The 57671-nt window shown below is 38.2% G+C and carries 55 protein-coding genes, 1 tRNA gene and 5 pseudogenes (1 of these 61 running past the window's edge); 42 read left to right on the forward strand and 19 right to left on the reverse strand.

Translation table 11 applies throughout. The features are described from left to right. The 4 genes from PU02_RS06530 to PU02_RS02895 all read left to right on the forward strand — a co-directional run. Nucleotides 1-62, forward strand: partial view of a helix-turn-helix domain-containing protein gene (locus PU02_RS06530; protein ID WP_082311401.1) — the 3' end only. Its footprint begins 127 nt before the window's first position; the window shows 62 of its 189 coding nt (coding positions 128-189); the start codon falls outside the window, past its left edge; it ends in the stop codon at nt 60-62. Between the two features lie 168 nt (nt 63-230). Further along, nucleotides 231-1469: a DUF1376 domain-containing protein gene (locus PU02_RS06920; RefSeq protein WP_236824027.1), complete on the forward strand. Its 1239-nt coding sequence runs from the start codon at nt 231-233 to the stop codon at nt 1467-1469. Then, the gene (locus PU02_RS02890) at nt 1459-1794 is read left to right on the forward strand and encodes a hypothetical protein (RefSeq protein WP_236824028.1); all 336 of its coding nucleotides are present in this window, start codon (nt 1459-1461) and stop codon (nt 1792-1794) included. The genes PU02_RS06920 and PU02_RS02890 overlap by 11 nt, the downstream gene beginning before the upstream one ends. A 215-nt stretch (nt 1795-2009) precedes the next feature. Continuing rightward, nucleotides 2010-2327, forward strand: a complete 318-nt coding sequence (locus tag PU02_RS02895) for a hypothetical protein (protein WP_053944001.1) — start codon at nt 2010-2012, stop codon at nt 2325-2327. A 124-nt stretch (nt 2328-2451) separates the two neighbouring features. Here the strand turns inward: PU02_RS02895 and PU02_RS02900 are convergent, their stop codons facing one another. Together PU02_RS02900 and PU02_RS02905 are read right to left on the reverse strand one after the other, a co-directional pair. Beyond that, nucleotides 2452-3060, reverse strand: coding sequence for a LexA family transcriptional regulator (locus tag PU02_RS02900; RefSeq protein WP_053944002.1), 609 nt, complete (start codon nt 3058-3060; stop codon nt 2452-2454). A 389-nt stretch (nt 3061-3449) separates the two neighbouring features. Beyond that, a complete protein-coding gene (locus PU02_RS02905; RefSeq protein WP_053944003.1) occupies nt 3450-3803 on the reverse strand; it encodes a helix-turn-helix domain-containing protein in 354 nt (117 codons plus the stop codon). A 340-nt stretch (nt 3804-4143) separates the two neighbouring features. Here PU02_RS02905 and PU02_RS02910 point away from each other — a divergent pair, with 340 nt between their 5' ends. Then, a complete protein-coding gene (locus PU02_RS02910) occupies nt 4144-4437 on the forward strand; it encodes a hypothetical protein (RefSeq protein ID WP_053944644.1) in 294 nt (97 codons plus the stop codon). 66 nt (nt 4438-4503) lie between these two features. Here the strand turns inward: PU02_RS02910 and PU02_RS06980 are convergent. Continuing rightward, a pseudogene (locus PU02_RS06980) lies at nt 4504-4799 on the reverse strand (type II toxin-antitoxin system HicB family antitoxin); the annotation flags it as partial. 284 nt (nt 4800-5083) lie between these two features. On the opposite strand from PU02_RS06980, the gene ssb reads away from it, so the two are divergent. From ssb to PU02_RS02935, 4 genes are all read left to right on the forward strand, one after another. Then, nucleotides 5084-5530, forward strand: coding sequence for a single-stranded DNA-binding protein (gene ssb / locus PU02_RS02920; RefSeq protein ID WP_053944004.1), 447 nt, complete (start codon nt 5084-5086; stop codon nt 5528-5530). Nucleotides 5531-5544: 14 nt separating this feature from the next. Next, nucleotides 5545-5922: a hypothetical protein gene (locus tag PU02_RS02925; protein WP_053944005.1), complete on the forward strand. Its 378-nt coding sequence runs from the start codon at nt 5545-5547 to the stop codon at nt 5920-5922. A gap of 64 nt (nt 5923-5986) precedes the next feature. After that, on the forward strand, nt 5987-6238 hold the full coding sequence (locus PU02_RS02930) for a type II toxin-antitoxin system VapB family antitoxin (RefSeq protein WP_144417872.1): 252 nt from the start codon (nt 5987-5989) through the stop codon (nt 6236-6238). After that, nucleotides 6239-6661: a type II toxin-antitoxin system VapC family toxin gene (locus tag PU02_RS02935; protein WP_053944007.1), complete on the forward strand. Its 423-nt coding sequence runs from the start codon at nt 6239-6241 to the stop codon at nt 6659-6661. 421 nt (nt 6662-7082) lie between these two features. Here the strand turns inward: PU02_RS02935 and PU02_RS02940 are convergent, their stop codons facing one another. Continuing rightward, nucleotides 7083-7352 (reverse strand): type II toxin-antitoxin system RelE family toxin, encoded by a 270-nt coding sequence (locus tag PU02_RS02940; protein ID WP_053944008.1) that lies wholly within the window; start codon nt 7350-7352, stop codon nt 7083-7085. Further along, the gene (relB, locus tag PU02_RS02945) at nt 7336-7563 is read right to left on the reverse strand and encodes a type II toxin-antitoxin system RelB family antitoxin (protein ID WP_053944009.1); all 228 of its coding nucleotides are present in this window, start codon (nt 7561-7563) and stop codon (nt 7336-7338) included. Before relB ends, PU02_RS02940 begins: the two co-directional genes overlap by 17 nt. 391 nt (nt 7564-7954) lie before the next feature. On the opposite strand from relB, the gene PU02_RS02950 reads away from it, so the two are divergent. From PU02_RS02950 to PU02_RS02960, 3 genes are all read left to right on the forward strand, one after another. Further along, entirely contained in the window at nt 7955-8221 is a 267-nt protein-coding gene (locus PU02_RS02950; protein ID WP_053944010.1) for a hypothetical protein, read from the forward strand. Between the two features lie 735 nt (nt 8222-8956). After that, nucleotides 8957-9685 carry a phage antirepressor KilAC domain-containing protein gene (locus PU02_RS02955; RefSeq protein WP_053944011.1) on the forward strand — a complete coding sequence of 243 codons (729 nt, stop codon included), beginning with the start codon at nt 8957-8959 and terminating at the stop codon, nt 9683-9685. After that, nucleotides 9682-9936 (forward strand): hypothetical protein, encoded by a 255-nt coding sequence (locus tag PU02_RS02960; RefSeq protein WP_053944012.1) that lies wholly within the window; start codon nt 9682-9684, stop codon nt 9934-9936. The genes PU02_RS02955 and PU02_RS02960 overlap by 4 nt, the downstream gene beginning before the upstream one ends. A gap of 107 nt (nt 9937-10043) precedes the next feature. On the opposite strand, the pseudogene PU02_RS06550 reads toward PU02_RS02960, so the two are convergent. Continuing rightward, nucleotides 10044-10368, reverse strand: a pseudogene (locus tag PU02_RS06550) (HigA family addiction module antitoxin). 32 nt (nt 10369-10400) lie between these two features. Beyond that, nucleotides 10401-10607 carry a type II toxin-antitoxin system RelE/ParE family toxin gene (locus tag PU02_RS06555; RefSeq protein ID WP_071628361.1) on the reverse strand — a complete coding sequence of 69 codons (207 nt, stop codon included), beginning with the start codon at nt 10605-10607 and terminating at the stop codon, nt 10401-10403. Between the two features lie 137 nt (nt 10608-10744). Here PU02_RS06555 and PU02_RS02965 point away from each other — a divergent pair. From PU02_RS02965 to PU02_RS06925, 3 genes and pseudogenes are all read left to right on the forward strand, one after another. Next, a pseudogene (locus PU02_RS02965) lies at nt 10745-11407 on the forward strand (lysozyme). Then, a complete protein-coding gene (locus PU02_RS02970; protein WP_053944013.1) occupies nt 11404-11613 on the forward strand; it encodes a hypothetical protein in 210 nt (69 codons plus the stop codon). The pseudogene PU02_RS02965 and the gene PU02_RS02970 overlap by 4 nt, the downstream one beginning before the upstream one ends. A 131-nt stretch (nt 11614-11744) precedes the next feature. Then, nucleotides 11745-11981 (forward strand): annotated as a pseudogene (locus tag PU02_RS06925) (hypothetical protein). A gap of 132 nt (nt 11982-12113) precedes the next feature. Here PU02_RS06925 and PU02_RS02980 read toward each other — a convergent pair. Further along, nucleotides 12114-14036: a DUF1561 family protein gene (locus tag PU02_RS02980; protein WP_053944014.1), complete on the reverse strand. Its 1923-nt coding sequence runs from the start codon at nt 14034-14036 to the stop codon at nt 12114-12116. 658 nt (nt 14037-14694) lie between these two features. Here PU02_RS02980 and PU02_RS02985 point away from each other — a divergent pair. From PU02_RS02985 to ileS, 12 genes are all read left to right on the forward strand, one after another. Then, a complete protein-coding gene (locus PU02_RS02985) occupies nt 14695-15741 on the forward strand; it encodes a PstS family phosphate ABC transporter substrate-binding protein (protein WP_053944015.1) in 1047 nt (348 codons plus the stop codon). A gap of 39 nt (nt 15742-15780) precedes the next feature. Then, nucleotides 15781-17241 (forward strand): phosphate ABC transporter permease subunit PstC, encoded by a 1461-nt coding sequence (pstC, locus tag PU02_RS02990; protein ID WP_053944016.1) that lies wholly within the window; start codon nt 15781-15783, stop codon nt 17239-17241. After that, nucleotides 17238-18530, forward strand: a complete 1293-nt coding sequence (gene pstA, locus PU02_RS02995; protein WP_053944017.1) for a phosphate ABC transporter permease PstA — start codon at nt 17238-17240, stop codon at nt 18528-18530. Before pstC ends, pstA begins: the two co-directional genes overlap by 4 nt. Nucleotides 18531-18571: 41 nt before the next feature. Beyond that, on the forward strand, nt 18572-19330 hold the full coding sequence (gene pstB, locus PU02_RS03000) for a phosphate ABC transporter ATP-binding protein PstB (RefSeq protein ID WP_053944018.1): 759 nt from the start codon (nt 18572-18574) through the stop codon (nt 19328-19330). A 22-nt stretch (nt 19331-19352) separates the two neighbouring features. Continuing rightward, complete coding sequence (gene phoU / locus PU02_RS03005; RefSeq protein ID WP_053944019.1) at nt 19353-20075, forward strand: phosphate signaling complex protein PhoU; 723 nt, start codon at nt 19353-19355, stop codon at nt 20073-20075. Between the two features lie 360 nt (nt 20076-20435). Continuing rightward, complete coding sequence (locus tag PU02_RS03015) at nt 20436-21686, forward strand: aminopeptidase (protein WP_053944645.1); 1251 nt, start codon at nt 20436-20438, stop codon at nt 21684-21686. 91 nt (nt 21687-21777) lie between these two features. After that, nucleotides 21778-22653 carry a bifunctional DNA-formamidopyrimidine glycosylase/DNA-(apurinic or apyrimidinic site) lyase gene (gene mutM / locus PU02_RS03020; protein ID WP_053944021.1) on the forward strand — a complete coding sequence of 292 codons (876 nt, stop codon included), beginning with the start codon at nt 21778-21780 and terminating at the stop codon, nt 22651-22653. Nucleotides 22654-22726: 73 nt separating this feature from the next. Beyond that, nucleotides 22727-24142: a M20/M25/M40 family metallo-hydrolase gene (locus tag PU02_RS03025; RefSeq protein ID WP_053944022.1), complete on the forward strand. Its 1416-nt coding sequence runs from the start codon at nt 22727-22729 to the stop codon at nt 24140-24142. Beyond that, nucleotides 24114-24734 carry a ribonuclease D gene (locus PU02_RS03030; RefSeq protein WP_053944023.1) on the forward strand — a complete coding sequence of 207 codons (621 nt, stop codon included), beginning with the start codon at nt 24114-24116 and terminating at the stop codon, nt 24732-24734. The genes PU02_RS03025 and PU02_RS03030 overlap by 29 nt, the downstream gene beginning before the upstream one ends. Nucleotides 24735-25425: 691 nt before the next feature. Further along, complete coding sequence (locus PU02_RS06830; protein WP_053944024.1) at nt 25426-26460, forward strand: outer membrane protein; 1035 nt, start codon at nt 25426-25428, stop codon at nt 26458-26460. A 146-nt stretch (nt 26461-26606) separates the two neighbouring features. Then, entirely contained in the window at nt 26607-27446 is an 840-nt protein-coding gene (locus tag PU02_RS03040) for an outer membrane protein (protein ID WP_053944025.1), read from the forward strand. Between the two features lie 241 nt (nt 27447-27687). Next, nucleotides 27688-30603, forward strand: coding sequence for an isoleucine--tRNA ligase (gene ileS, locus PU02_RS03045; RefSeq protein ID WP_053944026.1), 2916 nt, complete (start codon nt 27688-27690; stop codon nt 30601-30603). Between the two features lie 440 nt (nt 30604-31043). Here ileS and PU02_RS03050 read toward each other — a convergent pair whose 3' ends face one another. Continuing rightward, entirely contained in the window at nt 31044-31502 is a 459-nt protein-coding gene (locus PU02_RS03050) for a nucleoside deaminase (protein WP_053944027.1), read from the reverse strand. A 272-nt stretch (nt 31503-31774) separates the two neighbouring features. On the opposite strand from PU02_RS03050, the gene PU02_RS03055 reads away from it, so the two are divergent. The 8 genes from PU02_RS03055 (at nt 31775) to lpxK (ending at nt 39796) form a co-directional block, all read left to right on the forward strand. Next, nucleotides 31775-33151 carry a pseudouridine synthase gene (locus PU02_RS03055; RefSeq protein WP_053944646.1) on the forward strand — a complete coding sequence of 459 codons (1377 nt, stop codon included), beginning with the start codon at nt 31775-31777 and terminating at the stop codon, nt 33149-33151. Beyond that, nucleotides 33132-33683 (forward strand): 16S rRNA (guanine(966)-N(2))-methyltransferase RsmD, encoded by a 552-nt coding sequence (gene rsmD / locus PU02_RS03060; RefSeq protein ID WP_053944028.1) that lies wholly within the window; start codon nt 33132-33134, stop codon nt 33681-33683. Before PU02_RS03055 ends, rsmD begins: the two co-directional genes overlap by 20 nt. A 539-nt stretch (nt 33684-34222) precedes the next feature. Continuing rightward, complete coding sequence (locus PU02_RS03065) at nt 34223-35554, forward strand: TldD/PmbA family protein (protein WP_053944029.1); 1332 nt, start codon at nt 34223-34225, stop codon at nt 35552-35554. Next, complete coding sequence (locus PU02_RS03070; protein WP_053944030.1) at nt 35541-36344, forward strand: 3'(2'),5'-bisphosphate nucleotidase CysQ; 804 nt, start codon at nt 35541-35543, stop codon at nt 36342-36344. Before PU02_RS03065 ends, PU02_RS03070 begins: the two co-directional genes overlap by 14 nt. A 45-nt stretch (nt 36345-36389) precedes the next feature. Further along, nucleotides 36390-36635 (forward strand): DUF4170 domain-containing protein, encoded by a 246-nt coding sequence (locus tag PU02_RS03075; RefSeq protein WP_053944031.1) that lies wholly within the window; start codon nt 36390-36392, stop codon nt 36633-36635. Between the two features lie 60 nt (nt 36636-36695). Continuing rightward, complete coding sequence (locus tag PU02_RS03080; protein ID WP_053944032.1) at nt 36696-37448, forward strand: lysophospholipid acyltransferase family protein; 753 nt, start codon at nt 36696-36698, stop codon at nt 37446-37448. Between the two features lie 10 nt (nt 37449-37458). Then, the gene (gene waaA / locus PU02_RS03085) at nt 37459-38763 is read left to right on the forward strand and encodes a lipid IV(A) 3-deoxy-D-manno-octulosonic acid transferase (RefSeq protein WP_053944033.1); all 1305 of its coding nucleotides are present in this window, start codon (nt 37459-37461) and stop codon (nt 38761-38763) included. Nucleotides 38764-38770: 7 nt separating this feature from the next. Further along, on the forward strand, nt 38771-39796 hold the full coding sequence (lpxK, locus tag PU02_RS03090; protein ID WP_053944034.1) for a tetraacyldisaccharide 4'-kinase: 1026 nt from the start codon (nt 38771-38773) through the stop codon (nt 39794-39796). 37 nt (nt 39797-39833) lie between these two features. Here the strand turns inward: lpxK and PU02_RS06560 are convergent, their stop codons facing one another. Beyond that, nucleotides 39834-40073: a DUF2093 domain-containing protein gene (locus PU02_RS06560; protein ID WP_071628362.1), complete on the reverse strand. Its 240-nt coding sequence runs from the start codon at nt 40071-40073 to the stop codon at nt 39834-39836. Nucleotides 40074-40191: 118 nt separating this feature from the next. Next, the gene (gene mutL / locus PU02_RS03095; protein ID WP_053944035.1) at nt 40192-42033 is read right to left on the reverse strand and encodes a DNA mismatch repair endonuclease MutL; all 1842 of its coding nucleotides are present in this window, start codon (nt 42031-42033) and stop codon (nt 40192-40194) included. 332 nt (nt 42034-42365) lie between these two features. Here mutL and PU02_RS03100 point away from each other — a divergent pair, with 332 nt between their 5' ends. From PU02_RS03100 to PU02_RS03130, 7 genes are all read left to right on the forward strand, one after another. Beyond that, nucleotides 42366-43454 carry a 2'-deoxycytidine 5'-triphosphate deaminase gene (locus PU02_RS03100; RefSeq protein ID WP_053944036.1) on the forward strand — a complete coding sequence of 363 codons (1089 nt, stop codon included), beginning with the start codon at nt 42366-42368 and terminating at the stop codon, nt 43452-43454. An 846-nt stretch (nt 43455-44300) separates the two neighbouring features. Then, nucleotides 44301-44373 (forward strand) — tRNA-Thr (locus PU02_RS03105). A 688-nt stretch (nt 44374-45061) separates the two neighbouring features. Next, nucleotides 45062-46489 (forward strand): amino acid permease, encoded by a 1428-nt coding sequence (locus PU02_RS03110; protein WP_053944037.1) that lies wholly within the window; start codon nt 45062-45064, stop codon nt 46487-46489. Between the two features lie 36 nt (nt 46490-46525). After that, nucleotides 46526-47203 carry an energy-coupling factor ABC transporter ATP-binding protein gene (locus tag PU02_RS03115; RefSeq protein ID WP_053944038.1) on the forward strand — a complete coding sequence of 226 codons (678 nt, stop codon included), beginning with the start codon at nt 46526-46528 and terminating at the stop codon, nt 47201-47203. 337 nt (nt 47204-47540) lie between these two features. Beyond that, nucleotides 47541-48989, forward strand: a complete 1449-nt coding sequence (locus PU02_RS03120) for an amino acid permease (protein WP_053944039.1) — start codon at nt 47541-47543, stop codon at nt 48987-48989. Between the two features lie 348 nt (nt 48990-49337). Beyond that, the gene (locus tag PU02_RS03125; RefSeq protein ID WP_053944040.1) at nt 49338-49940 is read left to right on the forward strand and encodes an energy-coupling factor transporter transmembrane component T family protein; all 603 of its coding nucleotides are present in this window, start codon (nt 49338-49340) and stop codon (nt 49938-49940) included. Nucleotides 49941-49967: 27 nt separating this feature from the next. Further along, nucleotides 49968-50522: a biotin transporter BioY gene (locus tag PU02_RS03130; RefSeq protein ID WP_053944041.1), complete on the forward strand. Its 555-nt coding sequence runs from the start codon at nt 49968-49970 to the stop codon at nt 50520-50522. Nucleotides 50523-51233: 711 nt separating this feature from the next. Here PU02_RS03130 and PU02_RS03140 read toward each other — a convergent pair. From PU02_RS03140 to PU02_RS03170, 8 genes and pseudogenes are all read right to left on the reverse strand, one after another. Next, nucleotides 51234-53147 carry a DUF1561 family protein gene (locus tag PU02_RS03140; RefSeq protein WP_053944647.1) on the reverse strand — a complete coding sequence of 638 codons (1914 nt, stop codon included), beginning with the start codon at nt 53145-53147 and terminating at the stop codon, nt 51234-51236. A gap of 590 nt (nt 53148-53737) precedes the next feature. After that, nucleotides 53738-54781, reverse strand: coding sequence for a tyrosine-type recombinase/integrase (locus tag PU02_RS03145; RefSeq protein ID WP_053944043.1), 1044 nt, complete (start codon nt 54779-54781; stop codon nt 53738-53740). Between the two features lie 12 nt (nt 54782-54793). Further along, on the reverse strand, nt 54794-55006 hold the full coding sequence (locus tag PU02_RS03150; RefSeq protein ID WP_053943996.1) for a hypothetical protein: 213 nt from the start codon (nt 55004-55006) through the stop codon (nt 54794-54796). Nucleotides 55007-55125: 119 nt separating this feature from the next. After that, the gene (locus tag PU02_RS07010; protein WP_417852019.1) at nt 55126-55257 is read right to left on the reverse strand and encodes a hypothetical protein; all 132 of its coding nucleotides are present in this window, start codon (nt 55255-55257) and stop codon (nt 55126-55128) included. Further along, nucleotides 55250-55459: pseudogene (locus tag PU02_RS07015) on the reverse strand (YqaJ viral recombinase family protein); the annotation flags it as partial. The pseudogene PU02_RS07015 and the gene PU02_RS07010, both read right to left, overlap by 8 nt. 1 nt (nt 55460) lies before the next feature. Continuing rightward, a complete protein-coding gene (locus PU02_RS03160) occupies nt 55461-56201 on the reverse strand; it encodes an ERF family protein (protein WP_053943998.1) in 741 nt (246 codons plus the stop codon). A 118-nt stretch (nt 56202-56319) separates the two neighbouring features. Further along, nucleotides 56320-57063, reverse strand: a complete 744-nt coding sequence (locus PU02_RS03165; protein WP_053943999.1) for an antA/AntB antirepressor family protein — start codon at nt 57061-57063, stop codon at nt 56320-56322. 66 nt (nt 57064-57129) lie between these two features. Then, on the reverse strand, nt 57130-57504 hold the full coding sequence (locus PU02_RS03170; RefSeq protein ID WP_053943608.1) for a hypothetical protein: 375 nt from the start codon (nt 57502-57504) through the stop codon (nt 57130-57132). Between the last annotated feature and the right edge of the window lie 167 nt (nt 57505-57671).

Consider the following 57671-nt stretch of genomic DNA (forward strand, 5'->3'; position numbering starts at 1 on the left):
TAGTAAAAAAGATAGCAAAGGTTACGGATAATCACATAAGTCCTAACGATTGGTATCAATAAAATCTCCTAACTATGATGTAATGTGCTCATAAGAGTTATACGAAATGTCTCTTAACGTAAATAATGTTTCAAAATACAGCAAATTAATTGAGTTGCTGAGAGCGCTGTAAAGCCTCGCTTTTCAGAGCGAGGAGGATATTAAATTTAATAAAGAAAGGGGGGGCAGTCATGTTAACTAAGTCGTTTTGGTATCGATTTTTCCCATCTGATTGGATTTCTGAGACTACCGGAATGAAATCGTATCAAATATCAACTTACATGATGTTGATGTTGCTCATGTATAAAAAGAGGCAGCCAATTTTTGATAATGCTTGTATATTAGCACGCATTTCTGGTTGTTCGGTAAAGACTTTTAATGAGGCATTAGATTTTTTACTAAGTGATGAGAAAATCATACGTTTAGAAGATGGTCGTTTATGGAGTCTAGAAGTTGAAGAAGAACTCAAAAACTCCGATGAGAACTTAAATAAGTTTTCGGAGAGAGCTTCCAAGGCAGCCAATGCAAGATGGCAAAATCATAAAAAAACAGAAAGTGATAATAAAAATAATGCACATGATGCGAAGCATAAAAATGCTAAGCATGCTAAAAATGCTAAGCATGTTATGCATACTAAAAACGCTCAAAGTGATGCTTGTGATGACAAGCAGAATGATGCTAAAAAACATTCGAATGATGATGCTAACAAGCATTCAGAGCGAGCATCTAGAGCAGCTAAGGAAAGATGGAAAAATCACGAAAAATCAGATAGTTGTATAAATTTATTAACAGGAAATGTTAGTAAAAATAATGCTAAAAATGCTAAACATGATGCTTGCGATGCTAATAACATAACAATACATAACATAACATATAATAAAAAAATAACTCTATCGAGTTATCAAAAAAAGATCAGGAAACGGATGCTAAATTGGACGTTTCTGAATTTTTTAGAAAATCAGATTCAGGAGCTAGAACCTTCATCAGCAAGTAATCAATCAAAACTAGCAAAAAGCAAACGAGGATGTCGCTTGCCAGAAGACTATGAGCCTGATCGAGAAGCTGCTGTTACGCTTGGCTTACCGCCAGAATGCGTTACGTTAGAAATCGCAAAATTCAAAGATTATTGGCTTTCGAAAGCCGGAGCAAATGCTACGAAAGTGGATTGGCATCGGACATGGTGCAATTGGGTGAGAACTGCAATAGAGCAATTGGAAAGGAAGAGAAGCTATGGAAACTCAAATAACTCTCAAAGCGGAGGACAGCGTGGCTGGGGTCATAGCGTTGCACGATACATGTCCACTATCAAGAATTCGTCAGATCTCTACAGCATTTTACGCGATGAGGATGATAAAACCGCCGTTTCTTTGGGCTCGAGGCAAGAAGCCCTCCCTTTCAGAAGCGAAGGCAATTATCTCTTTGGGACATAAGGTTTTGAAAATCCTTGATGAAAAGGCTACGAAAGAAGAATTGAGTACGATGTTTCAGCTGCTTTCTGGTGCTTTGAAACATCAATCTACTGCAGACGCGAAAGCAACAGCAGCGGCTTATCTTCTTTCCCTTGATGGTATAAGTCATTGGGCGCTCAAGACTGCAACTAGGGACATCATGAGAGGGAAGGCAGAGGGTTTATCAAGAACGTTCATGCCTTCTGCTCCAGAGCTTTACGCCTATTGTGACAAACTTGAGAGAGATATTCGAGGGTGTGTTGAATATGTTTTCAAAGCACTGGAAAAACCTGAAGCGGTTTCTTGAGATAATTTTGCAATTTAGCAAAATATTGGGAAATGCTAATAGGTTTTGGATTGGATGATGTTTTAAATCGATATAAAAGCTAACTGAAAGAGATTTGAAAGTTTTTTGATGTTGGGGAGAAGAAATTTTAAAACGCGCTGTGTGAGTCAATTTAAGCCAAATAAAGGTATATGCTAAAAATAGCCTAAAAGCTGCAAATTAGAGAGAAAAAGAGCATGGAAATTGTTAAACGTTTGTTCTCAAAAAACAATAAACCACAAAAGCGGTTTGTTGCAACTGCAATTGGCCATGTTCCTTGGGGTCTTGGCTCTGCTGAATATTTCTATAATCTCTACGAATGTGAAGATGGTACGCGAGAGTTTGAAGCATTTGAAGGCTATCAGTTCTACGACGTACCAAAAAAAGCAGACTTTAGCACTAAAGCACAGGTGAAGGCACGGATGTACGGTGGTAGTATTCCAAAGACCATTCTCAACATTGAGCCACTCATAGAGGAAATCAATAAAGACATTAAAAGGTATTCAGCTGGATGAGGATATCAAATCACTTAGAAAAATTTCTTATTCAGAAATATAAATAATTATAATTATAGTTTTTAATAAAAGATAAAAAGTCACATTTTGTTATAAAAACTACACACAGAAGGCGGGTAGGATGTTAACGTACCATTTTACCGTAAGAGCTTTGTGGCAAAATAGCAAATATTTCCCCAATCCACATAATTTTCACGTTTTTAATAGGTGAGCTATTCCATGAAAGTAGGTCTATTTCTCCACTCATTCTTCTACTAATTTTCTTTATATATCTTTTATTATCATGTGTTAAAACGACGGCTTCTCTTCCAAAAAAAGATTCTATTGTTTTAATTTGACGCCGTCTAACAATAACCATGTCTCCATCTTTGTAAACAGGGAGCATAGAATCTCCTTTAACTTCAAAAGCGATCATGTCATCAGGAAGAGTGAAGGGGATTTCCACTTGTGCAAGGCCTTCTTCGGGAATTTGTTCAAAGCTTGGATCTATCTGTGTTCCTGCTCCGATATAGCCCATAAGAGGCACAAAAGTTATTATATGATTTTCTCCTTTTAGTTCTCTGTATAATTTCAAAATAGCATCACGATTCGAACCTCGTGGGTCTGAAACTTTAAGCCACTTAGATACCGAAGCTTGTGTTACATTCAGTCGTTTGGCTACATCTTCTTGAGTTAGATTAAATTCAGTCAAAATCTTTTTTAAAGTATTTATGATATTCGACTTGTTGCTCATGATTTTGCTTACCTTATTTTTTATCTTTGATAAGAGTAAATCTTTCTTGATTTATTATAACTATAATTATAGTATTTAGTAAAGGAAAGGTTATCTTTGATTGAAATTTTGAATGAATCAATGAGAAAATTTTTAAAATTAGACGAATTGACATTTTATTTGTCTGAATAGCAAGATTTATTGTGAAACGGATAAGCTAAGCCGAATTTTGATCAGCTGTATTCAGATCACTGCAAAACCTTATCCTTCAGAGTGAAAGGAATATCAATTAGCTATTTTTAGCAGAGGGGAGAAAAAAATAGTTATGCATAAAAGTAAGGGCGATACAGAATTAGACAGCAGAATAATGCGGTTAATTTCTACATTTAGTGATGAGCAGAAGAAGGATTTTATTTTTTATTTTCAAGATGTAAGCGATTTAAAAGAAGAAGAGTTATTTCTTTATCTAACTGATTTGTTTTTTTTAAAGGATCAATAATTTTCTCATCAATAGTTTGTTCAACAGTAGAAATTGGGAAGGAGGGGCTATTTTCTTCTCCAGCTAATAACCATCCTTCACTAACCTTAAATGCTTTTGCATATTTCGCAAATGCGCGTGATATTCCTCTAACTCCTTGTTCATGCTGGATATAACTGGAGTAGTTCCATCCAAAATACTCTGCAGCTTCTTTAGCACTTCTAAAACCACGTGCTAAACGCTCTTGCGTTAACCTAGAGGATTTTTTTGTTATTTGATCGAGCATTTTTTCCTCTAGATACAATTATGTTGTGTTTTTTTGTTTTGAGCAGCTTTAAGGGAGAATTTTACAGTGCTCAAGATGAATGTTCTCAAATTTGAGGATATCTCTTCAATGTATAGCGTTTTTAACATTTTCTCAATGCTACTCTGTCTAAGCGTAGTTAGGAATCTTTGTCTTCCAGAGCGAGGAGGATATTAATTTTTCACTCTAATTTTTGAAACGGGAACTTCAAGATCGGTCAGCAGAAGATATTTTAGAGGATGAGAGATATAAAGACACAAAAGATACATTATTGTGTACCATTATAACACGAAATGTGTATTATTATAAAGGGATTGATCTCATGAAACGTATTGTTTTAGCCTTAGCTTTGAGTTCTGCTTTGTTTTCAGTTGTGTCTCCAGTTGCAGCTGCAGACCAAGAAGTATCAGACCAAGAAGTATATAGTGCAGAATATCAAGCATACATTGATAAAATAACTGCGTGTAATGCTGACAAAGCATGGCGGATTTACCTTGACAACGGGAATACAGACGGTTGTGAACAAGATCAGCTTGAAGATATTGATCTTATCAAAAAAGAATATAATAGTGGTGGTTATTGGTTATCTTATCGGGAATTTTTAATGCTTTGGTAATGTATAATCCTATGTAGAGCTTTTAATTTGCATCTTTCTTATTTTGCAAAGTGAGGAGGATGCAGGTTATGCTGCGTCCTTAATTGAAATAATCACTTGTTTGCCAAGAACAGCTAATGCTTGTTCTAGCATTTGAAGTTTAGTTGGATAGTTGGGATCGAGAATACGTCGCGCTTCTGTTTCTTTTTTCCAATACGGTTAGCCAATTCTGTCTTTGTGATATTAGCTTCATTAAAAGCTTCTATTACTGCCAATTTAAGGGCGTTCCGTGCATCTACCGTTACCGCTACGAGACCTTTATATTTTTGTGGTGTAGGCAAAGGTAAATTACGTATAAGATAGCTCCGCAGTGCTAAACCTAAGTCTTTAGATGGTTAGTATCGCACAAAAAAGTTCGATATCCAAAAACTCGATGAACAAAAAATTGAATAAAAGTTTACAACAGAAACAAGCAAAAATATTTTATAAATAATTATTATTTTCAGTAAGTTATACATGTTTTTGTTTTTATAGATGAGATAATTGTGTTATAATTAGCAGTATAAAAATAGTTATTGAGTTTCTGTATTAAGTTTCAATATTCAGCTTTAAAGATAACGCGTTTTTTCCTCTAAAAAAGAGTAACATAAAGGGTGGGGCTATCAGTATGTTTAATAAAGTCATTTTAATTGGTTACCTTGGTGCTGATCCAGAAAGTAGAAGAATGGCTTCTGGGGCCGAGGTGGTCAATTTTCGTATCGCTACCTCACAGAGTTATACCGATAAAACGACCAATCAGCGAGTAGATAAAACTGAATGGCATTCCGTTGTGATTTTCAATCCGCACCTTGCAAAAATTGCCCTTCAATATCTTATTAAAGGAAGTAAAGTTTACATCGAAGGACAACTCCAAACACGGAAATGGCAAGATAAAAATGGTGGGGAGCATTACACGACAGAGGTGATTTTGCCGCAGTTTAAGGGAGAGTTGTATCTCCTGGATTCAAAGAAGAATTTTGTCAGTGATGGTCCATCTTCACAGTCTAATACGCTGTCACAAAATTATGCCATAGCTTCAGGATCCGCTAATCTCGATGACAGTATTCCATTCTAATCAAAAATTGGGATATGGCGAAGTCAAAAAGAAAAAAGCGTACGAAACGTGCAAGATGCGGGCGTTCGCGGATTGAGGGATGTATGAGAGAACCCAATGGCCGTATTTCGCGAGCAAGGAAATCTCGTGAACCAATTGATCAGTTAGCTATTCAAATGCGTATGAAGCACCTGGAGCTCACATATGAAGAGGCAAAAAATCCACTGTCTGGTTCCTATATTGGACGGCTCTATTTGTTGGGAGGGAAAGACGGTCTCAGTCAAGAGCAATATGATGTTGCACAGCAGTATCTTGTTGTAGAAGATCAGAGCTTGCCACATCTCGTTGGTTCATTGCGTATTGTTCTTAATGCACTTCAAAAGCATTTTTATACAAAGCGGCAAAATATATAATATTAAAGATATTGAAATTAATATCGATTTAGAAAATTAATATTAATTGAAAGATCACAATGATGTGCTTTTTGTTCCAAACAAAAATGTTAAAAAATTAGCTGATGAGGTTAAAAATCTTTACGGCTATAATACCTATACTCAAACAGTTGAAGCAGCTCTGTTAATGTTAAAAGCAGCAAAAAAAGAAGTTTCTTATCATGAAAAGGCTTTAGAATTTCAGCAGCGGACACGAAAATTTTTAGGAAGGGGCTATAAACCTCGTACAGAAGAAGAACGTAAGGCGTTTTTTGATGATTTGAACGGAGGTTTTTAAATGTTTCTTGATGCCTCAGCTATCCTTTCTATTCTTTTAGGTGAGGAAGAAGCGCCTGTTTTTATTGAAAAATGGAAAAAAGCTAAAGAAAATTGCACGTCAGCAATTGCGGTTTGGGAGGCTGTAGCAGGCCTTTGTTTTGAAAGAACATCAGAAGGGAAACCGGCTGCGCGATCAACAGTTGTAGAAGCTAAGGCTTTAGTTGATGATTTTATAGACTTTTATAGTGTTAAATTTGTTTCCATTGATAGTTGTGAATATCAAACTGCTCTTCATGCCTATATGCATTTTGGTAAGGGTACAGGCAGTAAGGCACGGCTCAATATGGGAGATTGTTTTGCTTATGCTTGTAGCCAGAATTATAAATTGCCACTATTATTTAAAGGAAATGATTTTATTTACACAGATATTGAACAAGCTTGATATTCTTTCTCTGAAGGGAAGAGGCTTACGGTACTCAGGATAAAAGATCCCCTTATTAACGCTCGCCAATTTTGGCGAACGTTATAAGATTTGCGCTCTCCAAAATCGGGGAGCACAAAAGCTAGAAAAAGAAGTCAATTCAAATTTGAAGCCACCTATTTAAACAAACAGAAGAAGGGCCAGTCCAAATTTGGGGGCACCTATTTTCGTTTTATTTTAATGATTGAATTTTTTATTCATAATAAAATCAATTTTTACTAAAAATCTAGTAAAACCTAAAGGGGCAGTTTCTCAAATGTAAAATATCATTTCACTAAAAGCATCTAGAGAATATTTAACGACCTCAAATTTGAGCCGGTTAATTTTAGTGGTTACCTAGATTACCGTAAAGTTATCCTCTTCAAGGGAAGGAGGATGTAAACTAATTTTTATAGATATTTTTCCTATGTCCAATAGCTAAAACTAATATGAAGAGTTCTTTGTCATAAATATCACACAATATCCTGTAGTTGCCTATACGATATCTCCACAAACCTGACAATTGGCCTCTTAAAGGCTTGCCAACAGTACGCACATTCCCAAGAGGAGAAATTTGTTCATCTAAAAAATTAAGAATGCGCTGTGCTTCTTTTTTGTCGCATCTTTTTAAAAAACTGAGAGCTTTATTTTCATATTTAATCGTCCAAACCAAGCTCTTTCCTTATTTCCTCAGAGCTATAAAAAGTGGCGTCTCCCTTTTGTATACGTTCTCTTACTTGAGAAGCTAAATAATAATCTTCTGCTTCTTCGAGCCCACGTTCAATGATTTCACGCAGATAAAAAGATTTTGTCCGTCCTGTTTTGTCTGCTAGATTTTTTAAACGTGTCTCAAGATCGCTTGGCAACCGAATAGATGTCGTCATAGTAAGCCTCTTGTAATTCGTACTCACTGTAATACAAGTATAATGCATTGTATAGAAAAATGTTTCACTCGACATTTGCTTTGTTTTTCAAGGCAATAAGGATATTGAATAGTTTTCGCCTATTTGCGCGAAAATCTTTAAGGTAGTAACTATCTAAAATGATAAGGCCATACACACATTGCAGTTTTTTGTTTTTGAGGAATATATGGGAGAGAGAAGCTTAATCAGAAGATTTTTAGAGGATAAGAAATATAAAAAACACAAAACAGGTGTTACTTTGTTGACAATTATGACCATAATGTGTACATGGACCTTCATAAGGTCCTTTAAATAAGGTCCTGCGTAAATTTTGTTATTTTATAATTATTTTTTGCGTAAGGAGTTTATCTCAATGAAGCGTTTTATTTTAGCTTTAGCTTTGTGTTCGACTGCTTTTTGTTCAATAGCAGAGGCTAACAAGTACAAGGCTTATGCTGAAAGCATGAATCCTCGTTCTGATTTTATGATGAAATTGGAAATGTATAAGAGTTTGAGGGAATTCGATATCTTTAGAGAAAAAATGAAGGAGCATCAATGTCAACGCTTTAGCCGTTACTCGGAATCTCGAGGATATACAATGTACATGAAGTGTTCCAAAAATGTAGATTCTTTTAAATAAGAGAAATTTATTATTTCGTGAAAGCATATCCTTTTATGAAAAAGCAGCACTGATATTTGTAGTGGTTTAGGTTTGAAAAAACAGAATGAGCGAGATTTGTTTTCTGTTTTTCTTACCGAGTTTGCTATGAATGCTTTTGAGGTCCTTTTGCCTTAAATGATAGGGTTTATCTATCGCGCAACAGATTAAATCTAAGATATGTTGCGCATTTATTGCAGATAAATCAGATCATGTTTACAGTGTAGCGCTACATTACACATCTTACTATCTATAAAAATAAAATTTCTATACTTTTCTAAAAAGTATTTGAAGAATTCATTTAATTGGTCCTGCAGCATATCTGATTTTTTACATCCTCCTCTCCCTTGAAGGATGAGGTTTTACAACGCTCAGGAATAATACTTAGTATTTCGATTAATTACTCGACTTCACAAATAATATCCTGTTTCATACTTTTCTCTTGACAATGTTGTTTCAATATGAAACTTTCGAGTCAGGTGCTTCAAAAACACCTTAAGTTCACAGCGGATAGGTTGCCGAAACAATCGTCTTTTCCGCACATCAAAGGCTTTGACTCATTGTATGTTTGTAGCATACAATATGCTTGTCGGGTGTGGTTGCGCTATACAATACCCTCATGGGGAAAGTGTAACGACGGACTGTGAACCGTGTTTTTGAGCGCCCGATACTCTTTTGAGTGTCAATCAAAAACATTTAACTTCACAGGAGTTCGTCATGAACACTCCCATAAAAACTACAGAAAGCACTGTTAATAATAGTGCAACGGTTCAGACTATGTCTAGCCGTGAGATTGCTGAATTGTGCGGAAAAAGACATGATCATGTAAGGCGTGACATTAAGCAAATGTTAGAAGAACTATACTCTAAAAGAGATATCCCCAAATTTGGGGATATTTATTTAGACGCGCGGAGTCGATCTCAGCACTGCTATCATCTTCCTAAACGTGAATGTTTAGTTCTTGTCTCTGGTTATAGCACTGCTTTACGTGCAAAGATCATTGACTGCTGGCAGGCACTGGAAGCGCAAGTAGCAGCACCTTGCATTGATTACTCCAGCCCCGAAGTAGTTCTTGGTGTCTTGACGTATCTGAAAAACGAAAATGAACGCAAAGATAATGTCATTGCTGAATTACAACCAAAAGCAAAAGCCCTTGAAAGCTTAAAGCGGAGTGATGGTCTATTCGGTATCATTGAAGCAGCAAAGGTATTAGAAATGCGACCAAAGGATTTCATTCATTATTTGTGGAGTCATAATTGGGTTTATAGACGTGTTCCAGGTGCTCCGTTATTACCGTATCAGGATAAAATCAAGAAAGGTCTGATGGACTGCTCAACTCTGACTATTCACAAACCTGATGGAATAGAAAAAATAGTTTCTTCAGCTAAAATCACTGCCGATGGATTGGCGAGCTTGAGAGAGCAATTCCATGGAGGTGTGCAATGAAGATAGATACCGACTTTTTGTGCGATTTGTGGATGAAGCTGTCTCAGCTTTCTAATCGTGAAGACATTGAAGATGAAGAATGCACAGCCTTGGTTGATCTTATGGATGAGGTAGAAATAGCTTTAATGTTAAAACTTCAGGATGAAGTTCCGAATGCTTTTAAGGTTTTGGCGATTCAGAATTGTCTCCGAGTTTTTGATCCTTGGTTGAAGGCTTATAGCCCGGATTTAGACAAGGCACTTTGCCATTAATGAATAAGAAAGAACAAAGGCTGGAATTGAACACCAGCCTTTTTTCATTATTAGAATTATCTTGAGTGCTATAAAACCTTATTCTGCAAGAAAGAAGATGCCAATTGTTAATGGCTGTATTCTATCTGTCTATTAACTTTTCTGGTCGTTAGCGTTGGAATAGAAGAAACATCGATATCACGCAGTGCGTGCCACGTATCATAATTTGCTTGAAGCTGTAACCATAGTGCTGGCCCATTACCTAATAATTTGCCGATGCTCGCTGTTGTTACTGCCGTAACGAGACGCTGACCTTTAAGGATGCCGTGTAGATGTTGACGAGAAATTTGAAGAATATAAGCTTTCAGTTTTGTTTATATCCAAATGCTCCAAAGCTTCAGCCAAAATTTCTCCTGGATGGGAAGGACAACGATTAGGATGTCGCATGATCATTGTATAGGATCATTTAAAAAGCTTTAGTGATATTACTCGAAATCAAGGTGAATCACGTGACTACCAACAAATTCGAATGTGATACACCATGGCCCATTAACGTGGATAGTGTAGCGAGTTGGAACAAAACCTCTTAATTTGTGAGAATCGTATCCTGGTAAATTGATGCCGTCCAATTGAGAAGTTGCTTCAAGTACATCAAGATGACGAAGAATACGCTGTTGAAGCTTGTGATCAATTTTACTTTTCCTTGTCCCCTAAAATGTAATATAATAAGTTACATTTTTGAATAAAAATACAACAAATTAGCTATTTTCAAAATAGAAACGAATGCTGCCTGTCCGTAAAGGATAGGCTTTTTTATGGGGAGAGACATATGCGGAAAATATCCAAGGAAGGACTTGCACTTATTAAGCAATGGGAAGGGCTGCGCTTGCATGCCTATGAAGATGCTATTGGGGTATGGACAATAGATTATGGCCATGCAGTACAAGCAGGAGAACCTATTATACAAGAAGGTATGAAAATAATTGAAAGCCAAACAGAGACCATTCTGGAACAAGATTTGAAACAATTTGAGAGCACTGTTGAGCAGGCCGTTACTGTTCCTTTGACTGATCAGCAATTCGCTACACTTGTATCGTTTTGCTATAATGTAGGAGCAGAAGCTTTTTGTAATTCTACCCTTTTGAAAAAGCTGAACAAAGGTGATTATGAATTCGTCCTGGCTGAATTGCAAAATGGATCAGTGCAGGTGGCAAACGTTTATAGGGGCTTGCCAATCGTCGGGAAGCAGAAGCTGGGCTCTGGGTTAAAGGGGCTTATGTTTGTTCAAATTATCAAAAAAGTAGAAACAAAAGAGCCAACTCATTCTTTTAAAGCAGAAGTTCTAGCATCTATCATTGGATCCTTATCAGGTTTAACAGGAATTTTGACAGGACAAGGTCCTGTGCAATGGGCTTTAGCTTCGATTATGGTTTTAGCAGCCTGTAGAGGGATTGTTTTTGTTGCCAAACGTTTTCAGGAAAAACGCTTATGACTTGGTTGAAAGAATATTTCCTGATTACTCTAGCAGCTTTTGCTGCTTTTTTTATGGCTTTCATGAAGGCTTTTTACACTGGAAAGGAGACTGAACAGCACAAGCAGACGGAGCGTGCCTCAGAGATGGCGGTAAGACAGCTTGAGGTAGAAAATGAGATTAACCGAAAAAGTGATGCTGATGTGCATTCTGCTCTTTCTCGGTAGGTGCGCAACAAATGAACAGGCGTTTTGCATTGGTTTGTTACCTATTTATTTGGAGCGCCAGGATTTAGAGGTAATCGGTCCTAATGTAGCGAGAGATCTCTTAAAGCGTAACAAGTAGGGGGAAGATATGTGTGATTGGCAAGATAGCAAAAAGAGAAAGTAATAAGAGCAAGAGTGTAGAGCTCACGGAATCAGAGAAAGAGCTTTTGCAAGAAATGATGAGTACTTACCAGGGGATGAAACTGATGTCTCGTTTGACGTGATGGATAGTGTTGATAATATTTTTGTTCATTCTTGATCTTGAACGCCTTATGAATGCACTGGATACGATCTTCACTCATTTGAAGCAATGGCTTGCAAAGAATTAAGAGGCTATTCTATTGTCCATTGAAAGAATTTAGTAACATTCGTCTTTTTGAAAAAAAACTCATCTAGCTGATCTCGTGCTATTTCTTTAGAAAACTCTTTCATTTTTCAATAACTTTTAGTCTTCAATATGATCACATACATCTGCCACTACCACATTGATTAATGGTTGCGGTGTTTGGTAATTCTCCATTACCTCTTCTATGCTCTCCTTCTCCAGTACAGTTTCTTTGAGACATAGAAACACTCAAAGGAGGTGCATTGAATCCAACCATTTCAAAAGGTGTAATTGCATAAATTTTTCGACGTCCCTCAGTTGAAAGATAATACAATAGTCTTGCTGGGTCTGTGGTTGGGCTGAGAAGAGCTCTGTATCGTTCAAGAGGTATGCCAAGTGTGTTTGTAATTATTAATGTGAATCCTTGGTGTGTCCTTACAAAAGGTTGAACATGAGCAATTCTGCCTGTACCAGCTGCATTAGCTCTGGAAATTAAAAGAAACCCAATCGTTCCAGGAAGAAGATTCACCAGATCTCGAAGCGTTCTTTGCATGTCTTGTGGCGTGCTTGCAGTAGCTGAAGATCTCCACAGATAGCCTGGTAAAAACATTGCCATCATTAGATGAGCTGCTCTATGCGCTCGTTCATGTCTACTTTCCCCTGCAGACAAAGGTACTGTAGCATAAGTTCGTGTTGTTTCAAGTCTTGCTGTAAGACCAGGGTATCTTTGACGAAATGAGAGAAATGGATCCGCACCTCCTTGTGTATTAAAGAAGTAACCGCCATCTCTAAGGGGGTCTCTTTGATGGTATTCTAGCAACTCAGCGAGCATTTGTGCAGTATGCAATGTGCAGGCTCCACAATAGCCAACTTCTTCTTGACGCCCAGCGACAGTACTTGTAGCAATCTGCCATAGTCTGTGTATCCACTCCGGAGTGAGAGTAAAATCAGGAGGTAAATGTCGTTTTACGCGTGTCTTGGAAGATTGAGCAACATTCTCCTTGTTTCCAGGAGCAGGGCAATAAATGAGTGTCTTTCCCAAATTCCCATTAACGTAGAGATTCCATTGTTCAATACCAGGAGAAAGCATAAATTTAGATTTTGGAGAATTTGTTGTGTCTTTTTCAAGGTAATCAGGCTTAGCTGTATAAGGGACACCCCAATTGGGACCATGTCGGGTAACTCTTAACGCATTACGATTAGAGTCCAGAATAAAACCGTCACGCCCATCTAACTGAAAAAGATCCCAGAAGGTAGAATCCTTCTTTTTAGGAATTTCATCTGTACAATATGTCCATTCTACCCAATTCCAATTTTGTGAGGGAGATTGTTTGGAAGCCATACAATAGAGGTATCCACTGTTAGAGTAATATTGCGCGATATGGCCATTTTCTGGGTTATAATAAAGAGGCGTTTCAGAGAGTGATGATAAGTCATTTTGAAGATAGTAGAGATGGAAAACAGGAGGGTATATATTGATAAATAGCCACGCTATAGATGTTCTGAAACTGAGACTAACGGGAGTAACAATCCTTTTGGTCCAGGAATCCATTTGAGGGGTTAAAGTGTGATCATAATAAGCGCTTTTGTCCTTTGAAATATAAGCATACCATTTATAGTCTTTAACACGAAATTTTTTATCGGCTGTATACAAGATACGGTTTTCAATGACCCAACGTTGATTAGGATCATTGAGAACACAAGGTCTTAGTAAAAGATAATCCCAATAAGTTGTGGAGTTTCCGTCAATATCTGTGATTGAACTAGGAGCGGTCATACACAACCATATATCATTTACTTTCCAAGCTACTCTTTGAAATAGGTCGTAGCGAGCTGGTTTAACATAAGAAGAGTTACAATTATCGATGTAGATATAGCCTTCTCCTTTTGTAAAAACTGGAGCATAGCAATATTCCTTTCCTGTATGGACCTTAACTTGGATAGCTTTATCCTGAGGATGGTTAGGAGGAGTTTGAATCACTCCAGGAACATGAGCTCCTAAAGACGTACGAGCATTTAGTAATAAACTAAAGAAGAATAAAAGGATTTTCCATCTCATTTTGCTTCCTTTGATTTCCTCCCCGCTATAGTTTTGATGAGTTAGTCAGGACCACCCGCTTTTTTATATGGTTGCCTCACAAGAAAGAGTTTTATGGTATTCTGGATAAAACAATAAGTTTACGTTCAATGTATGTTGTTTGCCATTTACGACGGATATGCTTGAACGTTAAAATTTTTAAAATTCCGTCAAGCTATAGAAATTAAAGAAGCAATGCGTCTTTGTAAAAAGTAGGCCGTTGTCTTTTTTTTACAAGGAACATCGCGTTCGGGATATGCCTGTCAAGAAAGAGTGGCTTTTAATTTAAAAATTAGTGGCAATGAAATAGGGATTGAGCGTGAAGAGCGTTACTCAGAGTTATTTGATGAAAGGGTTAATTATCTCTTTTACGTTCTACTCTTAAAGGTCAATTTTGATGAGGTTTACAGAGGCAAGTTGGAAAATCCTATTCCCTCACTTTAAAAAAGATTAATTAAATCAATGTGTTGAAATATGAAAAAAGCAAAATGGTGCCCAGAAGAGAGCTAAAATACAATTTTTTAATAAAATGATGAGCGTGATTTGATTATATGTGTTATGCTACAGATGTAGACTAGAATTTAGGTTGCTACAATGGTACTAGTAGAGGATACCTTTATTTCAATGAGGGAATTTGTGGATGAGTAGATTGTTGTCCGTTGGAGTTGGACTGGTTCTTGCGGTTGTGGCACTGGTTGATGCTAGTAGTGCCCGTGATCAAATTCAGATAGCAGGTTCGTCCACGGTTTTGCCTTATGCGAAGATTGTAGCTGAAACATTTGGAGAGGTTTACCCCAAATTTAAGACTCCAATTATTGAATCCGGAGGTTCAGGTTCTGGTATTAAAGAGTTTTGCCGTGGTCTCGGATACAATACAGTTGATATTGTAAATTCTTCACGAGCAATGAAGGTAGGTGAGCTACAATCTTGTTTTGATGCTGGTGTAAAGGATGTTGAAGAAATACGCATCGGATATGATGGTATTGTTCTTGCAACAGATATCAGTGGTTTTGACTGGAATTTGCGGCCTGTTGATATTTATAAAGCTCTTGCAGCTCGGGTTATTGTTAATGGAAAATTACAACCCAACAAGGTGATGAAATGGAACGTAGTCAACAATATTCTCCCCAGTCGGGATATTGTAGTTTACATTCCTGGTGAAAAACATGGAACGCGCGAGATTTTTGAAGAAAAATTGCTGATTGTGGGCTGTAAGGATAGTGGAGCTGTCGAAGAAATGAAATCCTTAGGGATGAATGATAAGGAGATTAATGCGGCTTGTATTGCCGTACGTAAGGATGGGAAGGCTATTGATATCGATGGGGATTATTCTGAAACGTTCACCCGATTAACGTCTCATAAGATGGGTATAGGTGTTTTTAGTTGGTCCTTTTATAAAAATAACGCTGATAAACTTAAGGTTGTATACATAAACAATGTTGAACCAAATGTTGAAACAATTTCTAACGGTCAATATCCAGTTTCTCGTCCACTTTTTTTCTATGTTAAGAAGGTTCATTTAGATACTGTACCAGGGTTATGGGAATATGTTGAGTTTTTCCTTTCTGATCAAATGATTGGTGTAGATGGTTTATTAGCTGAGTATGGTTTGATTGTTGCCTCTGAAAGAGAGCAGGAAATGCAACGTGCTTCTTTTTCTGTTGGAACAGTGATGACTTTGAGATGATTTTCTGAGTTACCCTATTTGTGAACATTGAAAGATAATATGCTTGTTTTTCTCGCTATCCTTCCATTATTAGCCCTGAGTGTTATTGGCTTTTTCGTTTCCTATGCGCGCGCTCGTCATCTTGAACTGAAAGGATTCAGGATGCATTCTCGCGCATGTTATTATGGCTGGTGGACACTTTTGATGAGCATTTTTCCAGCCTCTATTTTTTTTATATGCTGGAACAGTGGGAGTGCGATTTATTTAGAATGTCATGCTTCACGGGAAATTGACGTATTTGTGGGGCGCACAGCAGAATCTGTTGATCGTGATCTCATGTGGATGACTATCCGTAGTATGGTTAAAACAGCTGATTCTCATAAAGGTATTTTTTCTACAGTTTCTTACGATGATGTGCAGGCACAGCTGGCTCAGAAGAGTTTTGTTTTTCCTGAAGGAATTTCAGATTATGTGCTACAGGTGGCACAAGAATGGCATGCTCGTTCTATGAAATTGAAATTTATTGGTTGTATTTTATTTTTCATGATTGCATTTTGTGGTTTCATTTTTGGAATTATGCATGTGAATCCACGACAGCGTGCGCGTAATAAAATTGAACGTTTAATTGTCATTGGATTGATTTGTGCGTCTACGATAGCAATTTTGATAACGGTAAGTATTACGCTTTCATTATTTTTTCAAACGGTCCATTTCTTTAAGTTTGTATCATTTTCTAATTTCTTTTTTGGAACGGTTTGGGACCCTCGCTTTTCTGCTGTTGATTCTGGAGGTAAGATAGGGCAATTTGGTATGATACCGCTTTTAGTCGGGACGCTTTATATTGCATTCGTAGCGATGCTTTTTGCTGTCCCGGTTGGGTTGTTTTCTGCCCTTTACATGGCGGAATATGCTTCTGCCCGTTCACGGTCAATTATCAAACCATTGTTAGAAGCACTTGCTGGTATTCCAACGATTGTTTACGGCTTTTTTGCTTTAATGGTTGTAGGTCCTTTTTTGCGTGATATTGCCATTGCTCTTTCCGGCGGAGTTTATTTTATCATGGCGCAAAGTGTTTTAACTGCTGGTTTGGTGATGGGGATTATGTTGATCCCATATGTATCGTCCCTTTCAGATGACGTCATTACGGCTGTTCCGAATGCTTTACGTGAGGGATCCTACGGTTTAGGGGTAACGCAGTCTGAAACGATTAAAAAGGTTGTAATACCAGCTGCTCTTCCTGGGATTATGGGGGCGATTTTGTTAACAGCGTCGCGTGCAATCGGGGAAACAATGATTGTTGTTTTAGCAGCAGGTGTGGCTGCACATTTGACGATTAATCCATTTGAGGCAATGACAACGATGACAGTGAAGATTGTCAACCAATTAACAGGTGATTTTGAGTTTGATTCACCGCAGACTCTCGTTGCTTTTGCATTAGGGATGACACTTTTTGTTCTTACTTTTTTTATAAACATTGTTGCCCTTTATGTTGTGCGTAAATATCAGGAGCGCTATGAATGAGAGAAGGATTTTTTTCTCAACATCGTGATGTTAATCTAAAACGTAGATATTGGGCTGAACGTTGTTTTCGTGCTTACGGTTTAATGGCTATTTTCATTGGTTTATTTTTTTTAACCGTCCTTTTATGGTCGGTAATTAGTCGAGGTTACACGGCTTTTTTGCAAAGTGAAATTACATTATCAGTTTATTTTGATGAAGAAATAATTGATCCCAGTCAGCAGCGTGTAATTGATTCGAAAGTACTGAAAACTGCAAATTATATCCCTCTTGTGCGCAACTCGTTAGCTATAAAGCTTGGGGTGGATCTTAATGATAGAGCATTAATGCGTGATGTTGGTCGTATGTTTTCAAATAGTGTGCATATTCAATTGCGTGATATGGTAACGAAAGATCCAAGTTTAATCGGGACAACGCAGACAATGAGAATTTTGGCTGCAGCAGATATTGATTCAGCATATAAAGGGCATATTGATTTACGTGTTGCGGAAAAGAATCGTAGGGTTTCCGATAAGCAAATAGAGTGGATGAAACGCTTAATTCACGATGGCTCGCTTCGCAAATCATTTAATTATGGTTTTTTCACGCTCGGTGCATCAAGTCGTCCTGAAACTTCAGGTTTAGGTGTTGCGATAATTGGTTCCTTTTATATGATGATTATTGTTTTAGTAATTTCATTACCCATTGGCGTGGCAACGGCTCTTTATCTTGAAGAATACAGCCATAAAAATAAATGGGCAGATTTAATAGAGATTAACATCAATAATCTTGCAGCGGTTCCTTCGATTGTTTTTGGTCTTTTAGGGCTTTCTGTTTTTATTAATTTTTTGGGGTTACCACGTTCAGCGTCTTGTGTTGGTGGATTGGTTTTAACTCTTATGACGTTGCCAACGATTATCATTGCCACACGTTCTGCTCTGCGAGCTGTTCCACTTTCTATTCGCGTAGCAGCTTTGGGGTTGGGAGCATCGAAGACACAAATGATTTTCCACCACGTTGTTCCGTTGGCTATTCCCGGTATTTTGACAGGAACAATTATTGGTTTAGCGCGTGCATTGGGAGAAACGGCTCCATTGCTTTTAATTGGAATGGTTGCTTTCGTTGCGAATATTCCTGTTTCACTGACGGACCCAGCTACTGCCTTACCGGTTCAAATTTTTATGTGGGCTAGCGAAGCAGAACGCGCTTTTGTTGAAAAAACATCGGGTGCTATCATTGTATTGATGATTTTTTTAGCTATCATGAATTTTGCAGCTGTTCTTTTGCGGCGACGGTTTGAACGACGTTGGTAGTTATAAAAGCGCTTACATGTTGAAATAGAGGTTTGCTTGTAATGAAAATCAAAATGCGTGGTCAAGACGTTAAAGTATCTTATGGGGGGAAGGAAGCTCTGCATGGTGTTACTCTTGATATCCCAGAACATAAAGTTACTGCATTGATTGGCCCATCAGGTTGCGGCAAGTCAACTTTTTTACGTTGTTTTAATCGTATGAATGATATAATTGAGGGAGCTGAAGTTACCGGTCTTATCACTTTGGATGACAAAAATATTTATGATGCGTCGATTGATGTAGTAGAGTTACGAGCACGTGTTGGGATGGTGTTTCAAAAACCGAATCCTTTCCCGAAGTCTATTTTTGAAAATGTTGCTTATGGGCCGCGGATTCATGGTTTGACAAGGTCTCGTGCCGAATTGCATGATGCAGTAGAGAGAAGTTTAATACAAGCAGGGTTATTTGAGGAGGTGAAGGATCGTCTTCACGATGCGGGAACAAGCTTGTCAGGGGGGCAGCAACAGCGTTTGTGTATTGCGCGTGCTATTGCGGTGAATCCTGAAGTTATTTTAATGGATGAACCATGTTCTGCTCTTGATCCGATTGCGACAGCGCGTATTGAAGAGCTCATTGATGCATTACGGCAGAATTATACAATTGTTATTGTAACGCATTCGATGCAGCAGGCTGCACGTGTTTCTCAACATACAGCGATGTTCCATTTGGGAAATTTAGTGGAAGTTGGTGAAACTGAAATGATGTTTACTTCACCGAAGGAAAAACGCACGCAAGATTACATTACGGGACGTTTTGGATAAGTTAGACTAAGGAATATAGGATATGTTTATGAGCCATACTGTTCGTTCTTACGACGCAGAGTTGAAGTATCTAGAAAAAAAGATTGTAGAAATGGGTCGTCATGCAGAAAAAATGATTAAGAGTTCTGTAGCATCGATAATTTCGGATGATCTTCAATTAGCTGCTCAGGTTATTGCGGATGATGTATTTTTAGATGAAGCAGAGCGTGACATTGATGATAAAGCAATTACCATTATATGTAAGCGTCAACCAATGGCGGTTGATTTGCGTGAAATTGTTGGTGCTATTCGCATTTCTGCTGATCTTGAGCGGATTGGAGATATGGCTAAAAATATCGCTAAGAGAGCCATTGCTATTTCAGAAATACGTCAACCTGCGACTTTTTACCGTGGTCTTGAAATAATTACAACTTTAGCACTCAATCAGTTAGCAGAAGTGTTGGATGCATACACTAATAGATTATTAGATCCTATTAATGCAGTTCGTGACCGTGATAATAAGATTGATGCTCTGTATACGTCTCTTTTTCGTGAATTTTTAACTTATATGATGGAAGATATGCGCAACATTACAGTGTGTACTCATTTGCTTTTTTGTGCGAAAAGCATTGAGAGAATTGGGGATCATGCAACTAATATTGCTGAAACGTTGCATTATATTATAACGGGGCATCATATGTCTTCGGATCGTTTTCGTGATGATGCTGTGTATGAAGTCAGAGTAGAAGATAAGAAAAAGGATTAAGAACGTTCGCTTTGATTAAGCAGGCAGTATTTTGGTACATCACTGAGAAAATTCATTTTGGGTTCTCGCTGGTTATTTGCTAAGGATTTGGGGGATAGAAATAAAGCACAAGAAACGTCTGTTTTAGAAATATTGCACAGCTATATGGGGTCAGTTCTGTGTTTTCTTTTTGGTTATTATGTAGTTAGATGCGGTTTCTATTTGAGTAATCATGTTTTATCGTGTTGTTTGATGAAGCATAAAATCAGTGTAAGTGTATGCAAAATCTGTTTTACAATTCAACAAACTGCATATGGTGGTTGCAATATTGCAGGAACGGCGTAAATTGAATAATTTTCATGGTTTAAAAGGATATTAATGATGCATTTTGATGCGCACACGACAACATTTTTATCTCAGATGCTTGACCGCCTCGCGGAAGTTGCCGTGGTAGTAGGGCTTAATCTGCAAGAGGGACAAGATCTTGTTTTAACCGCTCCCGTTGAAGCTTTACCTTTGGTACGGCGCATTGCTTTTCATGCATATAAAGTTGGTGCTGGTGTTGTAACACCAATTTTAGGAGATGAAAATTTGTCGCTTGTGCGTTTTGAAAATGCATGCACTGCGAGTTTTGATTGTGCACCTGCTTGGCTTTATGAAGGAATGGCGAAAGCTTTTGAAAATGGTGCTGCGCGCTTAGCTATTGTTGGTGATAATCCTTTGCTTCTCTCCAACCAAGATTCGAATAAGGTAACACGTTTAAGTAAAGCGACATCAATGGCGTATCAGCCTGCTCTTAAAAAAATATCCAATTTTGCTATTAATTGGTCAATAGTTTCTTATCCTACGGCAGGATGGGCTACTGTTGTTTTTCCTGATCTATCACCAGATGAAGCAATTAAAAAATTAGCGGATGCTATTTTTTCTGCTTCGCGTATCACAGAAGATAACGTAGTAGATGCATGGAATGCACATAATAGGAACTTGAAAAAGCGGACATCGTGGTTGAATGAACAACGTTTTTCAGCTTTGCATTTTACTGGTCCTGGAACTGATTTAACTGTTGGCTTGGCAGATGAGCACGAGTGGCAAGGAGGGGCTTCGCTTGCTCAAAATGGGATTATCTGTAATCCTAATATTCCAACAGAGGAAGTATTCACTACGCCTCATGCCCATAAAGTTGAGGGTTTTGTTCGTTCAACAAAGCCATTATCTTACCAAGGAGCACTTATTGACAATATTGAGGTGCGTTTTGAAGCGGGACGTATTGTTAGTGCAAGTGCTTCAGCGGGAGAAAAAGTTTTACAACAAGTTTTACAAAGCGATGAAGGTGCAAGTAGATTGGGTGAAGTTGCTCTTGTTCCACATTCTTCTCCGATTTCTAAGAGTGGGTTACTTTTTTACAATACATTGTTTGATGAAAATGCAGCGTGCCATATTGCCTTAGGGCAATGTTATTCCAAGTGTTTTTTGGATGGTGGATCGTTAACAGCAGAAGAAATTGCAATGCGTGGTGGCAATAAAAGCATGATTCATATTGATTGGATGATTGGATCTGGTGAGATTGACATAGATGGTATTACACAAACTGGTATGAAAATTCCCATATTTCGCCAGGGAGAATGGGTTTAGTTATGTGTTTTGATGATGCTAGTATTGATAATACCAACTGTTTGTTCTGTAATGGTGGTTTATTTGAAAAGTATTGTGATTAATATAGAAGATGCCTGAACTTCCTGAAGTAGAAACGATTCGTCGTGGTCTTGATCCCATCTTAGTTGGCTCAAAGATTTTGTCTGTTACGTTAGGCCGTAAAAATCTACGTTTTCCTTTCCCTGAAGAATTTTCTAATCGAATTACGGATGAGATAATCGTAGGGGTTGGTAGGCGTGCAAAGTATTTATTATTCTATCTTTCACACAACAAAACAATTTTGAGTCATTTGGGAATGTCAGGGTCGTGGCGTGCAGAGAGCAACTTTCCAAGAAAAGAACCTTCAATTGTACAGCGATCAGTTGCACATGACCATTGTACTGTGGTCATTCAGACAGAGAATAATGAGATTTTTCGCCTTATTTATAATGATTCTCGTCGTTTTGGCTTTATGGTATTAGCAGATTCAATGAAGCTGAATGAGCACCCTTTTCTTAAAAATTTGGGTGTTGAACCTATAGGCGATGCATTTTCTGGCGCTTACCTACAAAGGACTTTCGTTAATAAAAAAGTATCACTCAAGACAGCTTTGCTTGATCAATCCGTTATTGCAGGTCTTGGAAATATTTATGTTTGCGAAGCTCTTTGGCGCAGCTGTTTATCTCCTCAGCGAAGTGTATCGACATTAGCGTTAAAAGATGCAAATGTATGCCATGTAGTAGAAGATTTAGCACAAAATATACGTGAAGTTCTTTTTGACGCAATTCTTTCTGGTGGATCTTCTTTGCGTGATTATATTCATGCAGATGGTTCGCTTGGTTATTTTCAACAGTATTTTTCTGTTTATAAACGAGAAGGAAAGGAATGTTTGCGCTGTGGTACGTTGATTGTGCGCATTGTGCAGTCTGGGCGTTCAAGCTTTTATTGTCCACAGTGTCAAAAATGAATAGGCTATCTTGCAAAATCTTATAATAAGCTTAAAGTCATTTGCAGGCCTTCGTAGAAATGAGGAGATTTTTGTGCTTAACAAAGTTTTGACGCATATTGATGAAAATATGGAAGAAAGTCTTGAGCGTCTTTTTTCTTTGTTACGTTTTCAGTCAATTTCCACTGATCCAGTTTACAAAGATGCATGCCGTAAAACAGCTGATTGGTTAGTAGCAGATTTGAAGAGTATGGGTTTTGAGTCTTCAAGACATGATACATCTGGGCATCCGATAGTTGTTGGACACCATCCGGGGCCTTCGGATGATTGTTTGCATGTGTTATTCTATGGGCATTATGATGTTCAGCCTGTGGATCCACTCAATTTATGGAAAAGCGCTCCGTTTGAGCCTTATTTAGAAGAGCAAAATGGAGAGAAAGTTATTTGTGCTCGGGGTGCTTCGGATGATAAAGGTCAGTTGATGACTTTCGTTGAGGCGTGTCGTGCATTTAAGAAGGAAGCAGGTCAGCTTCCCGTTAAAGTTACAGTTTTGTTTGAAGGTGAGGAAGAGAGTGGCTCTTCTTCGTTGTGTCCTTTTTTAAAAGAGCACATTGATGAATTAAAAGCTGATTGTGCATTAGTTTGTGATACTTCAATGTGGGATGTTAATACCCCATCAATTTCTGTTTCTTTGCGTGGATTATTGGGTGAAGAGGTCGTCATCACAGCAGCAAATTGTGATTTACACTCTGGTTATTTTGGAGGAGCGGCGGCTAATCCTATTCATATTTTGACGAGAATTTTAGCAGGTCTGCATGATGATGATGGAAAAGTGACACTTCCTGGATTTTACGATGGTGTGGAAGAAACACCTTTGCCAATTTTGCAATCATGGAGTGAGCTCGATTGTGATGCTGAAAATTTTTTAGGTCCTGTTGGACTTTTTATTCCTTCTGGTGAAAAAGGGCGTAGTATTTTAGAACAAGTGTGGGTTCGGCCTACGGCTGAAGTTAACGGTATTAGTGGGGGGTATGAAGGTGAAGGCTTCAAAACGGTTATAGCATCTCAAGCAAGTGCGAAGGTTTCTTTTCGCTTAGTTCACAAGCAAAATCCAGAAAAAATACGTGAGATTTTTCGTGATTATGTGCGTCGTTTTATTCCTGCAGATTGTACTGTTGAGTTCAAGGAGCATGGTGCTTCTCCAGCCATTCAACTCCCTTATGATTCGCCCTTTATTGAAGCAACGAAGGATGCTTTGTCACAAGAGTGGAGTCATCCTGCTGTGTTGATTGCTATGGGTGGTTCAATTCCAGTAGTTGGTGATTTTCGGTCAATTTTAGATATGGAAACTATTTTAGTTGGATTTGCTTTAGCGGATGATCGTATTCATTCACCAAATGAAAAATATAATCTGAAATCTTTTCATAAGGGGCAGAGGTCTTGGGCGCGTATCCTTACAATTTTAGCAGATAGGAGAATTAATGACAGAGATTCGTGTTCATCAAGGTGACTTACCAAATTTAGATAATTATTGCGTTGATGCTATTGCAGTTGATACTGAGACTCTGGGGTTGCAGCCATATCGGGATCGTTTATGTGTGGTTCAGCTTTCTTCAGGGGATGGTACAGCTGATATTATTCAGATTTCTAAGGGACAAAATAGCGCGCCTAATTTGGTTAAGTTGCTTGAAAATAAGACTATTACTAAAATATTTCATTTCGGGCGTTTTGATCTTGCTATTTTGATGCATACATTTGGTATTGTGTTAGATGCTGTTTTTTGTACGAAAATTGCATCTAAGCTCACTCGCACCTATACAGATCGTCACGGTCTTAAGGAAATTTGTAGTGAGTTACTGAATATAAATATTTCTAAGCAACAGCAATCATCAGATTGGGCGGCGGAAACTTTGTCTCGTGCACAAATTGAATATGCAGCATCAGATGTTTTATATTTACACCGCTTAAAAAGTGTATTCGAGGCGCGTTTAAAGCGTGAGGGGCGAGAAGATATTGCGAAGGCATGTTTTCAGTTTTTACCTATAAGGGCAGAACTTGATCTTTTAGGGTGGCCAGAGATTGATATTTTTGCACATAGCTGAGCTTTACAATTTATTTTTGTTTAAGATTTTTAGAGCCGAGAAAATTACTTATGCGCTTCGGTAATTATTCACGCTTTTAGGTGTATTTTCATTCAGCCGTTTTTGTTTTGATAGCTAAGTTGCTGAGTGTGATTGTTTATGGTGTTCCTGCTGTAGTGCTGCAAGAAAATGGGTTTCAGTTTTTTGGAAGAGCCCTGGTAAGCTGTGTTAGTGATTTGATACAGTCCGGTTTTATAAAAATCAAAAAAGCTACAAGAATATTTATTTGTATGGTGTTGGGTATTGATCATAATATGTACTGATGGTTAGTTTTGATTTTGTTGTTCTCTACTAAGACTACAAAATCGGGTTTTAAAAGCCATTTTTAGTGCAAATATTGGGCAGGAATATAATATTTTTGTTTGCGTTATTGATTCTAAAATTGTTCTCATAGAATTGGGGAATATCAAGTCTATGATTTTATAGGTACGTTAATGAAATTATCTAGATTAGTATTAAGCGGATTTGGGTAATTCATGGACTGCAATTTCTGTATTAGTGTGGTTTATTTTAATCTCTTATTAATGTTGAATTAGCAGACAGTCCTGTTTTTATAAGGTTTCTGTTGTTTTGTTTGCAACTGTGTCATTTTTACTACAGATATTTAAAAAGTTAGCCTATATAGTTTTCTCATTAACTTATGGAGTATACTATGAATATAAAATCTTTAATGACGGCGTCTATTTTTGCTTTTGCTTCGGCTTCTGTAGCACAAGCGGCAGATGTTATGATTCCTCAGGAAATGCCACCGGTTATTGTCGCTCCTACTTTTTCTTGGACGGGTTTGTATGTTGGTGGTCAACTTGGTGGTTTTTCAGGCAAAGGAGATTTATCTGCTGTTGATAAAGGGGCAGAGCTCGTATTTCCTGGTGATGTAAAGCTTTCAGGTTTTGTTGGTGGTCTTTACGCAGGGTCTAATATAGATTTTGGCAGTGGCCTCGTTTTGGGCGTTGATACAGATATAGTTTGGGCCAATAAAGAGTCTACGTTAACATCCAAAACCCGTGATCTCAGTGAAGATGATGCGAAGGCTTTTGTGGAGTTATTTAAAGAACATAATATTGAGCTAGCACCTGGAACAATTAAGGAAGTATCTGAAACTCTTGCTTTTAAAGAAAAGTGGTCTGGTGCTACACGGGTACGTATCGGTTTTGCTGCTGATCGCATCATGCCTTACATTACTGGTGGTCTTGCTTATACACAGGTGCAAGCCGTTGGTTCTGTTTCTTTGAAGGGAGAGAAAACTCCAGCTGGTGGTGGCGGCGAAAGCGGCGGTAACGGTGGTGGCGGCGAAAGCGGCGGTAACGGTGGCGGCGGCGAAAGCGGCGGTAACGGTGGCGGCGGCGAAAGCGGCGGTAACGGTGGCGGCGAAAGCGGCGGTAACGGTGGTGGCGGCGAAAGCGGCGGTAACGGTGGCGGCGGCGAAAGCGGCGGTGCTAGTAGAAGCGGTTTTGCTAGAGATGCAGCAGCAATGGAAGTGCTTGGTGAGGGTGTCATAACCAACGATAAGAAGACAATGTTGGGCTATACACTTGGTGCTGGTGTTGATTTTGCAATGACTGATAACATCATTTTACGTACAGAATATCGTTATTCCGATTTTGGTAAAAAGAAATTTGTAAAAGATGGCATTGAGGTTAGCTATAAAACTAACGACTTCCGTGTTGGTGTAGCTTACAAATTCTAATACATCTTAACGTATTACAGATTTAAATATTTAAGGCCTTGCTTTGCAGGGCCTTTTTTTACAATTGTATCATTTTTACTATAGATATTTAAAATTGGATCTCTTATATAGAGTCCGTTTTGAATATTTGTTACGGAGATAAATTTATGAAAATGAGACATATTGGTGTTTTGTTTGGTATCGCTTTGGGTTCATCTTCTGTAGTGCAGGCGGCTGACACTATCGTTATGCAAGAAGTGTCCCCTGCTGTACCATCCGCTGTTGTTCCTTCTTATGATTTGCCATATTTTTCTTGGGGAAGTCTTTATTTTGGGATTCAGGGTGGTGGTTTTTCAAGTAAAATAAGTTTGGATCGTAGCGTCGGTGATGGATGGGAAGCAGTTCCTGAGAGTGCTACGCCTAAGCTTTCTGGTTTTTTTGCGGGAGGATATTTAGGGGCAAATATTGATTTAGGTAACAGCATTGTAGTAGGAGCAGAATCTGATTTAATGTGGGCTGGTAAGAAGGATGAAAAGTCTTTATTTACAAAAACTATGGCTGCGATTAGAGAAGAAGCTCGTAAGGAGATGTCCGGGGCTGGTGTAAATAGTGGGGGTTCTGCGTTATATAGCTATACAATTAAGGAAAAATGGATTGGTTCTACGCGTGCGCGTGTAGGTTTTTCTCTTGATAATATGATGCCTTACATTACAGGTGGTATTTCTTATGGGCAGATTCAGGGTATTGGTGAGTTTGTTTTAAATGAAACTGCAGAGCAGCCTGCTGCAGAGGTTGCTTCTCCTCATCTTGCAGAAAAGACAGATGAAACCAAGGTGATGGTTGGTTATGCTGTTGGTGCAGGTGTTGATCTTGCAGTTGCTGATAACATTGTTCTACGTACAGAATACCGCTATTCAGATCTTGGTAAGAAGAAATTTGCAAATAACGAAATTGATATGCAATACAAAACCAATGACTTCCGTGTTGGTATAGCTTACAAATTTTAATATATTTAACTTTTAGAACATCAGGGGCCCTGTTTTGCAGGGCCTTTATTTTTTGAATTTATTTTGAGGGTTCTTTTTTAAGTAGTTTCGTGATACTCTCTTGAAGTGTGGGTTGTATTCTTGATTTCTTTTTGGACTGCTTGTTTCTTCGATCTTTATTGTGATAGAGCAGCTGAGTATGTGAGATTTAAGAAAATTACGGAATAATTGAGATTGTAAAAGTGGATGAGGGTATTTCACGATGGCTGTGGAAAATAAAATGATGGATTATTCAAAAACTCTCTATTTACCACAAACAAATTTTCCTATGCGTGCTGGTTTGCCTCAAAAAGAACTTGAATTAATGACGCGATGGGAAGATATAGATCTCTACGCCCGGTTACGTCAGCAAGCAAAAACACGTCCACTTTATGTTCTTCATGACGGTCCTCCTTATGCAAATGGTAATATTCATATTGGCCATGCACTCAATAAGGTCTTAAAAGACGTTATTGTTCGCTCATTTCAAATGCGTGGTTTTAATGCAAATTATGTTCCGGGATGGGATTGCCATGGGCTTCCAATTGAGTGGAAGATTGAAGAAAAATATCGAGCACAAGGAAGAAATAAGGACGATGTACCTATTAATGAGTTTCGTCAGGAGTGTCGTGAATTTGCTCGACATTGGATAACTGTTCAAAGTGAAGAATTTAAGCGTCTTGGAATCGTAGGTGATTTTAAGAATCCCTATACAACAATGGCCTTTCATGCAGAAGCTTGTATCGCTGGTGAATTGATGAAATTTGCTATGTCTGATCAGTTGTATTGTGGTTCAAAACCGGTGATGTGGTCTGTTGTTGAACGTACGGCCTTAGCTGAAGCTGAAGTTGAATATCATGATCATGAATCGGATGCGATTTGGGTTAAATTTCCTGTCTGTGAGTCTTCTGCAAGTGATTTGCATGGTTCTTTTGTTGTAATTTGGACGACAACACCGTGGACTATACCGGGTAACCGTGCGGTAAGTTATTCGTCACAAATTTCTTATAGTGTTTATGAGGTAGAGAATGTAGAAAATGATTTTGGGCCTCAAGTTGGAGAAAGATTACTTTTTGCTGATGCTTTGGCGAAGGATTGTGCAGAAAAAGCGAAACTTGTTTTGAAGCATTTGCGCTGTGTTTCTTCCGAAGAATTGGGATCTCTAATCCTTTCTCATCCGCTAAAGGGTTTTGCTGGGAGCTACAACTATAAGATTGTGATGCTCGATGGTTCACATGTTACAGATAATTCTGGTACGGGTTTTGTGCATACGGCGCCCAGTCACGGTCGTGAAGATTTTGAGATTTGGAATTCCTATAAGCCTGTGTTGGAGAAGGAGGGTGTTGATTCGGCAATTCCCTTTCTTGTTGATGATGCTGGCTTTTACACGAAGGATGCTCCTGGTTTTGGGCCAGATCGTGAAGGAGGTGCTGCTCGTGTTATTGATGATAGCGGAAAGATGGGGAATGCGAATAAGGAGGTCATCAACGTTTTAATTCAGGGAAATAGGTTATTTGCACGTGGTCGTTTAAAACATACATATCCGTACAGTTGGCGTTCAAAGAAGCCAGTTATTTTTCGTAATACACCGCAGTGGTTTATTGCAATGGATAAAGATCTCGGTGATGGTTCAACATTGCGGAGTCGGGCACTAGAGGCTATTTCAGCAACGCGCTTTGTGCCTTCTTTAGGTCAGGGTCGTTTGGCTTCTATGATAGCGGATCGTCCTGATTGGGTGCTTTCTCGTCAGCGTGCTTGGGGGGTTCCAATTTGTATTTTTGTAAATGAAAATGGTCTTATTTTAAAGGATAAAAAAGTAAATGAACGCATTTTGGAAGCTTTCAAAACGGAAGGATCGGATGCATGGTTTGCAGAAGGAGCACGTGAGCGCTTTTTAGGTTCTCGTTCTCATGAATCCTGGCACCAAGTGCGTGATATTTTAGATGTTTGGTTTGATTCTGGTACAACGCACAATTTTGTTTTGGATCAGCGTTCTGATTTAAAATGGCCTGCAGATGTTTATTGCGAGGGCTCAGATCAGCATCGTGGTTGGTTTCAATCTTCTCTCTTGGAGAGTTGTGGAACTTATGCTTGTGCGCCCTATAAAGCGGTTGTTACGCATGGCTTTACTTTAGATGAGAATGGCAAAAAGATGTCTAAATCCTTGGGAAATACTGTTGTCCCGCAGGAAATTATTAAGACATCTGGCGCTGATATTTTTCGTTTTTGGGTAATGACAACTGATTATTGGGAAGATCAGCGTTTGGGTAAAACAATACTCCAAACAAATATAGATTCGTACCGGAAGTTACGTAATGCTATTCGATGGATGCTTGGCACTTTATCACATGATGAAGGTGAAGAAATGCCTTATTGTGTTATGCCAGATCTTGAAAAATTTATATTGCATCAACTTTATGAACTCGATCAATTAGTCCATAAAGCTTATGATCAGTTTGATTTTAAAAAGATTATGCGTGCATTATTAGATTTTTCAATTACTGAATTATCGGCGTTTTATTTTGATATTCGTAAAGATTCTCTTTATTGCGATGCGCCATCATCGGAAAAGCGTAAGGCTGCTTTGCAAGTTGTGCGTGAAATTTTTAATCGTATGGTGACGTGGCTTGCTCCGATGTTACCTTTTACTATGGAAGAAGCTTGGTTGGAGCGCTATCCGAAAAGCTATTCAGTACATTTGGAGCAATTCCGCCCTGCTTTGGCAGAGTGGAAAAATGAACTTTTAGCTGAACGTTGGAAAAAAATCAAAAAGGTTCGTAGAGCTGTTACGGGTGCTTTAGAATTGGAACGGGCAGATAAGCGTATTGGTTCGTCCTTAGAAGCTTCTCCTACCGTTTTTGTTTCTGATCCTGTTTTATTAAAAGCACTAGAAAATTTAGATATGGCAGAAATTTGTATCACGAGTGCGTTTACGATCATTCAGGATGTTCCTCCACCAAATGCTTTTGTTTTAAGCGATGTTGAAGGTGTCGGTGTATTTCCAGGAAAAGCTGTGGGTGTGAAGTGTGCTCGATCGTGGCGTTATACTCAGGATGTCGGGAGTGATCCAGATTATCCGGATGTTTCTATTCGTGATGCCGCTGCTTTACGAGAATTGCGGGCACTCGGAAAAATTTGAATTAACATTAAGTAAGTGCAATTTTGGTATATTGAGTGTGCGTAATTTTGTAATTACTTGGGCTATTTTTGTGTGATTTTTTGTTTTAAAAGAATAGTAAGTTATATATTTTAGAGTGGGATCTCTAAAAATATTGAAATCGGATATTTGGGAGATGAAAAAAGCTCAGTCAACAAAATGTTAATGACAAAGATATCTACCATTTGAAAAAAATAGGAAGATAATAGAGTGTTCTTGTGCTGATCGTGCAAGATTTTTAACCGGTGGATAGAACAAAAAACGATAGAAGAGTCAATAAAGAGACAGAAATAATGTGGTCTCTGCCGTCTAGATGGTTTTTCGAGATATTGAAAGCTGATACGAATTGTATTCGTTGCTAAGTAAGCGAATGGTGTAAAAATATTTCAAAAAAAACCTAATTCCGAAAAATTGATTATTTATCAAGAGGTGTTTTTGTTACGTTTTTGTGCGAAGAACTCCTTAAGTAATAGGCTTGCTTCTTTTTCTTTAAAGCCAGAATAAACATCAGGCATGTGATGACAAGTTTGCTGCTGGTAGAGGCGGGGGCCGTGTTCAATAGCACCTCCTTTTGGGTCACTCGTTGAGTAATAGAGACGTCGTATGCGTGTGAGCGAAATGGCTGCAGCACACATGGCACAGGGTTCGAGTGTTACGTATAGATCACAACCAGGAAGTCTTTCACTTTGTAGTATTTTGCAGGCCATACGAATGACGCGTATTTCTGCGTGTCCTGTAGGATCATGTAGAGTTTTTATAAGGTTACCTGCTCGAGCGATAACAGTTTTACCACGTGTGATAATAGCTCCTACAGGGACTTCATCCTGTTCTGCTGCTAATTGTGCTTCTAGAAGAGCTATTTCCATAGGGGTAAGAGTCATATTTTTTTCTATTTTGATAGTAGATATGGTTGAAAGATTATATATAAAAATTTGCTGTGAGGCGAGTAAGCCTGCTACACTTGTTTACAATGGAAGGGATTACATTACCTCTAAAAAGAGTCTAAAGCCTACTTAAAGGTAAATAGGATATATAAATTCCCAAAGGATAAAGAATGACGAAGGATTATGCTTCCCGCGCTTTTCATAAGAAACAACATAAAACGAACCATAGGTCATCTGAACAATATGGAAAAAAACAAAGTGAAAAAAAAGTGTGTGAAAATTGTGAAAGTGAACGGATTGCTAAGAGGCTAGCGCGTGCTGGTATAGCATCACGTCGTGATGCAGAAATGATGATTATCGCAGGCCGCGTTATGGTGAATGGTGCAATTATAAAAACACCTGCTTTAAATGTTGCACATTCTGATGTCATTATGGTTGACGGAGCACCTTTACCTCCTGTAGAGCGAACACGGTTGTGGCTATATCATAAGCCGGCAGGGCTTGTTACGACAAATCGTGATCCTGAAAATAGGCCTACTGTGTTTGATTGTTTACCAGAAGGGATGCCACGTGTTCTTTCCATAGGTAGGCTTGATATTAATACGGAAGGATTGTTATTGTTAACAAATGATGGTGGCTTGGCGCGTGTATTGGAGCTTCCTTTAACAGGGTGGGTACGTAAGTATCGGGTTCGTGCTTATGGAAAAGTGAAACAGAAAGATCTAGATAATCTCAAAAATGGCATTGCGATTGATGGTATTTTTTATGGTTCGATTGAAGCATCAATTGATCGTGAACAAGGATCTAACATCTGGTTATCTGTTGCTCTGCGTGAAGGAAAAAATCGTGAGATTAAAAATATTTTGGGTGCATTGGGGTTATCAGTTAATCGTTTAATACGTGTATCATACGGTCCATTTCAGCTCTCTGATTTGCAAGAAGGTGCAGTGCGTGAATTGAGAGGACGAATATTACGTGATCAATTAGGAGAACGTTTAATTATGCAGGCGAATGCCAATTTTGATGCGCCTATTCTTAAACCTTTCTCAAATTCAGCAGTTGTTTCTGAACAAGAAAATGATAAACAATCTTTTCGAGGAAATGGAGGCTGGATTTTTTCTGATAATGGTAAAGCTCGCCAAGGCACTAGAAGCCGTTCTGTCGAACGTGATCGTGCACGGTTAGGTACAAAACTTGATGACAGATCAGGTAGTAAGGAAGAGCGTTTTTTATCGCGATCGCGTCGTTCTAATGTGTGGATGGCTTCAGGTGCTCGTCCACAAGTTGAGCGTAAAAAATTTCACTCTCATGGTGATGATGAACGGGGTTATTCAGATTCTTTTTCCAGCAAAAAAAGATTTCATAAAGATGGTGCTAGACAATTAAAACAGAGTGAAAAATCTGATTCTTTCAACAAAGAACGTGATCGGATATTGCCTCGTGAAATGAATTCTCTGAACAAGGAGGTTAAGCATCTCAAGAAGAAGTTGGTGGGTATCAAGAATGAGTATGATGAGAATTCGTTAGTTGGAAGACGAAAAGCTAAAATATCACCTTATGATCGCATAAAAAAATTTAAACCGTCTGATAATAATTCTAAAAAATCTAAATTATCTGGAGAGAGTCGTGCGGGTCGTTGGCGGTAAGTTTTCGAGTCGCACTTTATTCGCACCTACGAGCAACTTTATTCGACCAACGAGTGATCGTACACGTGAAAGTCTTTTCAATATTTTTTCTAGTAAAGAAGAGAAATTTTGGGTGGGGAAGCGTGTTCTCGACCTTTTTGCGGGTACAGGTGCTTTAGGAATTGAAGCACTTTCACGTGGGGCAAAAGCAGCTGTTTTTATTGAAAATTCTGTTGAAGGACGCGGTCTGATACAGAAAAATATTGAAGCATTTGAATTACAGGGGGTAGGACGAATTTTGCGTCGTGATGCAACAAAACTTGGTTATATTGGGACAATGCAGCCATTTGACGTAATTTTTGCTGATCCTCCTTACGGGCGCTGTTTAGGTGAAAAGGCTTTTGTAGAGATATTGAGGGGAGGATGGGCAAAAGATGAAGCATTTTTTGTGCTCGAGGAAGAAAAAAGGGCTATTATAAATTTACCTGGTGTATTTCACTTGGTTGATGAGCGTTTTTATCGTGATACAGTGGTGCGCATTTACAAAATCTGATTATAAAGCGCGATCTGAAAAATATCCGTTTCATTTGGAGCATCAGTATGATTTTTTCGTATCGTCAATTAAATAGGTGCAAACTGCAAACAAATTGTTATCTGATTGGCTGAAGCTAGATTACAGGATACCGATTTTAGCGAACTAAATTTATGGTCACTATGATTTCAAGTAGTTGTGTAGCTTGCTATTTACGGTTTTTGAGTTGTTATATTGAATGGGTAAATTTTTTTAACAAACACTGATGATATTTTGGGCGTTAATAATTGAATTGAAATATTTTATTGCTACAATTTTGGGCAGTTGGTATTTTGAAAGTGTGTCCGCATATTTAATCAGAGGTTCTCTTCATAAGATTTTTAGCCCCTCTAAAAATTAGAGGGATCCTTATGGTACAAAAATTTAGAAACTTATGAATTAAAAATTAAAGAATATATTTGTGGTATACCATGAAAAAGCGTAGGGATATGTAGGAGTTAATTTTGTAGGTCTTTATAAATTACCTATCAAAGTGAAGTAAGTGTGTGAAGGAGTCTACGATGCGTATCGAGGATCAGATTGATAAAGCTGCTTCGTTGGTTGAGGAAGCTAAACGTTATGGAGCTGATGCTGCCGATGCTGTCGTTGTTTGTTCCCGTTCTGTATGTGTATCAGTTCGTTTTGGTAAAGTTGAGTCGACAGAATCTTCAGAAAGTGATCACTTCACATTGAGAGCATTTGTTGGCAAAAAAGTAGCTAGTGTATCTGCTAATTTGGCAATTTGTCCGCAAGAGTTAGCGGAGCGTACTGTTGCAATGGCTAAAGCTTCACCGGACAGTGTGTTTGAAGGTTTAGCTGATAAGGATTTTTTGGTTAAACATCCTAAGAATCTTGATCTTTTCGATAGTTTTGTTCCACAGAGTGATTCGTTAAGAGATGATGCGTTAAAAATGGAAGCTGCCGCTCTTGGTGTTGCAGGAGTGAATAATTCTGGGGGTGCAGCTGCGGCGTATGGTCATAAAGGGCTTGCTCTTGTGACAAGCAATGGTTTTTTAAGTGCATATCGTTCCAGTAATTTTTCACGTTCTTGTAGTGTACTTGCGGGTGAAGGTACAATGATGGAGAGAGATTATGATTATACAACAGCCTTGCATTTTTCTGATTTGGAAGCGGCAGAAATTGTAGGTAGAAATGCAGGGATGAGAGCAGTTCAACGTTTGGGAGCTGTTCGTGCTTCTACAGGGAGAGTTGATGTTATTTTTTCTTCACGTATAGCTCGTGGTATTGCTGGACATATTGCATCCATGGTTAATGGGGCATCTGTAGCTCGCAAAACAAGCCTCTTACAAAATTTGAAAGGGGAAAGAGTGATGAAGTCTGGTGTCAATGTAACGGATCAGCCTTTGAGGTTGAGGGGAAACGCTTCTCGTCCTTTTGATGGTGAAGGTGTGGAAGGGCAAGCACTGAATGTCATTGAAGATGGTGTTTTAAATAATTGGCTTCTCTCATTATCTTCGGCTCGTGAATTGGGGCTTGAAACAAATGGGCATGGGGTTCGTTCTGGATCATTTATTCAACCAGCGAGTACCAATTTTGCTATTGAGCCTGGGTCAATTACACCCCAAGATATGATAAAAAGTTTACAAAAAGGTTTTTATGTTACGGAATTGTTTGGACATGGTGTTGATTTTGTAACAGGTCAATATAGTCGTGGTGCTGCAGGTTTTTGGATTGAAAATGGCGAAATTACTTATCCAGTAAGTGAGGTAACATTGGGATCTGATTTGCTTTATATGTTGGCTCATTTGACGCCTGCAAATGATATTGACAGACGTTACAGTACGACTTCTCCGACCTTGTTAATTGAAGGGATGACGCTTGCAGGACAATAAAACTCGTTATTATTCGGATCTTGATCTTTTGCTAAATGTTTGTCAGAAGGCAGGGAATTTGGCAATGGGGTATTTTGGATGTGATTTGAAAGTTTGGATTAAAAATGGTCACTCACCGGTGAGTGAGGTGGATTTGGCTGTTGATAGTTTTTTAAAGGAAAAACTTCTTGAAGCACGGCCAAATTATGATTGGATATCAGAAGAAATGGATAATGAACGCAAACAACAGAGCTGTGGGCGTTATTTTTTAGTTGATCCAATCGATGGGACTCGTGGCTTTTTGTCTGGCCATACTGATTGGTGTATCTCTGTTGCCATAATTGAAAATGGGCGTCCTGTTGTAAGTGTTGTACAGTGTCCAGCTAAGGGTGATGTTTATGCTGCCATTGCGGGGGGAGGTGCAAAATTAAATGGTGTGAGATTGCCTCTTTTAGAATCTCGAATAGATCAACAATATAGGGTTTCTATTGATCAATCAATCATCCACAGGTTACCATTTGATTTTTGTAGTAAAGTGAGGTTCTTGGATAATATTTCTTCCCTTGCATACCGTATCATTCTTGCTGCAAAGGGTGAGGTTGATGCTGTGTTGGTTCGGCCAAATTGCCATGATTGGGATATTGCTGCCGCTGACCTCATTATTGAAGAATGTGGTGGGCACTTAGTATCGTTTGATGCACCATTTATTTCCTACGGCGGAGAAGTTTATCAATATGGGTTTTTAGCTGCAGGCGAGAATAACTGTCGTCAAAATATGATAGATGTTGTTCGCCAGGCAAAGTTAGTTTAATCAGAGAGCGGTATTTTAAGATTTTTGGATGATATGGAGGCGGGTATGGCCGCGATCAATGAGAAGAAACAATTACTATATCTTGTATTTGGTGGGGAGTTAGAAAATCTTCAAGATAATAAATTTAAGAATTTGAATGATTTGGATATAGTAGGTATCTTTCCGGATTATAAATCTGCAGAAGGAATGTGGCGGGCAAAATCACAAAGCACTGTAGATAACGCGCTACAACGATATTATATCGTGCATTTACACCGATTTTTTGATCTTGAAACAGGTAATGCGTCATAAATAAGTATTCAGTCATTATTGTAGCACTATGATGAGATTGAGTGGGATGGATTTTGTCGTATGAAGGAAATAATTCAGAAAAAAGACAATTATTTAAAGCTGTTTTGGCGAAAAAATCGTGATAAATTAGTGAAGAACAAGTTTATAAAGTTTCTTTTTGTTTGGATATTGATAAATTATTTGCGTCTTGTGTACTGGACAAATCCACTGTTAAAAGGTTCGGATGATGCAAAAAAGGCACATGATACTTATGGTCCGTTTATTATTACCTTTTGGCATGGGCGTCATATTATGGCGCCATTTCTTCGTCCACCAGGTGAGCCAGTTGTTGCTATGTTTTCTCGTTCTTCAGATGCAGAAATAAATGCGCAGTTAGCGAGAAAAATGGGGGTTGAGATTGTACGTGGTTCAGGAGGAAGATGTCCAACGCATTCTGTTAATAAAGGAGGAGCACGAGCACTATTGGCACTTAAAAACGCTCTTAAATTTGGTAAAACAGCTGTGATGATTGCAGATATTTCACATGGAAAAGCACGAGAGTCTGGAAGAGGAATTATTTTATTAGCTAAAATTTCTGGCCGTCCCATTGTTCCTTACATATATGCATTTTCACGCGAAAAAGTTCTTGAGAAAACATGGGACAAGACTGCAATTCCTCTTCCTTTTGGGCGTTCAATTTTTCTCATGGGAACTGCATTGTTTGTTCCTAAAGATGCTGATGATGCTTTATTAGAGGAAAAACGTGTTCAATTAACAAATATGATGAATCGTTTAACAGATGAGGCATATAGCCGTCTTAAAAGTAGTCAGTGAGGTTAATTGGATGATGAAATTGAAAGCAAGAGCAGCTATTTCACTTTATCGGGCAATAGGTTTTTGTTTATATATTTTTGTTTCCTTTTATTTATTTGTCCGTGTTTTACGTGGCAAGGAAGAGGTTAGGCGTCGAAAAGAGCGTTTTGGCAAAAGTCAGAAGTTGCGTCCCTCGGGTCCTTTGGTTTGGTTTCATGCAGCTAGTGTTGGAGAGACACAGGCCCTTTTACCTCTCATTGAGTATATTTTATCCCTTAATATTAATGTGTTATTGACAACATGCACAGTGGCGTCTTCTTCTTTTATAAAAAATCGTTTTGGGGAGCGGTTGATTCATCAATATGCTCCGCTAGATTTAGAATTAATAATACATCGTTTTATTAATCACTGGAAACCTGATTTGGTGTTAACCTGTGAGTCAGAAATTTGGCCTTTGCGGATAATAGCGCTTTCTGAAAAACGTATTCCACAAATTTGGGTGAATGCTCATATGTCGGAACGTTCTTTTCAAGTATGGCAAAGAATGAAGGCTTTTTCTGAATATATTTTTCAGCATATTAATATGGTTGTTGGGCAAAATGAAAGGGATGTAGCTTACTATCAGACTCTTGGGGCAAAATCTGTAGTTCTTTCCGGAAATCTTAAGGCTGATGTTGTACCATTTGAAGATCAAGAATTGCTTACACGCTATCACAATTTTATCAGGAATCGCCCGATTTGGGCTGCTGTTTCGACTCATGAGGGAGAAGAAGAAATTGCCCTTGAAGTTCATAAAACTCTCAAAAATTATTGGCCAGATTTATTAACGATTATTGTGCCCCGTCACATCGAGCGTACAGAGGCTATCATGAAGGTATGTGATCGTGAGGGTATTCAGTATGTCTGCAGAAGTAGTAACATTGTTCCAGATTCGCAGACAGATGTCTTATTAGGAGATACGGTTGGAGAAATGGGTCTTTTCCTTCGTTTATCAAAGGTCGCTTTTATTGGGAAATCGTTATGTAGTAGCGGCGGCCACAATCCATTGGAGCTTGCTTTCCTTGGTGCAGTAATTGTGACAGGACCTAATTTTTCAAATTTTCAGGATATATTTGAACAATTTTTATCTCATGATGCGGCTTGCGTCGTTGAAAACAAGATACAGCTTGCTCTCCAAATAAATGTGCTTTTAGGCAATGAAGTTCTGAGACAAGAAATGGCTGATAAGGCTTATAAAGTGGCAACAGGTATGGCTGGTGCTTTTGAATGTACACGGAGGGTTTTATATCCATTTTTGCAACCGCTTATTATTCAAAAAACTTTAAATCGGTGTTAGAGTCAGTATGTACATTAAAGCTCCTCGATTTTGGTGGAAAAGAAAAAGTTTTTTACGTTTTTTATTAGCACCAATTGCAAGTATTTATGGTTGTTATGTACGTTATCGAATGATAAAAACTCCTCCCATCGTTGATTTACCTGTTTTATGTATTGGAAATTTTACTTTAGGAGGAACTGGTAAAACGCCTGTTGTGATTGCTTTTTCTCAATTGGCCAGGGAGCTTGGTTTAAATCCTGGTATAGTCTCGCGTGGTTATGGTGGAATCGTGAAGGGGGTTCATCTTGTTGATGTAAAACGTGATAATGCCGATCATGTTGGAGACGAGGCTCTTTTGTTAGCTCATCATGCTCTTGTTGCTATTTCACCCGATCGTTATATAGCGGCACAACGACTTAAGAGAGAAGGTTGTGATTTTATTTTGATGGATGATGGGTTTCAAAGTCGTCGTCTTTATATGGATTATGCACTACTCGTCGTAGATGCGATGCGTGGTTTTGGAAATGGAGCGGTTTTTCCAGCAGGTCCTTTGCGTGCTCCTTTAGATGTGCAATTTTCTTTTATGGATAGTATCTTATGCATTGGCCATTTGAGTGAGTGTGACAATATAGCATCTTTAGCAGTACTTTCTGATAAATCTTTACACTATGCTTGCTTTAAATCGTTAGTTTCTAGTGAAGTTACAGGAAAGTCTTTTTTAGCCTTTTCGGGTATCGGTAATCCAGATAAATTTTTCAGATCCATTGAAGAAATGTCTGGTCATGTTGTGCAAAAGGTTTCTTATCCTGATCATTACGTTTTCACTGTGAGTGATATAAAAAGCCTTGTACAAAAAGCGCAAATTCAGAATTTGTGGCTCGCTACGACTGCGAAAGATTATGTTCGCATGCAAGCACAAGGTTTACAAAGAAATTTAAAGAATTTAATTGTATTTGATGTTAAGATGGATTTTTTTCAAAAAGATTTTTGCCATGAAATTCTTGAGGAAGTTATGACTCGCTTCAGGCAACGAAAGCGCCCTTGTAGTATGTGATTGTGAAAATAAAAATTTCCTGCATTCAAAGTATTAATTAGTTATTTTGAGATTTACTGAGTAATTGACGAAGATGCGGATTGCATTCAAGTTCACGATGATAGGACAGTTCACAGCTAGCGTATGCTTCTTGGCGGTGATGATTCCAGTATTTTAGATCGTCGAGGGGAATTTTTTGTTTGCTAACAGCACAAACAGTATAAGTTCCGTATTTTATGATTTTGTATTCATTACTTGAGTAACTAATTATTGCTTCACGTTCATCACTAGAAAACATTTTCTATTATGACCTTTCTTCCTTGTTGTGAAAACAATACAGATAGCAGAATGTGGGATATCCTATAAAGTGGAAAATGTGCAAAATAACATTTTTGTGAAAATTGAAAGGAAGTTGATTATTTCCTACCGAAAAGACGCTCTATATCAGTGAGTTTGAGTTCGATGTAAGCTGGACGACCATGGTTACATGTGCTTGAGTTGGGTGTTTTCTCTATTTGTCGCAAGAGTGCATTCATCTCTTCAGGGCATAAGATACGTCCTGAACGTACTGAGCTATGACAAGCCATGGTTGCTGCAATATGATCAAGCATTGCTCTTAAGTTGTTTATTGTGTCATATTCAGAAGCTTCATCAGCAAGATCTTGAATGAGGGCCTTTACATTAACTTCTCCCAACATAGAAGGTGTTTGGCGTACAACAATTGCACCAGGTCCAAATTGTTCGATGTTTAAACCAAATTTCTGTAAAGAATCTTTATGAGCTAAAAGGCATGTTGCATCTTCTTCAGAAAGTTCAACAACTTCAGGAATGAGCAACAATTGTGAAGGAAGTGGTTTAGAATAAAGGGAATTTTTGAGTGCTTCATAGACCAATCTTTCATGTGCAGCGTGTTGATCAACAATGACGAGGCCATCGCAAGTTTGTGCAATGATATAATTTTTATGAATTTGTGCTTTTGCAGAACCGAGAGGATAGTTTTCCACTTCTGATGAAGGGATTTCTTTTGCTGCACGTGTATCACCACTTGGCTCTTCAAAGCAATCCATTACAGGGTTAATATCTTTTCCAAAATCGCAATGATCAATCATATCGAGCGGTTTATGCAGCATTGAGGCTGTTGCCAATGTTTCATGATAAGATTGAAAATTATGGGGAAGAGTTCTTTGAGTATTTTTGAAAGCATTGGACGAATTTTTTTGAAATGCTATAAGCATTTTTTCTGATCTTGTCGAGACATGACGGACACCTGTTTGATGTAGCGCTTCATGGATTGCACCGATGATCAGACCACGAATTAAACCAGGATCACGGAATCTAACATCCGCTTTTGCTGGGTGTACGTTAACATCTACATCTATAGGCGGTAAATCAATGAAGAGAACGGATACAGCGTGACGATCTCGAGCAATCGCATCAGCATAGGCTCCTCTGATTGCTCCCCACAATAATTTATCACGCACTGGGCGTCCGTTAACATACACAAATTGATGCATACTATTGCTGCGATTGAAAGATGGTAAACAAGTAAAACCAGTTAAACGAGCTGTTTCACGTTCAGCGTAGATCTCAACACTATTGGAAGCAAATTCTTTTCCCATTATTTGGGTAATACGCTGCAATTTCCCTTGGATATTATTTTCTGTAGCAGGCAATTCCATAGGGGTTCTGTCTGTGCCAGAAAGTGAAAATCGAATATGTGGAAATGCAACAGCAATCCGTTTAACCATATCTGTAATAGCAGTTGCTTCAGTGCGGTCAGTTTTCATAAATTTTAATCGTGCTGGAGTTACAAAAAAGAGATCGCGCACTTCAACGGTAGTTCCAGGGTTGGCTGCAGCTGGCTTGGGGCCTTCAATTTTTCCTGCTGTTACGGTAATCTCGTTCGCACCGTCAGTGTTTTGCATCCGTGAAGTTAGTTTGAGTTTGGCAATAGAGCCAATGGATGGTAGAGCTTCTCCTCGAAATCCAAGAAAACAAATGTTATGTATATCGTCGACGATTTTAGATGTACAATGGCGTGAAACCGCCAAAATTAGTTGATCTTTTGAAATTCCAGAACCATTGTCACTAACTCGGATAAAATTTTTTCCACCATTTGCCGTGGTAATCTCAACGCGAGTCGCTCCTGCATCAATAGCATTTTCGACAAGCTCTTTAACGACACTCGCTGGCCGCTCGATAACTTCCCCAGCAGCAATTTGATTAATAATATTCTCACTAAGATGGCGTATAGTCATTACTTAAACTCCAACATGCTTTATTTTCTGTATAAAAATTTTAAAAAGGGATGACAATACTTTCTCCTGATCTCGGGATGGTTATAGCACGATATGTTCAGAATAATTTTTCTCACTCTGCATGATAGGAAAATTTACTCAAATTGAAATTTTTAGTTTTTCTTTCAAGGTTCTTTACCTAACATTGTTCTGTCGGTTATAATTTTAATCATTGATTATAGAGGTCAGTTAGCTAACAAAATCGGAAATGGATGAATTTTTGTTATTCTGGTGTTTAGGTTAAGTTGAGCTATGTTCTATGTCAAAGAAGTTAGGAAAAGGAAGGCAGGCACGTGATGCGTATGAATGGTATTCTCGCAGATAGAGACATACATGCTTTAGTAGATGAAGGCATTCTTAGGTCTATAGGTTCTATTGATATGGATCAGATACAACCTGCGAGTCTTGATTTACGTTTGGGTGATAAAGCATATCGTGTGCGCGCTTCCTTCATGCCAGGGCTCGATACGAAAGTTTATGATAAACTTGAACGGTTGAAGTTACATGAGTTCAGTTTACAAGATGGCGCAGTTTTGGAGACGGGGTGTGTGTATATTGTTCCTCTTTTAGAACATTTAACTTTGCCGCAAACGTTATCTGTGGTTGCTAATCCTAAAAGTTCAACGGGGCGATTAGATATTTTTACGCGTGTAATCACTGATAACGCACAAGAATTTGATAAGATTTGTGTAGGTTATCACGGTCCACTTTACCTTGAAATTAGTCCGCGTACGTTTCCGATTTTAGTTCGCACAGGTTCACGTCTATCACAACTTCGGTTTCGAAAAGGACAACATTACCTGAATGAAATCGAGTTGCGCACTTTACATAAAAATGACCCGCTGACATCAGATGATATGCCTAATATTAGTGATGAAGGTCTTGCAATTTCTATTGATTTAGAAGGAGATGAAGATGGGCTTGTGGGGTATCGTGGTAAACACCATACAAGCGTCATTGATGTTGATAAACGTGCTGGTGCTCATGCTTTGGATTTTTGGGAACCTCTTTACAATTGTGGTGAAAAGGAATTAATTCTTGATCCTAATGAATTTTATATTTTGGCTTCACAGGAGGCTGTTCATGTTTCTCCACTTTATGCAGCTGAAATGACACCATTTAACCCTCTGGTCGGGGAATTTAGAGTGCATTATGCAGGTTTCTTTGATCCAGGGTTCGGGCATGCAGAGGCAGGCTGCAAAGGGGCGCGGGCAGTCTTAGAGATACGCAGTTATGAAGTTCCATTTATCTTGGAGCACAATCAGATTGTTGGACGTTTAGTTTATGAACCTATGCTTAGTAGACCGTTAGCTCTTTATGGACATGATATTGGCTCACATTATCAAGCACAGGGACTGAAATTATCTAAGCATTTTAAATAAATTTTCAAAAATGAAGTTATATAAAAGTATCGGTAAAACGTTTACTCTGATGGTAGGGGTATTTCTGGCTTGTGTAGATCATGATATTATGACTATTTTCTGATGCTCTCACAAACTTTGGGATGTTGGTTGTTCCCTTTCTATTTTGATGGCACTGATGGTAATTTATGCTGAAGTAACATGGAAGTGTAATTATATGAACCTTGATAGATAGGGACTATAGGGAAATTTTTCAGTTAGGTTAATAAGGTTGATGTTTAAATGAGCTTTTGAGTATGCTTGTTATGAATACGATTATCAGATTTTATCTGTGTGTGTTACGACAAATAAAAATTTTTTTGCTACTAATTTTTAAAGAGTATGGTTCTTAACCTTGTTGTTATTTTCAATTTTATCTCTTAAACGGCTGCAGGTTTGCTCGTGATGGTATCAGATAAACTTTGAAGAGTAAGAGTGTGCACACTAGTTTCTTCTGTTAATATACTCCACGTTCATAGGATGTTCGCATTTTATATTCAGATTTGTTGGTGTCATTTGGGAATTGTCCTTTAATTTTATGAGACGATGGCTTAATACAAGATTTTATATGATCTTATATCCATGTATGGAAGGCTAGTTTATAGATTTTTGTAAAGTGTGCAAAAATACGAATTTAGCCAATATCAGCAAAGACTATCCAACTTATATTGTACAGGGAAGTTATATAGTTGAGATAGGGAGGATAATTTTTTCATCATTGACAATGATTGCGTTTTGCGCACTCTTTTCAAATTGTATATTTGCTTTTGTATATAGTTTTGGATATTATCCGTGCTTCAATTCTTATCTGGTTAATGTAGAGATCATGCCGCATTAGCTCAGGTGGTAGAGCACATCATTCGTAATGATGGGGTCGCTGGTTCGAATCCAGCATGCGGCACCGCTTTTGTAGTATGTTATAATTAAACCTTCCTCAATGAGTTTTTGGGAGGCCGTTTGAGTGTATGACTTTTTGAATTCTTACGAATTGTGAATGTTAAGTTCCCTTATATCTGTGCGACATTAATATAGTACAAATTTGTAGGGTACGGATTAACTTTGGTAAAGTTATATACCTAATTCTATGTAGACTATTTATAAGTGAATTTTCATTTTGGATGAAGTTAAGTGCCCTCTGTGGGTAAAATTTGTGAAAGATTTTTTGTTAAAGGACATCAGTGGTATCATTCGGTGGAAAATATTTGCAAATATCATGAAAGGCACAAATCTGTGTATAAAGTTTTCAAAATGTAAATTTTTGTCTAAAAGAGCTTTTTCGTATTGTATCAAGGTAGGTCATATTTTAATATAGCCTATTTAGAAGCGGTGTTTGGTAATGAGGTATGTGTTGTTGGCCATTTTATAATAGTTATTGGCATGGAGTGGAGCGGACGCCGGGATTAAGGTAAGGTAAAGTGGTGCATGTGTTTTCTGCTGTTTTGGGGTAGCTATTTGTCGAAATAGCCCGAAGTGGTGGAGTTATTTTGTGACGCTTGAAGTGTAGATTTATTTTTTCTTTTTGATTTTTTTTATCTACACTGATGGGTGTTTGTCCGAAGAGTATGGGTAGACAAGAAAGGTGGAAGGTGATGTCTGAGGGAACAAACAGTGAATTGAAGCGGAGTCTTCACAATCGTCATATTCAGATGATTGCTCTGGGAGGGGTCATTGGAACGGGCCTTTTTTATGGATCAACGGAGGCTATCCAGTTAGCGGGTCCTGCAACGACCCTCGCTTATGCTTTGGGTGGGTTGGTTATCTACTTTATCATGCGAATGCTTGGAGAGATGTTGGTAGAGGAACCAGTTTCTGGTGCTTTTAGCTTTTTTGCTTATAAGTATTGGGGAGGTTTTGCTGGTTTTATGGCAGGTTGGAATTATTGGTTTCTATATATTCTTGCTAGTATGGCACAATTGACAGTCATTGGGCTTTATCTTGATTACTGGGTTCAGATAGATCACGGAGTGTCAGCATTTGTTATCCTTATATGTGTTACATTGCTTAACCTTGTTAATGTACGTCTTTACGGGGAATTTGAATTCGGTCTAGCTTTGGTTAAAGTGTTAGCCGTTATTGGCATGATGATTTTTGGCATTTTCCTTATTGTTACAGGAATAGGTGGGGAGCGAGTTGGCTTCAGTAATCTTTGGGAGCACGGCGGCTTTTTCCCAAATGGGCTGGTTGGAATGTTTTTAGCGGCTTGCGTGCTGATGTTTTCTTTTTGTGGAACAGAGCTTGTTGGTGTTGCAGCTGGGGAGACATTGAATCCTCAAAAGACAATTCCAGAAGTTATCCGTACGGTCATGTGGCAGGTAATGTTTTTTTATGTTGGTTCTATAGGTATCATCATGATGATCATGCCGTGGGATGTGATTGGAACGGGTGAAAGTCCGTTCGTTTCTATCTTCAGAAGCGTAGGCGTTCCTGCAGCCGGACATGTTGTGAATTTTATAGTGATCATGGCTGCGATTTCTGTTTACAATAGCGGACTTTATTCTAATGGCCGTATGCTTTATAGCTTGGCAACGCAAGGGAATGCACCGCGTATTTTTGGTAAGTTAAATTCTGACGGTGTTCCTTGTATAGCCGTTCTTTTTTCATCTTCTTGTACTGCATTGATTATTGTTATTAATTCTTTTTTGCCTGACAATAGTTTTGCACGTATTTTGGCTATTACAACTGCAGCGGCGGCAATTACTTGGGCAACCATTGTTATAGTTCACTTAAAGTTTCGTAAAGCACATAAAGGTAAAGAAGGTTCATTTTCCTACGCCTTTGGCTTGTATCCTTACGCTAATTATTTTTGTCTTGGCTTTCTTTCATTGTTGTTTTGTGTTTTATTTGCTAGCGGCTTGAGAGACGGTGGATTAATGACGCAGCTTTTTGATGCTATAGGGGTATTGCTACCTTCTGTTGAGGCTTACATTCCTGAACACATGTCTGATATGAGTCTGGCTGTGCTTGTCATGCCTGTATGGTGCCTGCTCATGTTTGTAGGCTATAAGCTCAAACGGTAATTTTTGATAGATGTGCTTTGAGTAAGGAAGAGGGGTTTGGGTATAATATTTGACGAGGTAACACATTTTTTTGGTGATTTGTGTGTTTTAAAGAATGTAGCACTCCATCTCGCTGAAAAACGTGTTGCTGTTGTCGGTGCAAATGGTTCTGGAAAAAGTACGTTTGTTCGTCTCATCAACGGTCTACAATTGCCATCACATGGTTCTGTGAGCGTTGATGGGCTCGATACGAAGCGTGATATAAAGGCCGTAAGGCGTAAAGTGGGGTTTATCTTCCAGAATCCTGATAATCAGATTGTGTTGCCACTCGTAGAAGAAGATCTATCTTTTGGCCTTAAGAATCTAAACCTTAGTAAAGATGAAATTAAAGAGCGTGTGGATGAAATTCTACAGCGCTATGAGTTGGAGTCTTTCAGGGAGCATGCTGTTTATTCATTGAGTGGTGGACAAAAACAGCTAATTGCTATCTCAGGTGTGGTAGCAATGAGACCAGACTATATCGTCTTTGACGAACCTACGACATCTCTTGATCTACGTAATAAACGCCGAGTCACGCAAGTCATAGAAGAACTATCACAGACAGCTATCGTCGTATCACATGATTTAGATTTTCTAAAGACATTTGATAGAGTTCTTGTTTTTGATAAGGGGGAAATAGTCATAGATGATATTCCTTCAGTTGCTATCAAGGGATACATAGAAAGGGTGTCGTGATTACCCCGTATTATGGGGATGTGTAGCCTTTTTCGTTTGAAGGATTTATGAAGTTTCCTATAGTCAATTAGGTATATCTACGTAGAGAGTTTTCATACCATACCGATGTACAACGTGGGCATGTTTGTACTGTGGATCGGTTGCTACAGATTGAAACAGAGAATAAAAGTAGTAGGTTTTTTCTATTTGGGGTAAGAATTTGTGTAATATGTTTGGGAATAATAGACTTATTATGTAATACTAAGGATATAAATGAATTTGCACTTTCTTAAATCTTTCAAAAAATGTCATAGATATGCTCTTTGTGAAACTAGAGATTCAGAAATGGTGAGGGATAATGACTGAGGTAACAAATACTGGATTAAAACGTAGCCTTCATAATCGTCATATTCAGATGATTGCTTTAGGAGGGGTTATAGGAACTGGTCTTTTTTATGGTTCAACAGAAGTTATTCAATTAGCTGGTCCAGCGACTATTCTTTCCTATTCCATAGGCGGATTGGTTATTTATTTTATTATGCGTATGTTGGGGGAAATGCTAGTAGAAGAGCCAGTTTCGGGTGCGTTTAGTTTTTTTGCTTATAAATATTGGGGAGATTTTGCTGGTTTTATGGCGGGTTGGAATTATTGGTTCCTGTATATTCTTGTCAGTATGGCTGAGTTAACCGTTATTGGATTATATCTTGATCATTGGATTTTAGTTGATCATTGGTTATCTTCGTTCGTTGTTCTTTTGTGTATTACATTGCTTAATCTTATTAATGTTCGTTTTTACGGAGAATTTGAATTTGGTTTAGCTTTGATCAAAGTGTTAGCTGTTATTGGCATGATGCTTTTTGGCATTTTTCTCATTATTACAGGGATGGGGGGAGAGCGAATTGGCTTCAGTAATCTTTGGGAGCACGGTGGTTTTTTTCCTTATGGATTAGTTGGAATGCTATTGGCTACTTCGGTACTTATGTTCTCTTTTGGTGGGACTGAGCTTATTGGTGTTGCTGCTGGAGAAACACTTAATCCACAAAAAACAATTCCAGCAGCTATCCGTACAGTTATGTGGAGGTTAATGATTTTTTACATTGGCTCCATCGGTATCGTTATGATGATCATACCGTGGAATATGATTGGAAGAGGTAGGAGTCCTTTTGTTGCCATTTTTGAATCGGTAGGTGTTCCTGCAGCCGGGCATATTCTAAATTTTGTTGTGATTATGGCTGCTATTTCTGTTTATAATAGTGGTCTTTATTCGAACGGTCGTATGCTATACAGTTTGGCGATGCAAAAAAATGCGCCTCATTTTTTTAGTAATTTAAATGCAGCACATGTTCCTTATGTAGCTATTCTCTTTTCGTCAGCATGTACTGCAGTAATTATAGTTGTTAATTATCTTCTACCGAATAATAGTTTTATGCGGATCATGGCAATTGCAACTGCAGCTGCAACAATTACTTGGGCAATTATTATTATTGTTCATTTAAAATTTCGAAAAGCACATGAAAAGAAAAAAGGTGCGTTTATTTATGAATTTAATTTATATCCCTGTGCTCATTATTTCTGCCTCGGCTTTCTTGCATTGTTGCTTGGTATTCTTTTTTACAGTGGGCTTGGACATGATGGGCTTATAACAAGGCTTTTAAAGGGAATTGGGATAACGATGCCTTTTAATGAATCGTATTTTCCTGTGCCGATGCCTGATATGAGCTTAGCAGCAATCATTATACCAGTATGGTGCCTTTTCCTATTTTTAGGTTATAAACTCAAACAACGATACTTAAAAGGTTCTTTGTAAACAAAATTGTATTTTTGGTTTGTACTTTATTACAAGGTGATGCAGTTTATGATGATTTGTGTATTTCTAAAATATTATGCTACATTTTGTTAAATGTTGCATAGTTGTCGTTGGCACAAATATCTCTGGAGAAGCATGTTTATTTATTTTATTACTGATTTGAAAATTTCATTTATACAAGGTGTTTGATCATGTGTCATAGAAGGGGTAACGCAAACAGTAACGGTTCTGTCTGTCTCATGCTTTGAAGTCTTGAAGTATATTTAGTAAGATTTTTGTTTGTAATAGAAAGAGGCGGATTATTAGTGATTATATTCCCAATAGTTTTCAGTAAACAGCAAGAATGCCATGATCAGTTTATATTATCCTCGAGACACATCTCTTCACAAGCTTAAGCCAGGGATTAAGCTTGTGTTCCTCATTTTATGTGGAGCTGTTATGTCAATGGTTTCATCATTTTTTATCCCTCTATCTTTTTTATTGCTGACAGTTTTGCTCTATAAAATAGCGCAAATTCCCCTTCATCATGTGGTGAAACAGCTTAAATTGATGTATCCATTTCTAATTTTGATATTTATTTTTCAAGCTATTTTGGGCAACTGGCTTATAGGAATGTGGGTTGTGTTGCGTTTTATAATTCTTGTTTATTTAGCATCCCTCGTTTCGTTAACAACGAAAGTTTCGGATATGGTGGATTCAATAAAAGTAGGTTTCAGACCTTGTCGATATTTCGGTATTAATCCGTTAAAGCTTGGTATGGTTTTGTCTATGGCAATCCGTTTTATTCCCATCGTTAGCGAAAAGTTTAATGCAATATATGAAGCGCAGAAGGCACGTGGACTTGGTAGAAATATAACGGCTTTTGCGGTACCTCTGGTAGTCTGTACTATAAAGATGGCGTCAGAGTTTGCTGAGGCACTTGATGCGCGTTTGTATGATGATATTGAGTAGAGAAAGAACATTTGAAAGGATATTTCAGTGAATACCAAAGATAGAGTTTATATTGCGTTATTTGCTGCTATTTATGCAGTTTTGGGTATTTTCCCTCCAATTTTTCTTCCTTTTTTTCTTGGATTACCCATTACTGTTCAGTCTATGGGAGTGATGTTAGCAGGATCCATTCTTGGAGCAAAGAGAGGTGCTTTGGCATCAGCGCTTTTTCTTCTACTTGTTGCCCTTGGATTACCTATATTGGCAGGTGGACGTGGGGGTATCGGTGCCTTTTTAGGAGTTGGTGGTGGATATATGGTGGGTTATCCATTTGCTGCATTTTTTATTGGTTATATGGTTGAGTTATTTTGGAAAAGGCTCAATTTTACAATGCTGGTTGTGATTAATTCTATAGGTGGTATTGGGATTGTATATTTTTTCGGTATACCATGGGTTGCGTATGTTGCTAATGTTTCTCTTCTGACAGCTTTAGTGAGCTCATTAGGGTTTATGATAGGTGATTTTTTAAAAGTGCTCATTGGATCCTTTGTGGCAATTACAATTAAAAAAACTATACCTCTCATTTCTCAAGAAAAGAGGTAGCTGGTATCTATATTAGAAAATTTTGAATAAAAGAAACATTCTGCAAAGAAGAGGTGCATTACTTTGTTTTGTAAGAAAACGGTAAAACCTATAATATAAGTGACTGTGCAAGCGTAGCACATCACTCCATTAAGGGTATCAGAGGGTGATTTGATAATTTCAATTTATCTTGCTGAGTTTAGTGGTTTTGTTCTGCTTTTCTTAGTTGTATGTGACAAAAAAACAGCATATTGAGAGGGACATCAGATGTGGAATAACGCACACTACAAAAAGATTCAATTTACAGAAATTTTTACATGATGGGCATGCGCTCTGTGCGCAAAGTGGAGGGGTTTTTCGGTGTAGATTTGGATATAAGATGCTTAAATATCAACTTTGAAGAACAATGTAGCTGTAAGTGTGAATTAGTTAAGAAGGCGCGTGTGGGATATAAAGATTTTCAGTTATTTGCGAATGGGGTATTAGAAGGTTTAGAAAATTAGATGGTACGAGGAAGAGAAACTTCGCAACCGCTGTTTCTATACAAGGATATTTTAAAAAAACACAACACACTTTAATTGTTCATGTAGGGGTGCATTTTGTGAATACCCGGTTTTCATTGTTACAGTGTCCCCAGTAACCAATATACACGTCTAGACTTCATTATCGCATACCACCATCCAGCTAAATCCTGAAAATAGCTCCTAAAGAATCAAAAGATGGTATTAGTTTTCATTGAATTGCACATCTACCACTACCACACTGATTAACAGAAGAAGTGCTTGGAAATCTCCTAGTTCCTCTCCTATTATCTCCTTCTCCAGTACAATTGTTTTGTGAAACATAAAGGTTTAAAGGAATCTCATCTAGCTGAGCCATTTGGTAAACTACAAGTGAATGAAGTTGAGCACCCCCAGCTGAAAGGGCACCCATTAGCGTATCAACACTTCTTGTTGGAGCAAGAGCAGAACTGAATTGTTCGAGAGTTGTACCCCGTACGTTCGTAGGGATTAACGCCAATCCTGTAGTTGTCATTATAATGGGTTGGACATGTCCGACAGGATCTCCGCTCCCTCGTGATCTGATAACCGAAACAAACCAAGCTGTTCCAACAGGAGAATTTAATAAACTTTGAAGTAAGGTTCTCATATCTGCGTTCGTTCTTGCAATAGTTGAAGGTCTCCAGTCATATTGAGACAGTAATATTGATGCCGTTGCGCGCGTTACTCTACTTGTACGTGTAAAACTATCTTCTCCTACACGAAAAGGTAGATTAACGTAGGACATCGCAGTTTCAAGTCTTTGTGCAAGAGCAGGAAATCTCTGACTAAACGATATAAACGGACTCTGACCAGGGGCCGTATTAAAGAAATAACCTCCTTCTTGGAGAGGAGTTGTGAAGGAACGTGTTTCCAATTCAGCGAGCATTTGCATGGTCTGAATCATACAGATCCCACAGAAAGCGATTGCCTCCTGTCCTGTAGCACTCGTGCTTTCAGCAATCTGCCATAACCTTTTTATCCACTCTTCGCTAAGGGTAAAACTGGGAGGCAAAGACCTTTTTACTAATATTTTAGCAGCATGAGCAACGTCTTCTTTACTTCCAGGAGCTGGGCAGTAAGCTAGTGTATCTCCTAAATTTCCGTTAACATAGCGATCCCATCGTTCTATGTCATAAGAAAAAAGAAAACTAGACTTAGGAGAGCTGGTGGTGTCTTTTGCAAGGTAATCGGATTTTACTGTGTAAGGGTTTCCCCAATCAGGACCGTATTGAGTTACCCTCAGCAAATTCCCCTTATAATCTACTAACGCTCCTTCGCGCCCGTTTAAAGAAGCAATGTTCCAAGAACCAACATCCTGCTGAGCGGAAGTAGTATCTTTACAAAACCTCCAGTCTATCCAATTCCAATCATCCTTAAGGGATTGTTGAGAAACCATACAAGACATCACTCCACTTGAAGGAAAATATCGAGCGATATGACCACTCTCTGGATTATAATAGAGGTCAAAAACGTCAGATTTCGGTCCACTATCTGAAATATAGTAGGTAGAAAAACTAGATCCATTTATGAACTCCCATCCCAGGAACATTTTGAGATTAATATTAACAGGGGTAGCAACAGTTTTTATCCAATCATCCATTGTAATTAGGGTATGATCGTAGTAGTCGTCCTTGTTTTTTGAAATGTAAGCGTACCACTTATAATCTTTAACACGGAATCGTTTATCTGCGGTATAAAAAGCATGATTTTCGACGATCCAACGTTGATTCGGATCATTAATAACACAGGGTCTTAACAAAAGATAATCCCAGCTTGCTGTAGACTTTCCGTCAATCCCTGTTACAGAAGATGGGGCAGTCATACACAGCCAAACACCATCGACATTCCAAGCAACTCTTCCAAAAACGTCGTATCGAGCGAATAGAACATTAGAAGAAGAACAATCATCAATATAAACATAACTCTCACCATCCGAAAATGCTGGAGCATAGCAATATAGACCTTTTGTATGCAATCTAACACGGATAACCTGGTCTTTAGGACTGTCAGGCCTCTTTTGTTTTTGTTCAGGAACGGAAGCAGCAAAAGAGATACAAACAGTTAATAACAAGCCAAAGAAGGATGAAAGTAGAGTCAGCTTCATTTCGTTATTTTTCACCATCATGTTGTACAGCACTGACAAACAAAGAAAGAAACCTCACCCAAATTCCGTCCGTCTAAAGTCAGTACTTCCTCTATCTTGGAAAACAAAAACCCCCCAACCATCTGAGCGCAAATAAGACTAATTTATGGCAATTTTATGTCTTTGCATCTACATCAAGCTTTCGGTAAATATATTTAAGAATCCATACAGCTTAAAACCAATATAGGATTTACAAAAATATTAAGAGTCACCACTGCCACGGCGCAACATGCTCTTCTTAAACACGGTAAATAGAAGATACTATCATATTTTGCCAGTTCCTGATCTTGAATACTTAAGTAAATATTCAATATAACCTTCATGGATTCAGGATGATAACTTTCAAAGAACTACGAAGAAAGATTGAAAAAAATATCCTTCTTGCTTCGATTACAAGCCTCCTCTTTTGAGAGGAACTGACGCAACTCACACACAGAAATTTTGAAAACATGGTGCCCAGACGCGGCGTGCGTATTATATAATAAAATCAAATGGTTATATCCAATATGAGGGATTATACGGCTATTGATTTTATTGAATTTTTTCAGCCTCTATCCCTCATGCTTTTTGAGCTTTTTTATTGCTTCTAGAGCAAGTCTTTTGCGATCTGCGCTCTTGGTGTAAAGGGATGCCATGTTGTCTTCAGTCCATCCAAAAATTGCTTTTAGTTGTGCGACTGTTGCTCCTGCATTAGCTGCCCTTGTTGCTGCTAATTTTCTTAATCCATGAGCTGATTTTTTAACGTTGGCTACGTTACAAGCTTCTCTGAATACATTGCCAAAGCCTTCTTTGGTTAGTTTTTTACCGCTTTTGCCACAGATAAATGTTTCATCACCAATCGGGCCAATTTCAAGTGTTTCAGCTAATTCAGGTAAAATGGGAAGAAAGACATCCATTTGAAATTTACTTTTTTCCGTTTTTAAATGAATGATATTATCTGTTACATCCTTCCAGCCAATTCGTATTGCATCACCACGCCGTAATCCTGTGTATAGAAGAACATCAATCCAAACACGTTCATGAGTTCCCAATGGCCAATGATAATAATATTTGTCTATGTCTGCTTCAGACCAAACGACAAATCCATCTTTATTTTTTAACGGTGGAGCTTTGACACCAAGAGTGGGATTTTTTTCTAACAGGCCTTGTTCCATTGCCCATTTGAAAAGGCTATTCAAAGCTTTTAGGAAATTTTGGGCAGTAGCGGGTGTTTCTTTTCGTCGTTCAACACCTGCTATGATATGTTTTTTCTGTATCACTTTATAGGAGAGATGACCTATAGAGTCTAAAACTTTCATCAAAATGAGTTCTTTTTGTCTCTTGGTTGATTTGGCAAGGCTATACCAATTGACACTGTTAAAATACTGTGTCAGTAGCCACGCAAAAGAGCCTTCAACAGGAGCACCTGGTTTCGATAAAGGGAGTGTACGTCCTTCTAGTTCAGAGAGCGCAGTTTTATAGTTGTTGATAAATTCTTGCGTTCCATAGGCTCCACGTACCCTCCGTCTTGGGCCATGGCCAATACGGACATACCATACAGTTTTACCATATTGTGTGATTTGTTTCACAAGATGAGGTGGTCGTTGTTTAGACATTATACAACCGATTTATAAGATGATTTCAGGATCATAATCGTCATTTGAGAGATCCCAGAAATTATCAGGATGCATAGCTGTATTGGATACTCCGATCCCAGGTTTTAAATAGATTAATAATTCGCCAGTTGGCTTAATTTCCATCAGTTCACAGCCTTGTTTTTTAGCTTCTCGTAAGGCACGAGCAATAGCAGGCTGTGTTATGGTCGGTAGTCTATGAGCCATGTTGAGTATCCTTTTAATTTTTTGGCGCAATTTACTTGTGGCGTGAAAGGCGCATAGTTAGAAACAGTTGTGAGAAGGGTGGGAACACTTGAGGGGGGAAGAAAAGTGCTCCCTATTTCTTAAGCAGCTTTGATGCAGATCTGCTCTATGTCTTGTTCGATTTCTGTCAAGAAATGCTCGACAGCTTTATTAATGTGTTCAATCTGCTCATCATCGCGGTTAATGCGTTGAACTTTCATCCGTATCTTCATGCTCAACGCCCCATTGCATCGCTTGTGTTTCATAAGATGGGTTGATTTGACCTGTTAAGCGTTCTGTGATGAGTTTGATTTTATAATCTTCATATTTGCTGGTTGGTAAACCTTTCACTGTTCTGTTGACGACATAGTCAATGTTTGAAGCTGTCACTTTTCCTAACCGTGCTTGAAACCATTCTGCTGTTCTTTGTTTCATGTCACGTCACCGTTGGTTGTGATGTTTGAGAAATTTGAATGCGTTGTCTGTCCTTCAAACTATTCAAAGCGATTTGTGCTTGATGATCAGACATTTCTGAAATGCTATTTGCTTTCACGAAAGCCAACATTCTTGTTTCATTTGCATTGGTTGTTTTGATTAACTGTTTGATTTCAGTGATTTGTTGAGGAGATGCAGGCATGACATTTTCTAAGCTGTTCCCATCTAAATCATCATCTTTGCTGGCGACATTGAGTAACATTCCTAACAGGTAGCGGCGAGCATAGGTAATGGTTGAACCAATAGACTGGATGTTTGTTTTGGAACCGGCTCCATTAATAGGAAATTCTCCATCTGTTGAAACTTTGTGACCAGAGGGATGTGCCAGTGTCATTTCTATCACAATATTTGTTGTGGTTTGGCTTTTAATTTTAGAAAAGAGAGAAAAGCGGTGTTTTGCCAGAGCCTCTTTAACCCCGTCGATATAATAATCAAGAGTGGCATATTTACTATTGGTAAAGTTATTTGTAGCGTTTTTGATGATTTCTTTGCATTCCGATTGCATCGCTGAAAGATCAGACACGAATTTTTCATAGTATTGTCGATCGATCTCTTTTTCTCTCAAAGCAATGAGATGTTCTAGACGGTTCATATCCACATCGTTCTCTAAGGCTTTATCGAGAATTTTATCTAAAGCTGTGGTTTTGATTTCTAGGTTTTCTGATTGTTGAGCTTTGTTCATTCATGTCTCACATCCTTAATTTGGAGCGCACTTCCTCTGTGGCTTGCAGAACGTATGTGTTAAATAGTTATCAAAGATTGCTGTAAAACCTTGCTCTTTAGAGCGATGATGATGTCAATTAATGCATGCTGTTTTTGCGTAATTCTTGTGAAAGAACGCTTAAACCTTTAGATGTGATTTTTGCTTGAGCTACAGTCAACTCAGAACCATCTGGCTTAGTTATTATTGTCATGGGATAATCTATCACTCCGATATTCATTTTGTCTTGATGAGGAATGAAAGAACTTTTAGCAGTTCTTTTGTAGATCCATTTCTTTTCTTGCAATCGATTGAACAAATCCTTCGGACGCATTTCAAGAATTTTTGCTGCATTTGTAATACACAACAAGCTATCTGAGCGAGATAATTGCTCAAGGGCTTGTGCTTTTGGTTCTAATTTGGCAATGATACTGTCTTTGCGTTCATTTTCGCTTTTTAAATATGTTACAAAGCCAAGCATCACCTCAGGATTGGAGTAATCGATACGAGGTGCAGCTATCTGTTTTGCAAGCTTTTCGCACTCGATGAAATAGTGTCGAGCCTGTCTGCCTTTCTCGTTGCGTTCAACCATGGAAAGTTCTTTTGCCATGTCTAAGGTGAGAGCATAATCCTTAGAAGGACGGCCGCCTTGGAGGTTTTCGCCAAAATTGGCGAAAACTATATAGTCTCGATTTTCTATAAAACTGTATTTTTTAATGCGATTTTTAATCCAATTGGTAAAATCACGGCCCACTTCTAAAAAGGCATGCAGCTCACGCGCATTAACAGTTTGGATTGTGTCTTGTTTAATTGTATTGTGATGAATAGTGATAAGCTCTTCCATTGCGAACCTCATAGAGATAGGATTAGTTAGTCAAGAGTGATTGATTTTAGAGCGCTTTAGAAGTCGTCACACTAAATCATAAGCACGCAAGCGGTGTTGCTGCTCATATCTGCCGTAGATGATATCATTAGACTTTTGTGCTTTTTGCTCTTTTAAAAGTTCAGCATATGCATTGCTATTTTCAATAAATGGATGCTCAACAGCTCCATCAAGACAAATGCTGTTATCACGAATATAGGTTTCTGCAATTTCTTCAGAAAAGTCTTCATAGTGCTTGGTTTCAAGGTCTAAACGAAAGACTTGTTCAGCACCTTCTGTACCGTTTAGTACTTCCAAGATTTCAAATTCATCATAGAAATGTCCTGAACGAGCAATGTGCTCTCCATCGCTGTACGTAACTAATAAGATTTCATTAGAATTTACAAAAATTGGTTTTTTCATCTTTACCCCCTCGCACCCTACTGGTGATTGTTTGTGCATTAATTGTCAAAATATACCGTAATGGAAAATGAATGTCAATACCAAAACGGTTTTTTATTTTGTGCACTGTAAAATCTTGTTTTTCAGGGGTAGGAAGATGTAGAATTTTGAGGAATAAAATTATCCTT

The sequence above is a fragment of the Bartonella ancashensis genome (assembly GCF_001281405.1).
Taxonomy (GTDB): domain Bacteria; phylum Pseudomonadota; class Alphaproteobacteria; order Rhizobiales; family Rhizobiaceae; genus Bartonella; species Bartonella ancashensis.

Bases quoted from the DNA above. Each gene is read 5' to 3' on its own strand.
- PU02_RS03075 (WP_053944031.1), top strand. From the start codon at position 36,390: ATGGCCGCGATCAATGAGAAGAAACAATTACTATATCTTGTATTTGGT.
- relB (WP_053944009.1), bottom strand. From the start codon at position 7,563: ATGACGACATCTATTCGGTTGCCAAGCGATCTTGAGACACGTTTAAAA.
- PU02_RS06830 (WP_053944024.1), top strand. From the start codon at position 25,426: ATGAATATAAAATCTTTAATGACGGCGTCTATTTTTGCTTTTGCTTCG.
- PU02_RS06560 (WP_071628362.1), bottom strand. From the start codon at position 40,073: ATGTTTTCTAGTGATGAACGTGAAGCAATAATTAGTTACTCAAGTAAT.
- mutM (WP_053944021.1), top strand. From the start codon at position 21,778: ATGCCTGAACTTCCTGAAGTAGAAACGATTCGTCGTGGTCTTGATCCC.
- PU02_RS02935 (WP_053944007.1), top strand. From the start codon at position 6,239: ATGTTTCTTGATGCCTCAGCTATCCTTTCTATTCTTTTAGGTGAGGAA.
- pstB (WP_053944018.1), top strand. From the start codon at position 18,572: ATGAAAATCAAAATGCGTGGTCAAGACGTTAAAGTATCTTATGGGGGG.
- ileS (WP_053944026.1), top strand. From the start codon at position 27,688: ATGGCTGTGGAAAATAAAATGATGGATTATTCAAAAACTCTCTATTTA.
- PU02_RS03120 (WP_053944039.1), top strand. From the start codon at position 47,541: ATGACTGAGGTAACAAATACTGGATTAAAACGTAGCCTTCATAATCGT.
- PU02_RS03125 (WP_053944040.1), top strand. From the start codon at position 49,338: ATGATCAGTTTATATTATCCTCGAGACACATCTCTTCACAAGCTTAAG.
- PU02_RS03160 (WP_053943998.1), bottom strand. From the start codon at position 56,201: ATGAACAAAGCTCAACAATCAGAAAACCTAGAAATCAAAACCACAGCT.
- pstC (WP_053944016.1), top strand. From the start codon at position 15,781: ATGCTTGTTTTTCTCGCTATCCTTCCATTATTAGCCCTGAGTGTTATT.
- PU02_RS03065 (WP_053944029.1), top strand. From the start codon at position 34,223: ATGCGTATCGAGGATCAGATTGATAAAGCTGCTTCGTTGGTTGAGGAA.
- PU02_RS03150 (WP_053943996.1), bottom strand. From the start codon at position 55,006: ATGGCTCATAGACTACCGACCATAACACAGCCTGCTATTGCTCGTGCC.
- PU02_RS02950 (WP_053944010.1), top strand. From the start codon at position 7,955: ATGAAGCGTTTTATTTTAGCTTTAGCTTTGTGTTCGACTGCTTTTTGT.
- ssb (WP_053944004.1), top strand. From the start codon at position 5,084: ATGTTTAATAAAGTCATTTTAATTGGTTACCTTGGTGCTGATCCAGAA.
- PU02_RS03050 (WP_053944027.1), bottom strand. From the start codon at position 31,502: ATGACTCTTACCCCTATGGAAATAGCTCTTCTAGAAGCACAATTAGCA.
- PU02_RS03140 (WP_053944647.1), bottom strand. From the start codon at position 53,147: ATGAAGCTGACTCTACTTTCATCCTTCTTTGGCTTGTTATTAACTGTT.
- PU02_RS03015 (WP_053944645.1), top strand. From the start codon at position 20,436: ATGCATTTTGATGCGCACACGACAACATTTTTATCTCAGATGCTTGAC.
- waaA (WP_053944033.1), top strand. From the start codon at position 37,459: ATGATGAAATTGAAAGCAAGAGCAGCTATTTCACTTTATCGGGCAATA.
- phoU (WP_053944019.1), top strand. From the start codon at position 19,353: ATGTTTATGAGCCATACTGTTCGTTCTTACGACGCAGAGTTGAAGTAT.
- PU02_RS02910 (WP_053944644.1), top strand. From the start codon at position 4,144: ATGAAACGTATTGTTTTAGCCTTAGCTTTGAGTTCTGCTTTGTTTTCA.
- PU02_RS02980 (WP_053944014.1), bottom strand. From the start codon at position 14,036: ATGAGATGGAAAATCCTTTTATTCTTCTTTAGTTTATTACTAAATGCT.
- PU02_RS02970 (WP_053944013.1), top strand. From the start codon at position 11,404: ATGACTTGGTTGAAAGAATATTTCCTGATTACTCTAGCAGCTTTTGCT.
- PU02_RS03165 (WP_053943999.1), bottom strand. From the start codon at position 57,063: ATGGAAGAGCTTATCACTATTCATCACAATACAATTAAACAAGACACA.
- PU02_RS03040 (WP_053944025.1), top strand. From the start codon at position 26,607: ATGAAAATGAGACATATTGGTGTTTTGTTTGGTATCGCTTTGGGTTCA.
- PU02_RS02960 (WP_053944012.1), top strand. From the start codon at position 9,682: ATGAAGATAGATACCGACTTTTTGTGCGATTTGTGGATGAAGCTGTCT.
- PU02_RS03080 (WP_053944032.1), top strand. From the start codon at position 36,696: ATGAAGGAAATAATTCAGAAAAAAGACAATTATTTAAAGCTGTTTTGG.
- PU02_RS02985 (WP_053944015.1), top strand. From the start codon at position 14,695: ATGAGTAGATTGTTGTCCGTTGGAGTTGGACTGGTTCTTGCGGTTGTG.
- lpxK (WP_053944034.1), top strand. From the start codon at position 38,771: ATGTACATTAAAGCTCCTCGATTTTGGTGGAAAAGAAAAAGTTTTTTA.
- PU02_RS02895 (WP_053944001.1), top strand. From the start codon at position 2,010: ATGGAAATTGTTAAACGTTTGTTCTCAAAAAACAATAAACCACAAAAG.
- PU02_RS06920 (WP_236824027.1), top strand. From the start codon at position 231: ATGTTAACTAAGTCGTTTTGGTATCGATTTTTCCCATCTGATTGGATT.
- PU02_RS02900 (WP_053944002.1), bottom strand. From the start codon at position 3,060: ATGAGCAACAAGTCGAATATCATAAATACTTTAAAAAAGATTTTGACT.
- PU02_RS03170 (WP_053943608.1), bottom strand. From the start codon at position 57,504: ATGAAAAAACCAATTTTTGTAAATTCTAATGAAATCTTATTAGTTACG.
- PU02_RS02955 (WP_053944011.1), top strand. From the start codon at position 8,957: ATGAACACTCCCATAAAAACTACAGAAAGCACTGTTAATAATAGTGCA.
- pstA (WP_053944017.1), top strand. From the start codon at position 17,238: ATGAGAGAAGGATTTTTTTCTCAACATCGTGATGTTAATCTAAAACGT.
- mutL (WP_053944035.1), bottom strand. From the start codon at position 42,033: ATGACTATACGCCATCTTAGTGAGAATATTATTAATCAAATTGCTGCT.
- PU02_RS02905 (WP_053944003.1), bottom strand. From the start codon at position 3,803: ATGCTCGATCAAATAACAAAAAAATCCTCTAGGTTAACGCAAGAGCGT.
- PU02_RS02925 (WP_053944005.1), top strand. From the start codon at position 5,545: ATGGCGAAGTCAAAAAGAAAAAAGCGTACGAAACGTGCAAGATGCGGG.
- PU02_RS03145 (WP_053944043.1), bottom strand. From the start codon at position 54,781: ATGTCTAAACAACGACCACCTCATCTTGTGAAACAAATCACACAATAT.
- PU02_RS03030 (WP_053944023.1), top strand. From the start codon at position 24,114: ATGACAGAGATTCGTGTTCATCAAGGTGACTTACCAAATTTAGATAAT.
- PU02_RS03110 (WP_053944037.1), top strand. From the start codon at position 45,062: ATGTCTGAGGGAACAAACAGTGAATTGAAGCGGAGTCTTCACAATCGT.
- PU02_RS07010 (WP_417852019.1), bottom strand. From the start codon at position 55,257: ATGAAGATACGGATGAAAGTTCAACGCATTAACCGCGATGATGAGCAG.